Origin of the sequence: Rhodococcus sp. MEB064, from assembly GCF_000834565.1 — a bacterium.
Taxonomy (GTDB): Bacteria; Actinomycetota; Actinomycetes; order Mycobacteriales; family Mycobacteriaceae; genus Rhodococcoides.
This window is the reverse complement of the sequence record NZ_JXQS01000024.1, coordinates 57,672-106,158: the sequence shown is the minus strand read 5'-3', so window position 1 is coordinate 106,158 and position 48,487 is coordinate 57,672. Positions and strand designations below refer to the sequence as shown.

The window sequence follows — 48,487 nt, the reverse complement described above, 5'->3', positions numbered from 1 at the left end:
GTTCAAGGTTGAGGAGATCAAGGACGCGCTGAACACCGAGTTCGAGTACGCGAACGTCATGCAGATCCCCGGCGTCGTCAAGGTCGTCGTCAACATGGGTGTCGGCGACGCCGCCCGTGACGCGAAGCTGATCAACGGTGCGGTCGCAGACCTCGCCGCGATCACCGGCCAGAAGCCCGAGATCCGCAAGGCTCGTAAGTCCATCGCGCAGTTCAAGCTCCGCGAGGGAATGCCCATCGGCGCGCGCGTCACGCTGCGCGGCGACCGTATGTGGGAGTTCCTGGACCGTCTCGTGTCCATCGCGCTTCCCCGCATCAGGGACTTCCGTGGCCTGTCGGGCACGCAGTTCGACGGCAACGGCAACTACACGTTCGGCCTGAACGAGCAGTCGATGTTCCACGAGATCGACGTCGACAAGATCGACCGCCCTCGCGGTATGGACATCACCGTCGTCACGACGGCAACCAACAACGACGAAGGCCGCGCGCTGCTCAAGCACCTCGGCTTCCCGTTCAAGGAGATCTGAGCGTATGGCAAAGAAGGCACTGGTCAACAAGGCCAACAAGAAGCCGAAGTTCGCGGTCCGCGCCTACACGCGCTGCCAGCGGTGCGGTCGCCCGCACTCGGTGTTCCGCAAGTTCGGTCTCTGCCGCATCTGCGTGCGCGAGATGGCGCACCGCGGAGAGCTTCCCGGAGTGCACAAGAGCTCCTGGTGATCTGATCCCCACCCGAAAGGCCCGAGCCGTCACGGCTCGGGCCTTTCGGCGTTCAGGACCGGAGTTCTGCCAGCGCCTTCGCCAGTCGCGCGGCGCAACCAGTAAAGCCGATAGACTTCGACAAAAAGAAGCTAGATATCGAACCTGCCCGGAACTCCACGGCTGGGAGAGCCGTGTAGTCGCGAACATCAGGGAACGGGTCTGCGCTCCGTCGGGTAATCAACGATGAGATGGTCATTCACGGCCATCGTTGGCCAACCCTGCCGCCCTAATAGTGAGGTCAGTTGCGCCCCGGCCGATCACTTTTCCGAGGATTCTGCTGAAACCCCTAAGCTCCACTTGCGTCTTGATGCTGTATCCGGCCGAGCTTTAGTCGCCAAGGCCGGCCGTCAACATGCAACCGATGCCAAGGTCCTGCGGCATGATGAGATTCACTCTTCAGCCTGCAGTGGACTCCTGCTTATGCGACTATGCCCTGCAACACCACAATCACCGTCAGTTGCGTTGACGAAGCGATCCGATCGCCGACGCGGAGTAGGAGATCGTCATGAGTTCCGACCCTCTTAATCTTCTGGCTAAGTTGGAGCAACCAGAACTTCGTGCGTTTGTGCAATCAGCGCGTGTGGGTACTGCCCCCGCAAACCCAGTAGTCATCGATCTGGACCCGACAACTTTTTGCAATCTTGGATGCGCGGGGTGTATCAGCGAGAACCTTCTAAATGCGGACAGGTTTACTAAGGTCGAGTTGACCCAGCTTGCTGCAGATATCGCTTCGTTAGGTGTTCTAGGAGTTGTATTCTCGGGCGGTGGCGAGCCCCTTGCGCACCCAGCAACGGTTGACGCGATGAAAATCTTGCACAACTCGGGCGTTCGTATAGGTCTTGTCACAAACGGTACGGTCCTCGGCGGGCGAATTGGCGAAATAGCGCAGTACTGTTCATGGATTAGAGTGTCAGTAGATGCAGCGACGCAAGCCACTTTCGATGCGCTTAGACCTCCCCGCAAGGGGAGCGTAAGCCAATTCGACACAGTTATCCGCGGCATGCGGGCATTGAATTCTGCGGGTGCGGCGCTACTCGGATACTCATTTGTAGTCAACCCAGGCAGGCTGGGCTCCGCTTCGAACATCGAAGAGATACCGCTTGCAATTGATTTGGCCGATGAAATCGGTTGTGACTACATTGAGTTCAAATCGTACATGCAGGAAGATCACCATCTTTGGTCTCTTACCGCAGACGAGCTGTCGTCCATAAGAGAATCCGTCACTTCTGGGAAGAAACGGTCCGATCTTCGCTTGCAGGTCCATCTGTCGTCAAACTTAACGGACGCGATTGCCGGAAAGTCGCTATCGCAGTATAAGAATTACGACCAGTGTGCCGTCTCCACACTACGGACAGTAGTCACCCCGACAGGCATGTACCCGTGCGGTTATCATCGTGGCAGTGAACAGTGGCGTATGGGCAATCCAAGACAAAGCAGCCTTAGTGAGGTTTGGAAGACTGCCCATAGTCGTGAGATGCCGGTGCCGAGTCGAGATTGCAACTTTTATTGCGCCCGCCATGAGAGCAACCTCGCAATCATGCAATTTTCCGATCGCGTTGGCTTAATACCGCGAGAGGAGCGGGATTTTGACCCCTTCATTTAAGGCGCAAGGCGGTGCCAGTGCTCGGGTATGTTTAAGTGGGGAGGATCTAGACTGGCTAGGGGGGGTAAGCGTTTGTCTACCGCTAAAGTTTCGGACAAAAGTTGGATTAATTGATCGGCCGTCCCCCGCCGATCAGGAACTCTACAGCGAAGTCTGGCGCTCGTTTCGCAACCTCGGTCTTGTGTCGGGTCCCTCTCCAACCTTTGTCGTTGATACGGATATCCCCTCATCGATCGGACTTGCGTCATCATCGGCTGGGGTAGTCGCGGCGGCCATAGCTGTGAATTCTCGCTTTGCTTTAGGGTTGAGCGAGGAGCAAATTTTGCGGATTGCTTACGAAACAGAGTTTGTCGGGACAGGGGGGGGAGGAATGGATCATATAGCGTCGGTGTCTGCAGACGTTTCGGTAACCGACGGATGCGATGGATTTTTGCCGCGACGTTCGGAGGGTCGATATGAGTGGAAAGCTGATTGGCTTGTCTCGCTCGTCATTCCACCCGGCACTAAAGATTGCCGAAATCACATCAAAGAAGTACGATCATGGCAAAAATATGATCCCGCAAGAATCGGGGCCTATCGAAGTGCGGTTACAGTGGCTTCAAAAATGATTCTGCGCGCCATTGACCAAGATGACATTGCTCTACTCGGCGCGTCCATGGACGCCGCGCATCAAGCAATGCGGGACTTGTTTGCGATGTCGACTGAAACTCTTGAAACAGAGCGCTCGAAAGTACTTCGCGCTGGCGCTGCCGGCGTCAAGTTGACCGGTTCGGGGGGTGGTGGGTGCCTGGTCGTCGTGACACAGCAGGACCGGCATCCGGAATTTGTAGAACAGTGGCTCGGACTCCGATCTAACGCGTCCGCTGCCAGATTGGTGAGCAATGTGGGTCGACATCGGGAGAAAATCGGGTAATGAACTACGGCGAGTTAGTTGTGGGCGGCATAACGGGTGCGGTGCTAGGCCAATTCCTACCGTGGTTGCTACAAAGGTACTCATTGTCGATATCCAAACGAAGAACTAATAGGTCAATTTCAATGGATTTACGGGGGGTCATCTATGACCGGGTCACCAACTACAGTTCACACGCGTCAGCGGCGTCCAACGTAGCGCCGTACACCGTTCGCGTTGCGAACTCGGAACTGCTGATCCCATTCTTGACCCGGCCTGAATGGGTTGTACAACAGCCGGTGGGGGTCGGGCACGATCCATTATTCGTCCACGAGAACGAGGCGATGGAGTTCAAGGTTGACGATCGTCTTATCCGTCAACGACAAGGCGTCGGTCAGAGGCTGTTTAATGCGCCTGCCTTATACTTTCGTGAAATTCGAGTGAACGCAGGTGCGCTGCAGATATCCGTAGGCAGCTGTAGTTATTTCGACATTGCTACCAGCCTTATCCGACTAGAGAATGAAACGTTTCGTGGTCTCCGCTTGCGGAAGGAGCGGCCACAACCCTATCGCGATAGAGCGCTGTATCCGACAGACAGCAGTCGTTGGACGGGAGACCCCTTCTCGGTGGCGGCGAGTGTCGCGCTTATTCTTGGCAAGGAAGGCGACGAGGAGTTACTTCTGCACAGGCGTTCCTTCGAGACTGTTACCTATGGCGGCATGCAGGCTGTGATTCCGTACTTTGGGATGATGCCTATTGATCCCCCGCGGGGGAGTATGCAGGGCTTAGATATTGATTACGTCGCGGTTGTCAACATAATCAAAGAGTACTGTGAAGAGCTGTTTTCCTACGATGAACTCATCGACCACAACTCACACAACATCGTTGATCCCGACTGGATCTACAATATCCGAGAGGCGGCGGACCTCAAATCTTGGTTAGTGGACGGTCGGGCTGAGCTGAGCTGCCTAGGCTTTGGATTTGATGCGTTGAATGGATCGGCGACTGTGTCCTATAGTTTGTGGATCAAAGATGAACAATTAGTTCGGGGCGTCCGACGCAAATTTAACGGTAACTGGGAGGTTGATTCTGCGAAAGGCGCGAGTATGCGTCTATACCCGTTGCGGTCCGCTGAGTTGGCAGGCCTCTTACTGGATCGGGATTTGACTTACGGAAGTGCTTTCACCGTTTCCAGGGTGCTTGAACTATTGGAGCACCAGTCTGGTCAGCTATGACCTAGTTTGGTCCTCTATCGGTCCATAGGGACGGTGGATACTGCCCGCTTGCAACAAGTTTTTTTACTGCCTTACTCGCGGCTCCTGCGTCGTCGCGGTATGTGACTCCAAACCATCTTTCGGGGCTCTGAAGAATGCGGCATTGAAGTTCCGATGCTCGGACCGCTGACTGGACCGCTTCTGGTAAATAAAATTCTTTTCTGGTATCGCTGCCGTAGTTTGATAGGAATCGCTCCCACTGGCCTGCAAGGAGTTCAATTACCGCGTACCGGAACCCCCACATATTCATGGATACAATTTCTGAACCAGATAGTGTGTATGGTTGGTCGTCGAGGTACCCTTCAATAATTCCAGTGCTTGTAGACCTAATGTTGGTGGTCTCGCGTATGCCGGCGAGTAGACCGCCGGCATCCATACGACATATGCCCCTGTTGACTTCGCCGAAGTCTGATAATGTTTCAGCAAGGTTGAACCCGACTAGTGCCGCGCCTTCTTCTGGGGCATCTAGGAATGACGCGAGCATTTGGTAGGACCGTCTACCATAAAAATCATCTGCATTGATCACGGCGAAGTCGCCTCTAATGGAACTTGCCGCAGATAAGACTGCGTGCCCAGTGCCCCACGGTGTGTCCCGGGACGGTGCAGCGTACTCGGTCCGCTTGAGATCTTGCACTACATATTTGACGTCAACTCGTTCGCTGAGCCCTCCGCTTAACGCAGTTTCGAACAATGGCCGTGTTTCGTTGCGGATCACTAGAACTATTTCACTGAATCCGGCCAGAATCGCATCATAAGCCGCGTATTCAAGTAGGGTCTCACCGTTCGGCCCGAATCTGGCCAATTGCTTGACGCCGCCATATCTAGAACCGCGCCCCGCAGCCAGTACGACCAGTGCAGTTTCATTCCTCATGATGCTCTGTCTGGTTCGCCTCGCCTGCGCTGCACGACTTCGTAGACTCCGCGGAGCGTTTGATTGTCGTCTAACTCTGACCAACCGCCGTAGCCGTTTGTGGTGCTCACAAGCTGAATATCCAGAAGGATCGCAAACTCATTGTTTAATTCTCCAGACGGTTCGCTCTTGACTCGTGTGTCGGTCGTCGTAATTCCTAACCGTTTTCGTTCACTTAAGACGTAGTCGTGAATGTCGGCTAGCATGGCATCTTGTTCGTTCATTATCCGTCCAAACCTTCCGCTCTAGTAATTCCAAAATCATACACAGCGGCTAGTGAAGCGCCTGTTGAGGTGTGCGCTCGCTGCGATGCGAACGTGTCGTATCGTCGCTGGGTCGTCGCTGGGTCGTCGCGGCTGAGTGGGCCGCTCGGTGGGGCCTCGGCGCCATCGACTAACTGTGGCTCGACCTGAGGTTGGTTCGAGGTAGTCGGCGGGTGCGCTTAGGCTGACAGGATCGAACGAGCATATGCTCTCCATGCTGGTCTGCTCTCGTACCGGGTGTCCGCACGTCAGGCGCTCGCAGGCTGGTTTAACGAGGTGGATCCAGTTGGCGCAGGGTCCCCTCCTTGGTCACAAGGGCGCATCTCAGCCAGGTCGGGCGTCCAGGGGGCTCCGCGGGCTACTGAGCTTTCGGCGGGTTTCGCGTCGAGGCAGATCCCCTTACACGTCTAATCAACGTCCCGATCGCCAAGATCCTGCGCTGGTAAGCGATTCGTACACTGACACGATGGGTCCGTTTCGGCACACGTTACCGTGGCGGGCGGCATAGGCTGCCGGCGCAGGGGGCTGCATAGTCAGGAGTGAATCATGGCGCAAGCAACTAGAGCCGCTTCGGTCATGAAGGATACGGAACTCAAGCGGGTCCTCGGACCAGGACTGCTGTTGCTCTTCATCGTCGGCGACATTCTCGGCGCCGGTGTCTACGCGGTCACCGGCGACATGATCTCGAATGTGGGCGGAATGGCGTGGCTGCCGTTCATCCTCGCGTTCGTCGTCGCAACGTTGACCGCGTTCTCCTATCTCGAGCTCGTGTGCAAATATCCGCAGGCGGCCGGCGCCGCGCTGTACACGCACAAGGCGTTCGGTGTGCACTTCGCGACGTTCCTGGTGGCTTTCGCCGTGATCTGTTCCGGCATCACCAGCGCGTCCACGTCCTCGAACGTCGTCGCGGGCAATCTGCTTGCGGGACTGCATGAGACGTTCTCCACCGAGGACGGCGTCGGGTGGTTCGACGTGCCCACCGGTGACACGGCCCAGTTGGTGGTCGCCCTCGGATTCATGGTGCTGCTGGCGGCGATCAACCTGCGCGGCGTCGGCGAATCGGTGAAGTTCAATGTCGTCCTGACGATCATCGAGATGGCAGCGCTCGCCATTGTCATCGCCATCGGATTCGTTGCCGTGGGAAGTGGTAGCGCCGAAGGTGACATCGCCAATCTGGTGGTGTTCGACGACGCCAACGAGAAGGGTTGGTTCCTGGCCGTCACCGTCGCGACGACGATCGCGTTCTTCGCGATGGTCGGCTTCGAGGATTCCGTGAACATGGTCGAGGAGACCAAGGAACCGGAGAAGATCTTCCCGAAGATGATGCTCTCCGGTCTCGGAATCGCTTGCCTCATCTACGTTCTGGTAGTCGTCGCCGTGATCGCGGTGCTGCCGCTCGACTACGACTCCGGCAGCGAAGGCATCCTGCTCCACGTCGTGCGACTCGGTGCGCCGGGACTCCCGATCGACGAGATCTTCCCGTACCTGACGGTGTTCGCCGTCGCCAACACCGCCCTGATCAACATGCTGATGGCGAGCCGGTTGATCTACGGACTGGGCCGGCAGCGAATCCTGCCGAAGTCCCTCAGTGCCGTGCTTCCGACGCGTCGCTCGCCGTGGGCCGCCATCGTCTTCTCGACGGTCATGGCACTGGTCCTGATCGTCGTGGTGAACCAGCTGCAGGGAAACTCGGTCGTCAGCGCACTGTCCGGAACGACCGGACTACTGCTGCTGTGCGTGTTCGCAGTGGTCAACGTCGCCAACTTGGTGCTCAAGCGCAAAAAGGAGACGACGGGCTTCAGCGCGCCGCTCTGGGTCCCGGTCACCGGAGGCACCCTGTGCCTGTTCCTCGTCGGACCGTGGGCCCGCACCGATGCGCAGATGATTCAATACCGCATCGCCGGCGCGATGCTGCTGCTCGGTGTGGCGCTGTGGGTGGTGACGTTCTTCGTCAACCGCGCCACCCAGGGCAAGTCGCGCTTCATCGACGTCGAAGCGTTGGACCGCGACGAGAAGGCGAATCTCGGTGACCGGGTGCGTGATCGTGGAGACGGCAAGGACTGAGCTCGTGGGGAGGTGCGCCCCGCGGCTCCTGCCGACGGGGGTGTGGGCTCGCGAGAAGGGGTGCGCACACCCTGTGCAGCGTCAGTCGAGGTGGAGGCTCGGTGCACTTTCCCCCGATGGTCGCTTTCCGAGGTTGCCCCGGCTGCCTCCTGCGCGCGCCTTCTCGTACTTGACCGCCTGCTTAGGGCTCAGTGTCCGAGCGCGTCCGTTCGAATCGACGACGTGAACGATGTGCCACGTCTCGGCCGCTGCTCGGGCAACCACTGCCTCCTTGCCGATGATGTCCGCATGAGCCTTGACGTGCGAGTCGACTGTGTTCAGGGCTTCGCTCGTGGCAACGGGAAGTGAACCCGGCTCACAGAAGTGCTCGAACGTGCGCCACCAGCCGTACATGTGCTTCTCCTTGCGTCGGTGTGCGGGAGACCAGTACCGCACACCCTTGTCGCGAGGCGCACACCCCTGCAGCACGGCAATGCGCCGCACTCGGGAGCTTCCTCAGCAAGCGCACACCCTTCCGGTGAAGCGCACACCTCTTACTGCCGACTGCAGCGGGTGTGCGCTCACCTGAAGGGGTGTGCGCACCCTGTGCAGCTCCGGAACTCACCGCGGTCCGGCGTCACGCCTCCAAGCGCACGCTCTCTTCGTGGAGCGCACACCCCGTGCAGCCCCGGAACGCACCGCGGACCAGCGTCACGCCCCCGAGCGCACACTCTTTCCGTGAAGCGCACACCCCCTACCGCCGACTGGAGAGGGTGCACACTCACCAGAAGTGGTGTGCACACCCCCTGCCGCACCGCCCCCAGCCGCACGCCCCCCACGCGCCAGCACCCCTCCAACCTGCACCGATTTGGCCACCGGAAGGTCGCTCCTCTACACTTGACCGGTTGCCCGGGTACCGTCATGCCTGCATACGACCCGAGCTACTCAGGTTTCTTGCCATGATGCTCGAAACACCCGCCAGTGCTCACGTCTGCACTGGCAGGAGCGCAACCCCTGACCGGCAACAGTCGGTCAGGACAGAACACTTCGCTGTAGGCCCACGACGGGACGAGTCAGGCCCTGCTACCAGGGCACCAGCTCGCACGTGCTGTATGGGAACCGCTGCGAGAAAGGGCCATGAACTCTGTCATGACCATGACCGACCCGATCGCAGACTTCTTGACACGTCTGCGCAACGCCAACTCGGCGTACCACGATCAGGTGAAGCTGCCTCACTCGAAGATCAAGGCGAACATCGCCGAGATCCTCAAGCGTGAGGGCTACATCTCCGAGTACCGCACCGAGGACGCCGAGGTGGGCAAGACCCTCATCGTCGACCTCAAGTACGGTCCCAGCCGCGAGCGCAGCCTCGCCGGTGTGCGACGGGTGTCCAAGCCCGGACTGCGTGTGTACGCAAAATCCACCAATCTGCCCAAGGTGCTCGGCGGCCTCGGCGTGGCGATCATCTCCACGTCCACCGGCTTGCTGACCGATCGCCAGGCGGCCAATCAGGGCGTCGGCGGCGAAGTCCTCGCGTACGTCTGGTAAGGGAGGCCACCACTATGTCGCGTATCGGAAAGCTTCCTGTGACAGTTCCCGCCGGAGTCGATGTCACCATCGCCGGCCAGGATGTCACCGTCAAGGGCCCCAAGGGCACCTTGAGTCTCACCATCGCAGAGCCGATCACCATCGCCAAGAACGATGACGGATCCCTCTCGGTTTCTCGGCCCGACGACGAGCGTCGTAGCCGCTCGCTCCACGGCCTCTCGCGCACTCTCGTCGCGAACCTCATCACGGGTGTGACCACCGGTTACACCACGAAGATGGAGATTCACGGCGTCGGTTACCGCGTGGCACTGAAGGGCAGCGACCTCGAGTTCGCTCTCGGCTACAGCCACCCGGTGCCGATCACGGCGCCCGACGGCATCACCTTCGCAGTCGAGACGCCCACCCGATTCTCGGTTTCGGGTATCGACAAGCAGAAGGTCGGCCAGATCTCTGCCAACATCCGTCGTCTCCGTCGTCCCGACCCGTACAAGGGCAAGGGCGTTCGGTACGAGGGTGAGCAGATCCGCCGCAAGGTCGGAAAGACAGGTAAGTGATGAGCAACTCTGCACCAACTTCGAACCCGAAGCGCATCCCGCTGGGCAAGGACGCGTCCACGCGTCGTCGCCTGTCCAAGACGCGCCGTCACTTCCGCCTGCGCAAGAAGGTGTCCGGCACTGCCGAGCGCCCTCGCCTCGTGGTCAACCGCTCGTCGCGTCACCTGCACGCACAGCTCATCGACGACCTGACCGGCCGCACTCTCGCGTCCGCGTCCAGCATCGAAGCCGATGTGCGTGCGACGGAGGGCGACAAGAAGGCCCGTGGCGCGAAGGTCGGCGCACTCATCGCCGAGCGTGCCAAGGCAGCCGGCATCGACGCTGTGGTCTTCGACCGCGGCGGCCACGGTTATGCCGGACGCATCGCGGCACTCGCCGATGCAGCTCGCGAAGGCGGGTTGAAGTTCTGATGACCAACGCAGCGAAGATTCAGCTCATCAACGGAAGGACAGCCTGATGCCGGGACGTCAACGGCGTGACGGCGGAAGCGGACCCGCCGGAGCCAACAGTGGACCCAATGCGGCCGGAGGTGACAACCGTGGCGGTGGAGACAACCGCGGCGGCGGTCGCGGCGGTCGCGATCAGCGTGGCGGAAACGCCCCGGAGAAGAACAACCTCGAGCGCGTAGTCGCGATCAACCGCGTCTCCAAGGTCGTGAAGGGTGGTCGTCGCTTCAGCTTCACCGCCCTCGTGATCGTCGGAGACGGCAACGGACTGGTCGGCGTCGGCTACGGCAAGGCCAAGGAAGTTCCCGCAGCCATTCAGAAGGGTGTCGAGGAGGCTCGCAAGAGCTTCTTCCGCGTCCCGCTGATCGGTAGCACGATCACGCACCCCGTCCAGGGTGAGGCTGCGGCCGGTGTGGTCATGCTGCGCCCGGCAAGCCCCGGTACCGGTGTCATCGCCGGTGGCGCGGTGCGTGCCGTGCTCGAGTGTGCAGGTGTCCACGACATCCTCGCCAAGTCGCTCGGTAGCGACAACGCGATCAACGTCGTGCACGCCACCGTTGCAGCTCTCAAGAGCCTGCAGCGTCCGGAAGAGGTCGCGGCTCGTCGTGGTCTGCCGATCGAGGACGTTGCTCCCGCCGGTATGCTGCGCGCTCGCGCCCAGGCAGCAGCAGCAGCAGGGAGTGCAGCACATGGCTGAGCTCAAAGTCACCCAGATCAAGAGCACCATCGGTCAGAAGAAGAACCAGCGTGACAGCATCCGCACGCTGGGCCTCAAGAAGATCCGCCAGTCGGTCATTCGCGAGGACACCCCGCAGACACGCGGTCTGATCAATGTGGTGCGTCACCTCGTCACCGTTGAGGAGGTCACCAAGTGACCATCAAATTGCATCACCTTCGCCCGGCACCGGGTTCGAAGAGCGCCAAGATCCGCGTCGGTCGCGGTGAAGCCGGCAAGCGCGGTAAGACCGCCGGTCGCGGTACGAAGGGTACGGGCGCTCGCAAGAACGTTCCCGCACGCTTCGAGGGTGGACAGATGCCGCTGCACATGCGGCTTCCGAAGCTCAAGGGCTTCACCAACCGCAACCGTGTCGAGTACCAGGTCGTGAACCTGGTCGACATCGAGCGTCTGTTCCCCGAGGGCGGCGAGATCTCCAAGGACGATCTCGTGGCCAAGGGTGCAGTGCGCAAGAACCGCCTGGTCAAGATCCTTGGCGACGGCGACTTCTCGGTGAAGGCGAACATCACCGCCGACAAGTTCACCGGCAGTGCCAAGGAAAAGATCACCGCAGCCGGTGGGTCCACCACCGAGTTGTGAGTGACGTCGGTGTCGCCCGCACAGGGTGAACGCCACCGATACGGACCGATGGCCGTGGTACGACTTCGTGCTACGGCCATCGGCCTTTCAGCGTCCCGCGAGTGTGCTGCCCGGCTGGGTAGGACTCCGTGCTCGCGGGCGCTGTTAGAGTTCGACGGGGCGCTGCTGCGCCCCGACCATCTCCCTCGTTAGTCACCCCGTCCAGGAGGATCGTTGCTTTCCGCCTTTGTGTCGGCCCTCAGGACACCTGACCTGAGACGGAAGATCCTCTTCACGCTCGGCCTGATCGCTCTCTATCGGTTCGGCGCGACGCTTCCGTCGCCCGGTGTCGACTACGGCAACGTCCGCCAGTGCATCGATCAGGTGTCCGGCGGCGATTCCGCCGGTATCTACTCGCTGATCAACCTGTTCTCGGGTGGCGCGCTGCTCCAACTCTCCGTGTTCGCGATCGGCATCATGCCGTTCATCACGGCGAGCATCATCGTCCAGCTCCTCACCGTGGTCATCCCGCGGTTCGAGGAACTCCGCAAGGAGGGCCAGGCCGGCCAGGCGAAGATGACGCAGTACACGCGCTATCTGTCCATCGCGTTGGCGATCCTCCAGGCCACCGGTCTGGTGGCTCTGGCGTCGCGCGGTCAGCTGCTGCAGGGCTGCAACCTCGACATCATCGCCGACCCGTCGATCTTCGGGTTGGTCACGATCGTGCTGGTCATGACCGCGGGTGCTGCCCTGGTCATGTGGTTCGGCGAGATCATCACCGAGCGCGGCGTCGGCAACGGCATGTCGCTCCTGATCTTCGCCGGCATCGCCTCGCGTATCCCGTCCGAGGGCAAGTCCATTCTGGACAGCCGCGGCGGCATCGTGTTCGCTCTGGTCTGCCTGGCAGCACTGGCGATCATCGTCGGCGTCGTCTTCGTCGAGCAGGGCCAGCGTCGTATCCCCGTGCAGTACGCCAAGCGCATGGTGGGTCGTCGTATGTACGGCGGGTCGTCGACCTACCTGCCGCTGAAGGTCAACCAGGCCGGCGTCATCCCGGTGATCTTCGCGTCCTCGCTGCTGTACCTGCCCAACCTCATCGCTCAGCTGACCAATGCCAGCACGGCGGCGGACCCGAGTTGGTGGCAACGCGCCATCAACACGTATCTGGTGAACCCGGCGAACCCGGTGTACATCGCGATCTACTTCGGCCTCATCGTCTTCTTCACGTACTTCTACGTCGCCATCACGTTCAACCCCGAAGAGCGTGCCGACGAGATGAAGAAGTACGGCGGATTCATCCCGGGCATCAGGCCGGGACGTCCGACGGCCGACTACCTCAATTTCGTTCTCAGCCGCATCACGCTGCCCGGTGCGATCTACCTCGGCACCATCGCTGTGCTTCCCAACCTGTTCCTCGACATCGGTAACTCCGGTGGCGCCCAGAACCTGCCGTTCGGCGGAACCGCGGTGCTCATCATGGTGAGCGTGGGACTGGACACGGTGAAGCAGATCGAAAGCCAGCTGATGCAGCGCAACTACGAAGGGTTCCTCAAGTGAGACTCGTCCTCCTCGGTCCTCCCGGAGCCGGCAAGGGCACTCAGGCGACGCTGTTGTCCGAGAAGCTCGGTATCCCGCACATCTCCACCGGCGACCTGTTCCGCGCGAACATCGGCCAGCAGACCCCGCTGGGCATCGAGGCCAAGAAGTACCTCGATGCAGGCGACCTGGTTCCGAGCGAGCTGACCGTCGACATGGTCCGCGACCGTCTCGCGGAGCCCGACGCGGTCAACGGCTTCATTCTCGACGGGTTCCCGCGCTCGACCGGACAGGCAGATTCGCTGTCGTCCATCCTCGAGGACGCCGGCACGTCACTCGATGCCGTCGTTTCCTTCGTCATCGACGAGGACGTCGTCGTCGAGCGGATGCTCGCTCGTGGCCGCGAGGACGACAAGGAAGACGTCATCCGCAACCGGATGAAGGTCTACCGCGACGAGACCGCCCCGCTGCTCGAGTACTACTCGGGTCACGGCCGGTTGGTCACTGTCGGCGCTGTCGGCGAGGTCGACGACGTCAACAAGAAGGTCATCGACGCGATCCAGAGCGACGACTGACCCATGGGTTTCGGACGCAGACGCAAGGTGGTCCCGTTCCGCAGCGCCGGTGAGCTCGATGCCATGGCTGCGGCGGGGGCTGTCGTCGGTGCAGCGCTGGTCGCGGTTCGTGACGCAGCAAAGCCCGGCGTCTCGACGCTCGAGCTCGACCGGGTCGCGGAAGCCGTGATCCGCGACGCGGGCGCCGTGCCCTCGTTCCTCGGCTACCACGGTTTCACCGGCAGCATCTGCAGCTCCGTCAACGACCGCGTCGTCCACGGAATCCCGTCGGCCGACGACATCCTGGCCGAGGGCGATCTCATTTCCATCGACTGCGGAGCCATTCTCGACGGATGGCACGGCGACTCGGCATGGACGTTCGGCGTCGGCACCGTCATCGAGGCGGACGAGATGCTGAGCGAGGCCACGCGTTTGTCGATGGAGGCGGGTATCGCGGCGATGCTTCCCGGGAACCGCCTCACCGACGTCTCCCACGCCATCGAGCAGGGAACACACGCAGCGGAGAAGGCACACGGCCGCGCGTACGGCATCGTCGACGGCTACGGCGGGCACGGTATCGGACGCGAGATGCACATGGAGCCGTTCCTGGCCAACGAAGGGGCGCCCGGCAAGGGCCCCGAGCTCGTGGTCGGATCGACTCTGGCGATCGAGCCGATGTTGACTCTCGGTACCTACGAGACCCGCGTGCTGGACGACGACTGGACCGTCGTGACCACCGACGGCTCGCGCTCCGCGCACTGGGAGCACACCGTCGCGGTCACCGAGGACGGGCCGAGAATCCTCACCCTGCGTCCGTAGCTGCGCCCGGGCCGACGGTCACCGGCGTGCGCCGCGGTATCCCACGTCCGTCGGTTCGAGGTCGCCGAGGTGTCCGAGACCCAGCCTCACGACCATGGACGTGTCCAGGTTCGTCGGTCGCACCGGCGTGGTCCCGACGTACGCGCGGACAGCGCCGGACACCAGGCGGTGGATCGCCGGTGACGGATCGGGAAGATCGTGTACCGTCCGCAACTGCGGAGGACAGACCGCCGACAGGATCTGCGGTGCACTCCCGCGCAGTCGCGAGGGGAGTATGCGTGCAGCGAAGGCGTCGGTGAGTGACCGTGCGACGGCTCGCCCCTCCGGACTCGGTGCGTACTCTCGCTTCTCGTAGTCGGCGGCCCACCGTTCCATCTCCGCGCGGGACGTCGGAATGCGCTGCAGGCGTTGCAGTTCCGCCGTCGTACGCCAGAAGTTCCAGTGCGCGTCCAGCTCGGCCGGGGTGAACGGTGATCGGGCGAGGTCGGAGGTGATGCGGTGTGGATCGAGCGCGAGTGTGGCCAGCGTGTACAGAGCATCGTCGTTGCGTATCGGGAAGTGATCATGGATGGCGTTGAGCCGACCGATCCACGCCCGCCCCACATCCGACTCGGGTCCGTGGTCGAGGAGACGAGCGAAGAACAGCAGAGTGTCGTCGTTCCGCGTGAGCGGATCGGTCATGATGTCGCCGGTTCCTCGCCGATGGAGGATGCGTGCCATCGACGGGACTGCCACCTGCTTCATGAAGGCGACCGTGAACAGGGCGTAGGTCAACGCGGGTGAGCCGTGAAGCACCACGAGCGAGAGTCGCGCGATCTCGGCGGAGTCGCGATCGGGATCGAGAGCTCGGATCCTGCGGGTGACGGCGGCACCGGTCCGACGCGTCACCACGTCGGGTCCAGACGAACGGCGGTGCGACCCGCGAGATCGACCTGCACTCGGGCGCGGCCGTCGTCGTCGGACTGGACGGCCTCGGTCACCGCACCGCGCACCCGATACGTCCGTCGCGGCACCAGCCGATCGACGACGAGGGTGACCCGGCTGCCGGTCGCTCCCGGAAACAGGACGAGGTCCAGGTCTCGGCCGTCGCTGACCGCACGCGCGACGAGGACGTCCGGGTAGGGGGCTTCGGCGAGTTGCGGACCGGTGAGCCACTGTGTCGGGAGACCCGCGCCGACCAGATCGCGGTTCGCAGCGGGTCGTGAGAAGCGCGCCATCAGTGCGTACAGGTTTCCCTGCGTCGACAGTCCTTCGTAGCGCGCGACGCCGTCCTGATCGCTGCGGCGTCCGACCGAGTCGACGTAGTCCAGAGCATCGTCGGCCACCTCGATATCGCCGACCTCGCGGGCGGTCAGTGCGAGGAAGACGTGGGCGAACGCGTCGCTACCGAACGAGTAGTCCCCGGCATCGCACCGGGTCGCTGCCGATCGTGGCAGTCGGTAGTGGTGTCCGTCGTGGGTCAGTGCGTCGCGTCGTGTGAGCCACCACGATCGGTGCGAGAGATCGGGGGCGAAGGCACCCAGCCAATAGGTGGTGGGGAGTGTGACACCCTGCCCGGCCCAGATGTTCCAGGACATCCCGAGGGTTTCGTTGCGCACCCCGATGGATCGTCCGTCGGGTCTCTGGAACTCCATCTCGTAGCTGCGGTGGATGTCGTCCTGCAGGTCGGCGACGTACTCGGTTCCGTGTAGCCGGTCCGACAGTTGCATCGTGATGACGCCGAACGCGTTGCACACCGGATAGATCCACCTCGGCTCGCACGAGAAGAGCGTGAACGGCGACGCCGTCATGTTGCGGTGGATCGACGCGGCCAGGGCGGGAAAATCGTGGTCGTACCGGACGTCGTCGGACCACACATAGCTGAGCCCGCCCGGACGGGAGAAGCGGTCGTCCCCGAAACTCTCGTACATTCCCACCGCAGCCCCCTGCCACCCGGTGAGCATGACGTTGTCCCGGTTTCGCACCGGATCGCGTCCGAGGGAAAATCGTCCCCAGGCGTTCTCGAGCGGCCAGTACCCCCACACCCGGCGATCGCCCATCTTGACGACGGCATTGCGCTGCGCCTCGGCGAGGTAGCCAGAGAACGCCGGCGTGTGCGTGTACCGGTACATCGAGAGGGCGTAGCCGAGAATCGACAGTTGGTAGCGCAGTGCCGCCTCGCGGAACTGGTCCCGGTGGTCGAATCCGTCGAAGTTCTCGAGGGGCTGCAATCCCAGATCGAGTGCGAGGCGCAGGTGTGCGAGATCGTCCTCCGATGCGGTGCGTACGTCCGGTTCGCTCGTGGACGGCAGCGCGGTCTCGAACCACGTGACCGACTCCAACTCGTCGTTGAGGCGGTGTGCGGTGGACATCTGTCGGCGGTGCCGCACGAGGTGGACAGCGCCGGCGACGAGCACCGCGCCGGGCACGACCAGGGCGGGACCCACGATCGCGGCGTGATGGTGGCCTTCGTGGAGCGCCGCGGTGCTCACGATCGACAGCACGTAGACCGCGATCGGTGCCACGGCGGCACCGACCATCCACCACACGAGCAGCGACACGGCGAACGCTGCGAGTGTGATCAGCGCGTGTACCGGGTGCCCGGCGGCCAGGTGACCTGCGCCCGGCCAGAACGCACCGATCGCGGCGAGACGCAGTGGACCGTGGGACGTCGCGGCGACCACGACCGTGACGACGAGGATCCCGCTGTAGACGTACGCGGTGCGGCGGAGCCTCGAGGCGGTGGCGGGAGCGAGGACGGGCCGCGAACTGGGCAGCAAGCGCGCCGGTCGGATGCGGCCGAGCCGGGGAGGCGACGAGACGCTCATGCTGCGACTCCGACCGTCATGGTGTCCGTCACCGTGCGCGTGGCGACCGGGGGTCGCCGGGCAGGCGCGGACGTCGATCCGCCGAGGAGGGCGCTCCACGCCCGTGAGGCGACGCGAATGCCGACCATGACCAGGACCGGGAGGACGCAGCAGAGCATGAGCCACCTCTTTCGAAACCGGAACGTACCAGTTCCGGAATTTTAGGTCGGGTCGGTGGTGGTGTCAACGCTCACCGGCGAACCGGCATGGCACCATGGCGTCGTGACCACGCCGATCAGCGACCGCCCGTACGGCGGCGCGAGCGCGAAGGAACGGCGCTCCGCCCGGCGGCGCCGCGTGAGCACGGCGGTGCTCGATCTCGTCGACGAGCGGGGTATCTCGGCGCTGACCGTGGGAATCGTCTGCGAACGAGCGGCGGTATCCAAGCGGCACTTCTACGAGACGTTCGACAACCTCGACGACGCGGCCGGCAGCACCCTGTCCGACGTGTTGGAGGAGGTGGCCACACGGATCGGCGTCGTCTCGGTCGACACCGGACAAGGCTCCGATCTCATCGAGGTGACCGTTCGAGCCGTGCTGTCGGCCTTCGACGACAAGCGCCTTGCTCGGCTGTACCTCGAAGCGCCCGGCAACGACGGCTTACGGTCCGCCCGTGACCGTGCTGTCGCTCGGTTCGTCGACGGCTTCCTGTCCACGCTCGCGGTGGGCGCCGTGGACGACCCTCGTGCTCGCCTCGTCGCCCACCTCCTGGTGGCAGGGTCCACCGAGGTCGTCGCGATGTGGTTGCGCGGCGACGTGGCCCTTTCTCGTGACGACCTCGTCTCGACACTCGTCGAGCTGGGCACGGACGCACTGGTCAGGATCCGGGCGTCGGGGAGCCTCGACTAGGCCCAGTGCTCGGCCGGGACCTGCTCCGACGCCTTCGGTGCGTCCGGGGGAGTTCCGTCACCGAACGGTCGGCCGCCCAACGCCTCTCGGCCGTGCGGGCTGAGCCAGCTCGACAGGTCCGGACCCTTGGGAACGATGCCGGTCGGATTGATGTCGGTGTGCACCTCGTAGTAGTGCGACTTGATGTGGGCGAAGTCGGTGGTGTCGCCGAACCCCGGCGTCTGGAACAGGTCTCGGGCGTACGCCCACAGCACCGGCATCTCGGACAGCTTGCTGCGATTGCACTTGAAGTGGCCGTGGTACACCGGATCGAACCGGGCCAACGTCGTGAACAGCCGCACGTCTGCTTCGGTGATGGTGTCGCCCACCAGGAACCGCTGGTTCTCCAGTCGCTCGCTCAACCAGTCCAGCCGTGAGAACAGGGCGTCGTACGCCTTCTCGTACGCGCTCTGCGAGCCGGCGAAGCCGCACTTGTAGACGCCGTTGTTGACGTCGTGGAAGATCAGCTCGGCGACCTCGTCGATTTCCCCGCGCAGAGCTTCCGGGTAGAGATCGGGTGCGCCCTCGCGATGGAACTGCGTCCATTCCGTCGAGAAGTCCAGCGTCATCTGCGGGTAGTCGTTGGTCACGACCTGGCCGGTGGACACCTCCACCATCGCCGGGACCGTGATGCCGCGCGGGTAGTCCGGGAACCGCGCGAAGAAGGCGTCCTGCAGGCGCGGGATCTTCAGGACGGGATCGAGTCCGTCGGGGTCGAGATCGAACGTCCAGCTCCGCTTGTCGTGGGTGGGTCCGCACACACCCATCGAGATCGCGTCCTCGAGGCCGAGGAGTCTGCGCACGATGATCGCGCGGTTGGCCCAGGGGCACGCGCGAGCGACGACGAGGCGGTAGCGCCCGGCTTCGACGGGGTAGCCGTCGCGCCCGTCCGCGGTGATGCGGTCCTCGATGTAGTTCGTGTCGCGGTCGAAGCCGCCCTTTTCCACGTAGGACGGGGTGCCGCTGTCGGTGCTCATGGTCGTAACCTACCCGGGTGGAGTCAATTCCATCCCGATGCGCACGCCGAGCTCGGTGAAGCCGAGCGACCGGCCGAACAGACGGGCCGGCGCGTTGTCCACCGGAACTGCCCACTGGGGGATCAGGCCCGCGTCGATGGCCTCGTTCGTGGCCAGGCGGGCCGCTGTCGCGCCGAAGCCTTTCCGGCGGTAGGACGGTGTGGTCACCGCGACCGTGTCCGCGAGGAATCCGCGCCACTCGACGTATCCGGCCGTCGCTGCCGGGGTCGCGTCCGACTCGCCCATCGCGTCGTCGAACACCGTGAACCACGAGTCGACGCCGAAGGACCTGATACCCGCGGCATCGTCGGGCGGTACGGAGGCGACGACGCGGTCGGCGTCGGCTCCCTCGTGCGAGATCAGGGGATGTCCGACGCGGATCTCGTCGCGACTGTCGTCGAGGTAGGCGAGCACGATCGGGCCTCCGCATCGCCCGCGCCGTGACCCCGCGACGTCCGCGAGACCGTCCCGCGTGGCCAGGACGTCGTTGGAGACGCCCTCGGCGCGTTCGATGATCTGCTCCGGTCCGACGAGGACGGCGTGGCCGTCGAGGACGACGAACATGACGCGGTCGGAGTCGTCGTCGACGACGTGCAGGCGGCCTGCGCCGTCCAACGAGGCGTCGTCGGGCAGTCCGAGTTCGCGTGCCCAGGCGAGCCGGACGATGTCGATCTGGTGGGTATTCATCGGCGTCCACGGTAGTCGGGCCGTTTGCATCGGAAGTATTCGGCGCCGTATATTCCAACTGGAATATATGAGATGGCGGGGGGAATCGTGGGAACGCAGGTGAGCACTCTCGGGATCGCCGTCCTGGCGTGCTTGTTCGAGCGGCCGATGCACCCCTACGAGATGTATCAACTCCTGCTCGAGCGGAACGACGACAGGCTGCTCAAGGTCAGACCCGGATCGCTCTATCACGCAGTGGACCGGCTGGCGGCCGCAGATCACATCGTCGCGGTCGGCACGGAGCGCGAGGGCAATCGGCCGGAGCGCACCACCTACGACGTCACGCAGTCGGGGCGCGATGCCTTGACGTCCACTCTCCGCAGCCTTCTCGCGACTCCGGTCCCCGAGTACTCACAGTTCACGCTCGCCCTCAAGGAGTCGCACAACCTGCCCGCCGCCGAAGTGTCCGTGCTGGTCCGTGAGCGGATCGCGCATCTCGGGAAGGACCTCGACGAGATGCGCATCATGACCGCCGCGATCACCGCGCGGCATTCCCCGCGACTCTTCTCCGTCGGCCTGGAGTACACCGTCGCACTCCGCGAGGCCGAACTCGCCTGGCTCCGGGCATTCGTCGACGACATCGACACCGGACGCCTTCCCTGGCTCGACGCGATCATCGCCGAGAAACACCACCACATGACACGACAGGATCGATGATGACCAGCACCACCGTGCCCACTGCGAAGGAGGCGTCCCCCTGGGTCGCACTCTGGACGCTCTGCCTGGGCTTCTTCATGATTCTGGTCGACACGACCATCGTCGCCGTCGCGCAACCCGCGATCCTCGCGGGACTGCAGACCGACATCTCCAACGTGATCTGGGTGACCAGTGCGTACCTCCTGGCCTACGCGGTGCCACTACTGGTCACCGGTCGCCTGGGTGACCGCTTCGGACCCAAGAACCTCTACATCGCCGGACTCGTCGTCTTCACGCTGGCGTCGCTGTGGTGCGGAGTGTCGGGATCGATCGAGATGCTGATCGCGGCTCGTGCCGTCCAGGGTCTCGGTGCAGCGATGATCACGCCGCAGACGATGGCCGTCATCACGCGCATCTTCCCGAAGGACAAGCGCGGAGCGGCCATGGGCGCCTGGGGTGCCGTCGCAGGTGTCGCCACGCTGGTCGGTCCCTTGCTGGGCGGCGTCCTCGTCGACGCGTTCGGCTGGGAATGGATCTTCTTCATCAACCTCCCGGTCGGTGTCGTCGCCATCGCGCTCGCCGTCAAGTTCGTCCCCACGCTCCCCACCAACGAGCACAAGTTCGACATCCCCGGCGTCGTGTTGTCCGCCGTCGGTCTGTTCTTCATCGTCTTCGGATTGCAGGAGGGACAGAAGTACGACTGGAACGGGTGGATCTGGACCTCGATCGGCGCCGGCATCGTCGTGTTCGCGGCGTTCATCGTGTGGCAGTCGCGTAACCGCAACGAGCCGTTGGTGCCGCTGGGACTGTTCCGCGACCGCAATTTCTCGTTGTCCACCATCGGCATCGCCGCGATGGGCTTCGCCATGACCGGCATGATGCTGCCGATCATGTTCTACGCACAGAGCGTGACCGGCTTGACCCCCACTCGGTCGGCCTTGCTGTTCGTGCCGATGGCCGTGCTCACCGGCGTCCTCGCTCCCAACGTCGGTCGTCTGGTGGACCGGGTGCACCCCCGCTACATCGCGGGATCGGGTCTGACTCTGCTGACCGTCGCGCTCGTGTGGCTGGCGATGGAGATGACCCCCACCGCCTCCATCGTCCGACTGCTGATGCCGATCGCGCTGATGGGCGTCGCCAACGCGCTGATCTGGTCCCCGCTGGGCGCCACGGCAACCCGTAACCTGCCGATGTCGCAGGCCGGTGCCGGCAGCGGCGTCTACAACACGATGCGCATGGTCGGATCCGTCCTCGGCAGCGCCGGCATCGGTGTTCTGATGCAGTCACGTATCTCCGCGGAGGTGCCGTTCGCCGGCGCCGCCGGTGCGTCGGCAGAGCTGTCTGCGGGTCGCATCCCGGCCGAGGTCGCAGCCCCCTTCGCCACGGCACTCGGCCAGTCGCTGTACCTGCCCGCGGCCGTGCTGCTCATCGGCGCCGTTGCCACCGCGTTCTACGCCCGCCCGTCCTTCGGCGGTGCACCTGTCGTCGACAAGCCGGTCGCGTCCCGAGAAGCGGAACCGGCCGTCCCGGTGGGTACGACGCCCGTGTCATGATTCGGCGATGAGCGAGAAGCCGACCAGACTCGAACGCACGACGACCGACGCCGGTGCGGAGGTCGCCACCCTGACGTTCGCGCACGGTCCGCTGAACCTGTTCGACCAGGCCATGTTCGACGCCGTCACCGCCGACATCGCCGATCTGGTGGCCAGCCCTCCCCGCGCAGTTCTGCTGCGTGCGGAGGGCAAGGTCGTCTCCGGCGGTGTCGACGTGCACGTGTTCGACGGGTTGTCCGAAGCCGAGGGAACGCGATTGTGGGAAGGGTTGTTCGACGCGATCGCCCATCCCCTCGAGTCACTGCCCTGCCCGGTGGTCTTCGCGGCCCACGGCCTGACCCTGACGGCCGCCCTCGAGATCGCATTGGCGTGCGACATCATCCTGGCGTCACCGAAGGCCAAGTTCGGGCTCGTGGAAACCGTGGTGGGCCTGACCCCGTCGATGGGCGGACCGCAGCGGATGGCGGAGCGCGCCGGCAGCGGCCGTGCCCGGGAGTTCGTCATGACCGGCGACCTGTACTCGGCGGAGACGCTGCGCGAGTGGGGTGTGGTCAACCAGGTCCACGACGATGTCGACACCGCAGCGCGGGCACTGGTTGCACGGCTGGCCGACGGACCCACCCGTGCCCACGCCGCGACGAAGGAGATCATCGGAGCCTGGCGGTCGGGCGGTGTGCGACACGCTGATTCGATGACGTCCGCGGTCTCGGGTGCACTGTTCGAGACCGAGGATCTGCAGGGCGCGGTGCGCACATTCCTGGACCTCGGCCCCGGCAACGCGACCTACACCGGCCGCTAGCTCACCAGCGCGCGCCGAAGCGCAGCCACGGAATCGGCGTCGATGCCGAGCCAGTCGAGGTACCCCTCGAACGAGCCGTGCGCGGCGGTCATCGCGTCGAGACCTGCGCGGTAGTACTCCTCACGCACGCCGAGCAGGTCGTCGTCGAGATCGTCGGCGCTCACGTCGGCGTGGTCGACGATGTGCTGCCGCAACGGGTCCACTGCTGCTGCGCTGCGTAGATAGTCGGCGACGATGTCGTCCTCGACGACGCCGGCGGCGCGGAGCACTGTCGCGACGGTCCACCCCGCGCGGTCCTTCCCGGCGGCGCAGTGCGCCAGGACCGCGGAGCCACCGCTGACCGCGTCGACGACCGACCTGATGGCGATGCGGGCGCCCGGCAGGGTCGGGAACGCGCGGTACGCGCCGTCGAGGTATTCGCGGGCGGTGGCGGCGCGAGTGGTCCGCTCGTGCGGTGCAGCCTCCGTGGGGATGTACGGGACCGCGTGGACCCGTACCGACGCGGGCGTGCGATCCGACCCGAGTCGGCGCACCTCGGCCTCCCCGCGGAAGTCGAAGACGTCGGTGACGCCGAGATCCGTCAGCGCGCGTCGACCGTCGTCGGTGAGGTGGGTGAGAGCGGACGATCGAAACAGCACGCCGGAGCGTGTCCGGGACCCGTCGGTGGTGCGCAGACCGCCCGTGTCGCGGAAGTTCCACGCTCCCGCCAGGTGGAACTGGTCGTCGGGCACGGTGCTCTCGGCGGATCGACTCACTCGTCGACAGTAACCATCGCGCCGGCCACGTCGCTGTGGGGCACGCGATCGCGGTACGGCAGCCAGCGGCTCACCAGCGGTCCGAGATCGGCGACCGCTTCGCTCGACAGGAGCTCGCCGTGGCGCCACGGAACGGATTCGACGGTCATCGGTCCGGTGCAGTACCGAGCCCAGAACTCCGACATGCGCCCCAGCTGGTCGGCGGTGACGTCCGAGTCGATCATGAGTACCTCGCCGCCGAAGGACTCCGGCACGTGATCGTCGACGAGGGCGAACAGCGTGAGCATCGCCTTGGTGATCAGGCGGGCCTGGATGTCCGAGACCGGGAGCTGATCTCCGCCCATTGCCGACCACACCGCCCACAGCGCGTCGGGGGTCATGTCGGCGAGATCCTCGGTGAGGTGCTGGTAGGCGCCGAACATGGCGTCCGCCTGGGCCTTCTTCACATCGCTGCCCGCGACGACGCTGTGTACCGGGTCGAGGAGCGTGAGGGACGCGACGGGGAGACCGCTCGATTCCATGCGGGCTGCGACGGCATGGGCGAGCACGCCGCCGACCGACCAGCCCACGAGGTGGTACGGCCCGTCCGGATCGACTCGACGGATCTCGGCGACGTAACGGTCGACCACCTCGGCCATCGTCGCCGGCGCGAAATTCGGATCGGCGACGGCCGGTGTCTGCACGCCCCACAGCGGCCGCGTCGGTTCGAGGTGTCTGCCCAGCTCGAAGTAGGGCCAGGCGAGTCCCATCATCGGGTGGATGCAGAACACCGGTGCGAGGCCGTCGCCTCCGCCGAGTCGCATGACGGGTGCCACGGCCTCGGACGAGGCGAGGGACTCGTCGTCGTCTTCGCGGTCCAGGTGCTCCGCGATCGCGACGACGGTGCCGTGCGTGAACAGCAGTCTCAGCACCCGGTCCACCCCGGTGGCGCGACCGAGATGAGCGGCCACCCGCGTCGCCGACAGGCTGGTGCCACCGAGGGCGAAGAAGTCGTCGTCGCGTCCTACGAGCCCCAGCCCCAGGACGATGGCGAAGGCGTCCGCCACCATGTGTTCGGTCGGAGTCGAGGGCGCGCGGTACGCCGTCGGCGCGAACGTCGGCGTGGGAAGGGCAGCCCGGTCGAGCTTTCCCGACGTCGTGCGGGGGAGCTCGGACATCGTGACGATGCGGGTCGGCACCATGTACTGCGGCACGCGGTCCGCCACGACGTCCCGGACGGCGGTGACGTCGAGCGCATCGCCGCTCACGTAGGCCACCAGATGTTCGGCACCGGTGCCCGCGTCGCGATGCGCGATCACCACGGCCTGTGTCACCCCCGGATGGGCGAGGGCGGCGTTCTCGATCTCTCCGGGCTCGATGCGTAACCCGCGCAGCTTGATCTGGAAATCGGTACGGCCGAGGAACGACAACTCCCCGGACGAGTTCCACCGCACGAGGTCGCCCGTGCGGTACATCCGCTCACCGGGCCCCGCGAACGGTGCCGGCACGAAGCGAGCAGCCGTGAGCGCCGGTTGTCCGACATACCCGCGGGCGAGGTGCGAACCCGTCAGGTAGAGCTCGCCGACGCTGCCGAGCGGGACCGGCCGCAGGTGCGCATCGAGGACTACCGCCCCCACACCGCGTACCGGGGCCCCGATACCGACCGGCCGATCGCTGGAGATCGGGCCGTGTGCACTGGCCCAGATCGTCGTTTCGGTGGGGCCGTAGTCGTTGTACATCTCGCGCCCGACCGACCATGTGGCGGAGACCGAGTCGGGCAGGGCCTCGCCGCCTACGACGAGGACGCCCACGCAGTCGAGCCCGGCCGGGGACAGGGACTCGAGTACCCGCGGGGTGATGATCGCGTGGGTCACCCGCTGTCGGCGGATCAGTGCCGACAACTCGGTACCGCCGTGCACGGTCGGCGGAGCGAGAACCAGGGTGGCGACGTGGGCGAGCGCCATGAGCATCTCGGCGATCGACGCGTCGAACGTCGGGGACGCGACGGCGAGGACCCGTGCCGCGCCGGGAACCGATCGTCGACGCTGATCCTCCACGGCATCGGCGAGACCCGCGTAGGTGACCGTGACGCCCTTGGGCCGTCCCGTGGAGCCGGACGTGTAGATGACGTAGGCGGCCGACGTCGGCTGCAGCGTCGCCAGTCTCTCCGTGTCGACGACGTCGTCGTCGCTGTGACGGGACAGTGCCGCAACCACGTCGGGTTCGTCGAGCACGAGTCGCGGAATCCACGGGGCGGCAGGTCCGAGTGGCCCGGCGCGGTCGGCCGTCGTCACGACGATGACCGCATCGGAGTCCCGCAGGACGTGGGCGATGCGCTCGGTCGGGTGGGACGTGTCCACGGACAGGAACGCCGCTCCCGCGGCGGCCACGGCCCAGACGGACACCAGATGATCGATCGACCGGGGTAGCGCGAGAGCGACGACGGCATCGGGTCCGACACCGCACGCGATGAGTTCCCTGGCGAGACGGTGTGCACGGCTTCCCATCTCGGCGTAGGTCACGTCCACGTCGTCGGTGCGGACGGCGACGGCGTCCGGACGAGCTACGCGTGCGTCGGCGATGATGCGATCGAGTGTCCGCGGAGGGAGAGCCGGCGCACCGACACGAGTCGACATGTCGATGCGTTCGGACGGCTCCACGGTGTCGAGGTCGCGCACCGAGACGGAGGTGTCCCGGCTCATCGACCCCAGGGTGTGCACGAAGCGCCGCACGACGCGTTCGACAGTGCTGCGCTCGAACAGCTCGGTGGCGTAGGTGAGATCGACCAGCAGACGACCGTCATCCTCGGTCAGGGTCATCGAGAGGTCGAACTGGACTGAGGTGCCACCGAGGTCGAGGACCTCGACCGTCGGCGCGGTCGTCGGGAACGTGGGCGGGGTGACGTTCTGGAGAGTCAGCATCACCTGCACGACAGGGTGACTCGCCGTGGTCCGCACCGGATCGAGCGCCGACACGAGTAGGTCGAACGGCAGCGCCGCGTGGGCGAAGGCGTCGAGCGTGGTTTCGCGTGCCGCGGCGAGATGATCGGCGACGGAGCGCTCGGAGTCGACGGTGGTACGCAGGACAACGGTGTCGACGAACATGCCGACCGTCTCGTCGAGCGCAGGGTCGTCGCGGCCCGCGACCGCCGTCCCGATGGCGAGATCGTCGGTACCCGCCCATTGCGCGAGCACCAGGGACAGCGCGGTCTGCGCGAGCATGAACAGGGTGACGTCGTGGGCACGGGCGGCGGCTGCGAGCGCCGTCATCGCGTCCCTGTCGATCACGGCGTGCACTCGATCACCCTGGTGCGACGGCGTTCTCGGGCGTGGGTGGTCCGTCGGCAGTGCGAGGTCCAGGGGGAGACCGGCGAGCCGGTCGAGCCAGTACGCGAGGTGCCGCGAGACGGGGGAGGACGGGTCCTCCGGTGACCCGAGGGTCGCTCTTTGCCGCACCGCATGGTCGGCGTACTGCACGGGCAGCGGCGACAGGTCGGGCCGCCGTCCCCGCGCTCTCGCACCGTAGGCGGTGACGACGTCGCGCGTCAGCGGTGCCATGGACCATCCGTCCGCCGCGATGTGGTGCACGACGAGAACCAGCACGTGCTCGGTCGGCGATATCACGAGAAGCGTTGCGCGCAGAGGAGTATCGGTGACGACGTCGATGTGCACGGCGATCGCGTCGCGTACGGCGTCGGATACTGCGTCGGCATCGACGGTCACGACGGCGAGTGGTACGTCGACGCTCGGCAGGACCACCTGGTGGGGAACGCCGTCGATCGCGGGGTGGACCGTCCGCAGGATCTCGTGACGGTCGATCACGTCGCCCAGCGCGGACTGCAACGACTCGACGTCCAGACGTCCGGTGAGCGTCAGAGCGATGGGGACGACATAGCCTCCGCGGTCGGCGTCGATCCGGTTCAGGAACCACATGCGGTGCTGCGCGAAGGACAGGGGCACGCGATCCGGTCGCGGCACCGTCGTCAGGGCCGGTCGCACGGATGCCGGCGACTCGGTGAGGCTGCCCGCCAGCGCGGCGACCGTCGGGTGGTCGAAGACGGATCGGGCGGACACCTCGCGCACCGCCGCGACGGACACGTGGGCAGCCACCCGGGTCGCAGTGAGTGAATGTCCGCCGAGATCGAAGAAGTTGTCGTCGAGACCCGGATCCTCGGTCAGGTCCAGCACCGCGGCGAACGCGTCGGCAACCAGCCGCTGCTCCGATGTCACCGCGGGCCGGTGCGGCGCGCGGGCACCGCTGACCTCGGGTAGCGCGCGCCGATCGAGCTTGCCCGACGATGTCAGCGGGAACTCGTCGAGGACCACGACGTGGGTGGGCACCATGTACTGAGGAAGCGTGCGTGCCACGGCCTGCCGGAGGCGATCTGTCTGCACATCGGTTCCCACGACGTAGGCGACGAGGTGATCGTCCTGCACGAGGACGACGGCGCGCTCGACGCCCGGGTGTGCGGTCACCGCCGCGTCGATCTCTCCCAGTTCGATCCGCAGTCCACGGAGCTTGACCTGGAAGTCGTTGCGGCCGAGATAGTCCAGATCCCCGGTGCTCGTCCAGCGCACCCGGTCCCCGGTGCGGTACAGGCGGGTGCCGTGCGACGACGCGACGAACCGCTCGGCCGTCGACCCGGGACGGCCGACGTACCCACGAGCGAGGTGATCCCCCTCGAGGTACAGCTCGCCGGGGATCCCGATCGGGACCGGACGGAGGAAGGTGTCGAGCACGTGAGCGCCGACTCCGCGCACCGGTCGGCCGATGGTCACCGCGTCGTCGGGTCGCAGTGGTCCCTGGCTGGTGGCCCAGATCGTGGTCTCGGTAGGTCCGTAGTCGTTGAAGAATCGTCGGCCCGGCGCCCAGCGTGCGACGAGAGCCGGCGGGCATGCCTCACCCGCGGTGACCAACGATCGCAGGCCGGGAACACGTTCCGGCGTCATCGATTCGAGGACGCGCGGCGTGATGAGAGCGTGGGTCACCGCGCTGTCGGCGACGAGTCGCTCCAGGGCGGGTCCGCCGAAGACGTCGGGCGGTGCGACGACGAGCGGTGCCGACAGGGACAGTGCGATGAGGAGTTCGGCGATCGACGCGTCGAAGGTCGGCGAGGCGACGGCGAGCACTCGAGCGTCCCCGACGCCGCGCAGACGCTGATCCCAGAGTGCGTCCACGAGACCGCGATGAGTCACGCCCACGCCCTTGGGAACTCCCGTCGACCCGGACGTGTGGATGACGTACGCGAGCGTGTCCGGGTGGATGGCTCCGAGACGGTCGTCGGCCGTCACGGCTGCCTCGCTCGTGACGGCATCGTCCAGCGAATCGACCGACACGGAGTGCAGATCGGCCAGGGGGCCTCCGGCGGTGACGGCGAGGAGCACGCCGACCTCGGTGACGATGTGCGACAACCGTTCCGCGGGCCCGGACGGGTCGACCGGTAGGAACGCGGCGCCCGTCTTGGCGACCGACCACACGGCGGTGATCTGGTCCAGCGATCGAGGCAATGCGAGGGCGACCACCGATCCGGGGCCGACGCCGGCGTCCATCAGCACGCGTGCCCACCGGTTGGATCGCCGATCGAGCTCGTCGTAGGTCAGGGTCCGGTCGGCGATCACTGCCGGTCCGGTGGGGTTCCCGGCGACGGCGTCGGCCAGCAATCGGGGGAGCACGCGCGGCGGTAGGCCCGCGCTGCCGTGCTGCGAGAGCAGCAGAGCCCGCTCCGACGGATGCAGGATTTCGAGGGCACCGATGCGCTCGAACGGTCGACGCGCCACTCCGTCGAGAACGCGGAGGAGAATGTCGCCGATACGCGCCGCGGTGCGGTGATCGAACAGGTCCACCGCGTAGGTCAGGGCGCCGTGGAGTCCGCGCTCGCCGTCCGTCAGGTCGAGCGTGAGATCGACTGCTGCCGAGACGTGTCCGGGGTCGAGCACGCCGATCTCGAGTCCCGCGGTGGTGAGGGTGGGCGGCGGTTGGTTCTGGAACGCGAACATCACCTGGACCAATGGGTGATGCGAGGGCGAGCGCACCGGGTCGAGAGCGTCCACGATCAGCTCGAACGGCACGTCGCCGTGAGCGAATGCCGACAGCGTGGACTCCCGGACGTCGTCCAGTAGAGCCGCGAACGTCGCCGTCGGCGTCACGGTCGATCGGAGCACGACCGTGTCGACGAACATGCCGACCAGCTGGTCGAGATCCTCGTGGCCACGTCCGGCGACCGGCGTGCCGACCACGATGTCGTCGCTCCCGGTGATGCGGGACAGCGTGATCGCCCAGGCGGCCTGCACCACCATGAAGACGGTGGCGCGTTGCGCGGTCGCGAGGGTTCGCAGGGCTGCCACGGTGTCGTCGGGAACCGTGATCGGGACGCGGGCTCCACGATGGGTCGCGACGAGTGGTCGAGGTCGGTCGGTCGGGAGGGGTAGAACATCCGCAAGGCCGGCGAGCCGGTCCGTCCAGTACGACGACCGCTCCTTGATCTCGGTCGCGTGATCATGTTGCCACACAGCGTGATCGGCGTACTGCGCGGGAAGCGCCTCGAGGGCCGCGGGCAGACCGGCTCGGCGGGCGCCGTAGAACGCGGTGATGTCGCGGGTCAGCGGGGCCAACGACCATCCGTCGGCGGCGATGTGATGCAGGCAGATCGCCAGCACGTGGTCGTCCTCGGCGACGGTCACCACGGCGACGCGGATCGGGAGTTCGGTGGACAGATCGAAGGCCGACGACGCGATGCGCTCGAGCACGTCGGCCGACTGCTCGTCGACGATGCGCTCGAACGGGACGGTCACCTCGCCGGCGGGGAGCACCTGTTGGCGCGGAACGCCGTCCGGTGCCGGATACACGGTGCGGAGAATCTCGTGTCGCTCCACCACATCGGCGAGCGCTCCCGCCAGCGCGTCGTGATCCAGCGGTCCACGCAGGCGCAGCGCGAGAGGGATGACGTATCCCGAGTCGGGTGTCACGGTGTTCAGGAACCACATTCGTTGCTGCGCGAACGACAGCGGCAGGACGTCGGGGCGAACAGGCGGACTCCGGAACGTCGAGCGTGCGGGTGGTGAGGGTTCGGTTGTCAGTCGCGTCGCGAGCGCGGCGACCGTCGGGGCGTCGAAGATCGTCCGCACCGAGGTGTCCAGTCGTGCAGCGACTCTCGTCGCGCTGAGCGAATGTCCACCGAGGGCGAAGAAGTCGTCATCCAGTCCCACAGGATCCTCGCGGTCGAGGACGGTGGCGAACACGGACGCCACCTCGATCTCGAGTGGCGACGCGGGGGCACGGAACGCCGTCACGGTGACCGACGGCCGCGGTAGACGCGCACGGTCGAGCTTCCCCGACGTCGTCAGCGGCATCGCATCCACCGCGGTCACGACGGCGGGCACCATGTAGCGCGGCAGGGCGCGGGTCGCCGCGGCGGTCACCTCGGCCATGTCCACGGAGTGCGCAGAGCGACCGTCGGCGGCGCTCACCCACGCGACGATCCGCTCCTCGTGCACGGCCGCCACCGCCGTGCCCACGCCGGGCGCGGCGTTCAGGGCCGACTCGATCTCCCCGAGTTCGATGCGCAGACCTCGGAGGGTGACCTGGTGGTCGTCCCGTCCGAGGTAGACGATGTCTCCGGCAGCGTTCAGCCGCACCAGGTCTCCGGTGCGATAGGTGCGCGCACCGCCGGGTGCGGCGACGAACCGAGACGCCGTCAGTGCAGGGCGGCCGAGGTAACCCCGAGCGAGTTGTTCTCCCGCCAGGTACAGCTCGCCGACGACGCCGCTCGGGACTGCGTGCAGACGACTGTCGCGGATGACCGCGTCCACACCCAGGGTTGCCGTGCCGATGGTCACCGGGCGGCCGGGTTCCAGGGTCGCCGACGTCGACCAGACCGTCGCCTCGGTCGGACCGTAGACGTTGCTCATCCGACGGTCCGGTGCCCAGGCCTCGACGAGGGAGGGCGGGCACGCCTCACCCGCGGACATGACGACACCGAGGTGCTCCAGGCCGGCATCCGTCGTCACGTCGAGCGCGCGCGGAGTCATCAGAGTGTGAGTGACACGGTGACGACGCATGAGCGCGTTGAGTTCTGCTCCGCCGAAGACGCCGTCCGGCGCGACGACGAGTGCCGCGTCCATCGCGAGAGCGATCAGCAGCTCGCCGACCGAGGCGTCGAACGTCGTGGACGACACGGCCAGGACACGGGCGTCGGCCACCGACTCGTGACGACTGCGCTGATCCTCGACGGCATTGCGCAGTCCTCGATGCGATACCGCCACGCCCTTGGGTCGCCCGGTCGATCCGGAGGTGTAGATGACGTACGCCAGATGATCCGGGTTCAGTCGTGCGAGGCGGTGCTCGTCGGTGATCGCCTCGTCGGACGAGGTGGTCACGTCATCGACGGTCGCCGGATCGTCCAGGACGACCCGCGTGGCGTCGCAGCCGATGTCGGACAGCGAATCCGACGTCGACACGACGAGCACGGCGGCCGCTGATTCGGTGAGGATCTGCTCGAGTCGGCCGGTCGGTTGTCCGGGGTCGATCGGCAGGAAGGCCCCGCCGGCGCGGCTGATCGCAGCGATCACCGTGAGGTACTTGGCCGACCGTGTGAGCGCCACTGCCACCACGGTGTCGGGACCGACGCCGAGCGAGATCAGGTGTCGAGCCCACCGGTTCGAGGCCCGCGCCCACTCCGTACGGGTGAGCTCGGTGTCGCCGTCGACGATCGCGACACCGTCCGGAGCGCGGTCGAGAAGCTGAGGGAGTGTGAGCGGTTCGCATCGTGCGAGGGGGTGGGTCGCCGGGCCGGAATCCTTCGGGTCCCTGATCGCCAGATCACCCACCGGCGTGTCCGAGTCCGTGACGACGGACATCAGAACCCGCTCCAGAATGTCGCAGAAGCGTTGCGCGGTGGCGTGATCGAACAGATCACGCGCGTACGTCAGGACGCAGGCGAGGCCGCCGCCCCGGGGGCGGACATCGAGCGTGAGGTCGAACGTGGCCGGCGCCGGACCGACATCGAGTACCTCGATGTCGCTGCGGCCGCGCACGGGATCCTCGTCCTGGAACGCCACCATCACCTGGAACACGGGGTGGTGCGCCGACGTACGGGTGGTACCCAGGACGTCGACGACGTGGTCGAACGGAACAGCCGCATGAGCGAACGCGTCGAGAGTCTCGTCGCGTGTTCTCGCCAGCACCTGTGCGAAGGACTCCGCCGGGTCGATCGCGGTGCGCAGGACGACGGTGTCGACGAACAGGCCCACGAGGTCGTCGAGGATGGGATCCGGTCGCCCGGACACCGGTGTTCCCACGGCGATGTCGCGGCTCCCGGTCCACCGTGACAGTGCCACGGCCAGCGCGGTGTGCACCACCATGAACACCGTCCCACGGTGTCGCGCAGCGAGGTCGGCCAGGCCGGACACGGTGGCGACATCGATGTCCAGCGTTGCCCGTCCACCGATCCGTGTGGGCTGCTCGGGCCGTGGCCTGTCTGTCGGCATGTCCAGCACGTCGGGCAGCGAGGCGAGGCGATCCGCCCACCAGGTGGTCGCCTGCTCGTCGACGCCGGTCCGACGTTGCTGAACAGCGACATCGGCGTACTGCACGGGCAGCGGCGAGCGGGTCGGCGCACGGCCCGATCGGTGGGTGTCGTAGGCGGACAGCAGGTCGCGTGCCAACGGGGCGAGCGACACACCGTCCGCGGCGATGTGGTGCAGCAGCAGGAGCAGGACGTGGTCCGCGTCGTCGATACGCAGTATCTCCGCCCGGAGGGACGGTTCGGTCGCGAGGTCGAAGGTAGCGAACCGTGCCGACTCGAGGCGGTCGGGCAGGTCGTCGAGGTCGATGGTCGTGACCGGAGGCTCCCTGCGTGACGCAGGAGGCAGCACGATCTGCTCGACAGTCCCGTCGTGGTCGGCGTAGACGGTCCGCAGAATCTCGTGACGTGCCACCAGATCGTCCAGGGCCGCGGTGAGCGCGCTGGTGTCGAGGTCCCCGCGCATCCGCAGTGCCAACGGCATGACGTAGGAGCCGGGCTCGTAGCGATCGAGGAACCACATGCGTTGCTGCGCGAACGACAAGGGAAGGGTCGCGGGGCGTTCGCCCCCGATACGCACGACGCTTGCATCCGGTGCCGCGGAGTCCAGCAGTGCGGCCAGCCCGGCCACGGTCGAGACGTCGAACAGGGTGCGGAGGGACAGTTCCCGTCCGGTGGTCGACCGGATACGCGCCACTGCGCGCGCCGCCGTCAGCGATGTTCCGCCGAGACCGAAGAAGTCGTCGTCCGCTCCCACCGGGCCGTCGGGCTGCAGGACGGCGTCGAAGACGTCGGCGACAAGCCGTTGTGTCGGGGTGCTCGGCAGGCGGTGAGTGCGGGCGTGACCCGGCAGCGTCCGAGCGCCGAGAAGGCGTCGATCCACCTTGCCCGACGCGGTGAGCGGTAACGCACCGATCTCGACCACGTCGTCGGGAACCAGATGACGGGGGAGTGCGGATCGCAGTGCGTACCTTGCGCTGGCTGCGATATCCGAGAAGCTCTGCGCTGCAACAATATGAGCGACGAGTCGATCACCGCGTGCCGTCACCACGGCGCGGTCGACTTCGGGCAGCGCCGTCAGGACGTGTTCGATCTCCGCCGGTTCGATGCGGACACCACGGACCGAGAGTTGGTCGTCGGTCCGGCCGACGAAGACGAGCTCACCGGACGCCGTCCAGCGCACCCTGTCCCCGGTGCGATACAGACGTCGGCCATCCGGTGCGGCGACGAACCGCTCGGCTGTCAGCGCACGACGGTTCGCGTAGCCCCGGGCAAGTTGGTCACCGCCCAGGTACAGCTCGCCGACCACGTCGATCGGAACGGGCCGCAGGGCGGCGTCGAGAACCAGCGTGGTCGTGTTCCACACGGGCCTGCCGATCGGTACCTCGGTCGTGTCGTCGTCGGTGACCACGTGGGCGGTGACGTCCACCGCCGCCTCGGTCGGTCCGTACAGGTTCACCAGAGTCACGGGCAGTGCAGCGCGTACCGAGTCGGCAACGCTGGCAGGCAACGACTCTCCCGAGGACAGGATCGTGCGCAGGGATGTGCAGGCGGCCAGGCCCGGTGCGTCCGCGACGAGCGCGAGCATCGACGGAACGAAATGCACGACACTGACCGAGCGCCGCGCGATCAGCTCCACCATGGCATCGGCGTCGCCGTGGGCACCCGGGTCCGCGACGACCACCTCGGCTCCGACGTGCCACGGCAGGAACAACTCCCACAGGGACACGTCGAACGTGGCGGGCGTCTTGTTCAGGACGACGTCGGCGGCGGTGAGGCCGATGAACTCCGCTCGCCATTGCAGGTGGCTGACGATGGCGGCGTGCGAGACACCCACGCCCTTGGGGAGCCCCGTGGAGCCCGACGTGAACAGCACGTAGGCGAGGTGGTCCGGGCGCAGCGGCGACAGTCGCTCGGCGTCGGTGAGCGGCTCGTCGGACAGTCCCGCGGTGGGCACGTCGGCGATGTCGATCCACGGGATCACGTCGGGCAGTGGCGTGGACCCCGTGACGAGTCCGAACAGAGCGCCGGACTCCCGTAGTACGTGCCGCAGGCGGTCGTCGGGGTGGCCTGCGTCGATCGGGACGTAGTGCGCACCGGTCGCCACCACGGCGTGCACGGCCACGAACAGATCGATCGAGCGCTCGACGGCCACGGCGACGGCGACCTCGGGGCCCGCTCCGTGCGAGACGAGGAAGCGCGCGAGCCGGTGGACACGACCGGCGAATTCACCCCGGGAGATTCGAGTACCGCCGTGCGAGAACGCGATACGGCTGCCGTCGTGGGTATCCCACGGGTCGATCAGCGTGGACGGAGCGACGGCGTGGTCCTTCGTGTTCCACCCCGAGATGGTCCGTCGCTCGTCCGGTGACAGCAGGTCGATCTCGCCGACGGGGCGATCGGCGTCGGCCGTGGTGAGGACACGGACGAGACGGTCGATCATCCGATCCACCGCGGTGCCGTCCACAGCGTCCGTGCGGTGCGTCGCGCGCAGGATCAGCTCGTCCCCGATCTCGACGGCGATCGACAGCGGGTAGTGGGTGGCGTCGCGTGCCTCGACGCCCAGCACCGTCAGGTCGCCCGCGAGGGCGGTCAACGCAGCGTGATCCACCGGATAGGACTCGAAGGCGAGAGAGGTGTCGAAGCGGGCGCCGGCGCCGACTGCCGCCTCGATCGTCGCGGGGCCGAGGTGATGGTGATCCATCAGCGCCGCCTGCTCCTTCTGGAGTAGGGCGACGCACTCACGCAGGGACGTCGACGGTTCCAGTCGTACGAGGACCGGCACCGTGGTGATGAGGAGCCCCACCATGGATGCGGAATCGGGCAGCTCGGGTGGTCGACCCGACACGGTGGCACCGAACACGACATCGGTGCGGCCGAGGATCGATCCCAGAACCACACCCCAGGCGAACTGGACGAAGGTGTTCGTCGTGACGCCCATGTCGGTAGCCCGCGCGACGACGGCGGCGGTGCTGTCGGGGTCGAGGGTGGTGATCCGCTGCCCGGGCACGCCCGCGGCGTGCTCACTGATCGCGGGAGCCAGCAGAGTCGGCTCCTCCTGGCCCGCCAGCGCCTGCGTCCACGCAGCGACGGACGCTGCCGTGTCACGGTCGCCCAGCCACTGCAGATAGCGCCGCAGCGACGGAGGTTCCGGAATGCGGGTGTCTCCCGCATAGAACGTGAGCAGGCCGCCGAGGACGATCGGCAGCGACCAGCCGTCGAGGATCAGATGGTGGTGGGTCAGCACCACGGTGTGCTCGTCGGACGTGCTGTGCAACACCGCGAATCGCATCAACGGGGCAGCCGCGACGTCGAAACCCACGGTGCGGTCGTGCGCGAGGAACGCGTCGATCACCGCACCGGGGTCGGGATCACCGGCGACGTCGAGATCGGTCCACGACACGGAGACGCCGCCGACGATCACCTGGACGTCCGTGCCGTCGGATGTCGCGGCGAAGGCCACCCGCAGCCCGTCGTGCCGATCGAGAAGTGCTTGTGCTGCCCGGCGGAGACGTGAGGAATCGAGGGTTCCGCGCACCCGCAGGATCGTCTGCACGACATAGGGATCGACGGTCGAGTCCGCGAGCTGCGCGTGGAACAGCAAGCCGGACTGCAACGGAGCGGTGGGGAGCACGTCGGTCAGGGTGGGATGACGAGCAGTCCACGAGTCGACATCGGCGGCCGACGCGCGAACGAGCGGAAAGTCCGAGGGGGAGTGGCCACCGGCACGCGGATCGTCGAGGTGGTGTGCGAGCGCCGCGGCGGCCGCGACCCAGAGATCGAGCAGCGCGGTCACGTCCTCCGTGGACACCGCGTCGGGAAGGTGCGACACCTGCCCGACCAGGACGCCGTCGACGACGACGGTGTCGATCTCGAGTGCGGCCGCGGCACCCAGATCCTCGGCGCGCGGACCGGCAAGGGGTGAGACGTCCGGGACCGGGAGCCAGTCGCCCGTCTCTGCCGACGACATCCGGCCCAGGTGAGCGAACGACAGTTGCGGAGTCCAGTGCAGAGACTCGTCGGCGACACCGTCCGCCGGGTAGCGGAGGAGTCCGTAGCTCGCTCCGTGGTCGGGTACGGCCGCGAGATACTCCTTGACGCGCAGGATCGCGTCTCCTGCAGCGGATCCTCCGGCCATGGCGTCGTCGAGGTCGACTCCGGTGAGATCGAGACGCACCGGGAACACGGTGGTGAACCAGCCGACGGTGCGCGCGGTGTCGGCACCCGGAACCAGACGATCCTCGCGACCGTGGCCTTCCAGCTGCAGCAGCAGGCCCGTATCGATCGTGGTCGATCGCCACACCGCGACCGCCAGGACGAGCGAGGCCAGCAGCGCGTCGGTGGGTCCGGCATGGAAGAGGTGCGGTGCGCGGGTCATCACGGCGTCGGTGATCTCCCGCGTGAAGGTGACGTCGCGGACGGTGGCGTCGCTGACCGTATCGTCGACGGGATCGACGTGTCGTTGCCCGAGAACAGGATTCGGACCCTGCAGTACGGAACGCCAGTACGGCAGGCGGTCGGTGGCATCATGCGACATGAGGCCGGTGGCCCACCGGCGCATCGACGTGCGTACCGGGTCCAACGTCGCCGCGGATTCACCACGACCGGCCCACGTTGCGACGAGATCGGCGACGACGATTCCCCAGGAGACGACGTCGATCACCAGGTGGTGCGCCACGATCACGAGGCGGCCGCTCACCTGCGGTCCGGAGTCGATCCAGACGAGTGCCAGTGCCGTTCCGGTCTCCGGGTCGAGCTCCCGCACCACGTCGTCGACGACGTCGGCCCCGTCCGTGACGTGCCGGATCAGTGCGTCGACGTCGACCGCGCCTCTCGGCCGGACGTCGAGGTGGGCGCCGTCGGTGTCGCGGACCAGGACGGCCCGCAGCATGTCGTGGTGATCGACGACGGCAGTGACGGTGTCCACCAACGACTGTCGGTCGATGCCGACGGGGAGCGCCACGGTGAGCGTCTGTGCGAATCGATTCAGGGTGCCGCCGCGGCCCAGGAGGTGGCGCACGATCGGCGTCGGCACCACCGCGCCGACGCCGTCCTCCGGTGATTCGACGACGGACTCCGATATCCGGTCCGCCACGCGTGCCAGCGCGGCCACCGTGCGCTGCTCGAACACGTCGCGGGCGCTCACTCGCACGCCGGCGGCCGCCGCTACCGAGACCAGCCGGATCGACAGGATGCTGTCACCGCCGAGGGCGAAGAAGTCGTCGTCGACTCCGATGTCGGTGCGCGCGAGCACCTGCGACACGGCGGTGACGAGGGCCTGCTCGACGTCGGAGCCGGGAGCACTCGACGGGCGTGAGCGACGGTCGGGCTCGGGAAGCGCTGCGACGTCGAGCTTTCCCGACGCGGTGAGAGGCATCGCGGTCACGGGAACGACCTGTGCCGGAACCAGGTAGCTCGGCAGGGTCCGCGCGACGACGGCGAGCACGGCCGCGGGGTCGGCGTCACCGGTCACGTAGGAGACCAGCTGCTCCGACTCCCCGTCGCGGCGCACGATCGTGGCGGCGTCGACGACCCCGGGTGCCCCGCGCAGCGCGGTGTCGATTTCGCCCGGCTCGATGCGCTGACCGCGGAGCTTGACCTGGGCGTCCGTTCGGCCGAGGTGGTCGAGGTCGCCGCCACGAGTCCACCGCGCCCGGTCGCCCGTGCGGTAGCGACGTGAGCCGTCGGGGCCGGCCACGAAGCGCACCGCCGTCTCCGCCGGGCGTCCGACGTATCCGCGCGCCAGACCGGGCCCGCTGAGATGAAGCTCGCCCGGCACGCCGATCGGGACGGGGCGTAGGCGCGAGTCGAGCACTGCTGCACCGACTCCGGGGAGCGGTCGTCCGATGGTGACGCGATCCTCGGCGCCGAGGCAACCGGTGCCGGTGGCCCAGATGGTGGCCTCGGTGGGGCCGTAGTCGTCGTACAGGTGGCGGCCGCGCGCCCACCGCGCTGCGAGGGTGGGAGGCAGCACGTCGCCGACACTGAGGATGCACCGCAGCGACTCGAGCCCGTCCGTAACGAGAGTCCCCAGAACGCGCGGCGTGAGGATCGCGTGGGTGACCTTCTCGTCGTGCAGGAGGTCCCGAAGGGGTGCCCCGGCGTACGAGCGATCGTCGGCGACGACCAGGCAGGCCGACAGTGCCACGGCGAGCAGCACTTCCGAGATCGACGCGTCGAATGTCGGTGCCGCGACGGCCAGTACCCGAGCCGCGACATCGTCGGCCCGTGCTCGGTGGGCCGCGACGACACCGTGCACCCCGTGATGCGTGACCGCCACGCCCTTGGGGCGGCCGGTCGACCCGGAGGTGTACAGAACGTAGGCCAGGTCGGACATGGCCGGGCGTATCCACGGCAGAGGCTCGGATGCCGCGTCGGCGGCGGTGGTCCACTGGACGCCGGTCGGGAGGTCGGCCACGTGATCACGGGACGTGACGCCGAGCAGCACTGCGGAGTCGGTCAGGACGCGGTCGAGCCGCGCCGACGGCGCCGCCGGATCGACCGGGAGGAAGGCTGCACCGGTGCGGACCACCGCCCAGAGAGCGACCAGATACTTGGTCGAGCGCGGAAGTGCCAGCGCCACCACCGTTCCCGGCCCGGCTCCTCGATTCGCCAGCGTCCTCGCCAGCAGCGACGACGCCACGTCCAGGTCCGCATAGGTCAGGGAGGTGGACTGCTCGCGCAGAGCGAGTGCGTCCGGGTGTCGGCCGACGACTTGTGCCAGCAGTTCGCCGAGCGTCGACGGTGACGGCGCGGGACCGCCCGTACGGGAGAGCAGATCGACCTCTTCGCCGTCGCCGAAGAACGGGAGATCGCCGACGGTGGTGTCGTCGTCGGCTATAAGGATGCCGTCGAGCAGGCGGGTGAGTCGTGTGCCGTGGCGCTCGATGTCGGAGTCGTCGTAACGCTCGGGATTCCACTGGATGTCGAACGTGAGGGCGTCGCCGGGGTAGATGGTGACCGCCGTGTCGTGAACGGGACCCGACGACAGGATGGTGACCGGAGCGACCACGTCGTCGAAGGTCAACGGGGCCACGAACGGCATGATGTTGACCACCGGACCGAACGAGACACCGTACGGCCTCGCCTCGGCGTCGACGATGCGGTCCCACTCGCGGAACCGTTGGTGGCGCAGAGCTCCGGTGATCTCCTGCCGCACGCGCGCCACCAGATCCCGTACCGCCGTGTCGTCGTCGACACGCAGTCGGACAGGCACGAGGTTGGCCATCATGCCTGCGGTCGCGCGCAGTGCCGCGGTGGTGCGGCCCGTCACCGGGAATCCGAGCATCACGTCGGCGGTGTCGAGCACTCGTGACTGGTGGACGGCCAGTGCGGCCACCACGGCCAGCGGGTCGCTCACCGTCCCGGCGGGGGGCGCCCACGGCACCCGCGTCGCCTTCGGTTGGCGGGGAGTGCTGGGCGGATTCGCAGACATCGAGGTGGGTCCGGTGAAGTCGGCGAGGTGATCCGACCAGTGCGCCAGGTCTGCATCGTGACGTCGGGACTCACGGTAGGCGGCTTCCGAATCATGAATGCGCAGTGCGGCATCGGGCGTCGGGCCGATGCCGTCGGCGAGGGAGTCGGAGTAGTGGCCGGCGATCCGCGTCAGAAGGGTGAACGCGCCCTGGCCGTCGAGGACGAGGTGATGGGCGCGGAGATAGAGGTACATATGGTCGTCTGCCACGCGAACGAAGGCGCACTGGACGAGGGTGGTTCCGTAGAGGTCCACCGGCCTCTGGAACTCGTTCTGCATCCAGTCCCGGGCCGCGGTCGTCGGGTCCGACTCGTCGCGCAGGTCCACGGTGTCGAGGTTCATCACGGCGTCGTCGACGAAGGTCAGAGTCGGCTCGTCGTCCGTCGCGCCCGTGATGCGCGTCTGGCGCAGTCCGGATTCGGTGCCCGCGGCGTGCATCGCGCGTTCGAGTCGCGCGTGATCGATCGGCCCGTCGATGTCGACGTGAAGAGCGATGGTGAAAGCCGCGTCCGGATCGAGGTGCTGCGCGAGCCACAGCGGCCGCTGCGCACCCGTCAGTGGTACCTGCAGACCCTCGAGAGACACGACCGCCCCCTCGTTCCGGTCGTCTCCCACGCTCCGAAATGTAACGGCGCGGACGGGGCTGTCAGGCATGCCTCGACGTCTTCTGGAGGACTCACAGCGGTGTGGTCCGTGCTCTGGCGTCGGCCACGTTCCGTGTGATCGAGCAGACGCACATTAATAGTTGTTTACCTAAGGTATCTATCTATATAGTTGTGGACAGCAAGTAAACGAGAACGGGGAGTGATCGACGTGGCCGTCAACACCGACACAGCAGAGTCGCTGGTGGAGGAAGTCTTCCGCTTCGGCCGCGCGCTGCGCGTGGCCGTGTCGACGGGGGACGACCGGACGGAGTTGCCGTCCGCTCTCATCGGTGTCCTCGGCACACTCGCCACGCACGGCGAATGCCGGCAGTCCGAACTGGCCGGGGCCATGTGCACCAGCCAGTCCGTGCTCAGCCGTCAGCTTGCCGAGCTGGTGGACGCCGGGCACGTCGTACGCACCCCCGATCCCGACGACGGACGCGCCACCCGGGTTCGGGTGTCCGACGCGGGTCTCGAGTGCTTGGAACGCATCAAGGGTCAACGAGTCGAACGGTTGTCCCGCATGTTGGGGGACTGGGACGAGGACGAGGCCAATGCCGCGCTCTGCTCCATACGCCGACTCACCACCACCTTCACCGACGAGGCGCAGGCCCGCCATTCCGGCCACCGCGTCCTCTCACATAACTGAGAAAAGAAAGAACACCGACATGACTGTCACACAGGACACTCCACCCTCACAGGTAGGTGACACCTCCACCTCGGCAGACCCGAAGGCGATGTCGCACCGCCAGATTCTCGAGGCACTCATCGGCCTGCTCGCCGGTCTCTTCACGGCGCTGCTGAGCACGACGATCGTCTCCACCGCACTGCCCACCATCATCGGTGATCTGAAGGGCTCGCAGACCGCGTACGCCTGGGTCATCACCACGGCGCTGCTCGCCAACGCGGCTTCGACCCCCATCTGGGGCAAGCTGGCCGACCTCTTCAACAAGAAGCTGCTGGTCCAGAGCTCGCTCGTCATCTTCGTCCTCGGCTCGGTCATGGCCGGATTCGCACACAACGTGCCGATCCTGCTCGCCGCCCGCGTCGTGCAGGGCATCGGCATGGGTGGTCTGACCGCCCTCGTCGTCGCCATCATCGGCAGCATCGTCTCCCCGCGTGAGCGTGGCCGTTACTCCGGATACATGGGCGCCGTCATGGCCGTCTCGATGTCCGGTGGCCCCATCCTGGGCGGCGTCATCGTCGACAGCCCGCTCGGATGGCGCTGGTGCTTCTTCGTCTGCATCCCGCTCGCCGTCATCGCGCTCCTGCTGCTCCAGCGCACCCTGCACATCACCACCGAGCGCAAGGACGACGTCTCCATCGACTGGCTCGGAGCGCTGCTCCTCACCGCCGGTGTGTCCGTCCTGCTCATCTGGGTCTCGTTCGCCGGTAAGGCCGGGTACTACGACTGGATCTCCCGCGAGACCGCCATGTACGTCGGCGGCGGCGTCGCACTGCTCATCGCCACCGTCCTCGTCGAGGCCAAGGTCAAGAGCCCGATCATCCCGCTGAAGATCGTCACCGAGCGCACCACCGGGCTCGCCATCATCGCGTCCGTCGCAGTCGGTGTCGGCCTCTTCGGTGCCACCACCTTCCTCGGCCAGTACTTCCAGACCGCTCGCGGATACTCACCCACCGCAGCCGGACTGCTGTCCATCCCGCTCGTCGCCGGCATGCTCGTCTCGTCGGTCGGATCCGGTCAGCTGATCTCGCGCTTCGGCAAGTGGAAGCCCTTCATCGTCACCGGCTCGTTCCTGCTGGTCATCGGTTTCGGACTGCTCGGAACCCTCGACCACGCCACCAACCTGTGGCTCGTGGGCGTCTTCATCGCCATCGTCGGCCTCGGTACCGGCATGCTGATGCAGAACCTCGTCCTCGCCGTCCAGAACACGGTCAGCGTGCAGAACATCGGCGCCGCATCGTCCACCGTCGCCTTCTTCCGTACCTTCGGTGGAGCCATCGGAGTCTCGGTCCTGGGCTCGGTTCTCGCCACCCGCGTCGCCGACAACTCGGCAGCCGGCCTCGCTGCACTCGGTGTCCCCGCCGGATCCAGCGGCGGCGGATCCCTCGACATCGGTGCGTTGCCCGCTCCGATCGCCGCAGTCATCCGTACCGCCTACGGTGACGCCACCGGACGCATCTTCCTGATCGCCGGCTTCGTCGCCCTCGTCACCGTGCTCGCCGTGCTGTTCATCCCGAACCGCCCGCTGCGCACCACGATCGACATGAAGCCCGAGGGTGCCGACACCGTTGTGCCGCTCGCCGACGGAGCAGCTGCCGAGCTCGACTCCGACCGCGTCAAGGCTGTTCGGTCGGATGCTGTCGAGTCGGATGGTGCCCGGTCCGAGAGTGTTCGGTTGGATGATGTTCGGACGGATGGTGTTCGTTTGGACGCCCCGGCCGGGAAGCACGAGGCTGCCGACGGTTCCGCACCGTTCGACGGACTCAGCACCGACGCTCGTGATCGCCTGCTCTCGCTGCTGCTCCCCAAGCCCGCCGAGACCCTCGACGCGCTCGAGGAAGCAGAGGTCCTCCGCGCCGAGGTCGCCGAGCTCCAGCAGGAACTCGACGCCAAGATGCTGAGCTTCGACGCAGTGTGCGAGCGACTCCGTCGCCTCGGCCTGAGCGAAGACCAGATCGCTCGGGTGCTCGGAGACGTGCACGTTCCCGACGTGCAGTCGCGGTTCAGCGCCTTCAACAACTGATCCACCGCTTCGCCGAACGGACGCACCCGATATGGGTGCGTCCGTTCGTCGTTGGAGGGGGTGTGTGCACCGTTTGTGGTGACCGCATACCCGTTGCAGTCAGCTGTAGGGGGTGTGCGGACACCGGCAGGTGTGTGCGCTCGGGCTGGGTGCGGCGACGTTCGGTCAGCTCGCCGGGTTCGCTGGCTGGAGGGGGTGTGTGCACCGTTTGTGGTGACCGCACACCCGTTGCAGTCGGCTGTAGGGGGTGTACGGATACCGGAAGGGGTGTGCGCTCGGGCTGGGTGCGGCGACGTTCTGTGTGCTCGCCGGCTTCGTTGGCTGCAAGGGGTGTGTGCACCGTTTGTGGTGACCGCACACCCGTTGCAGTCGGCTGTAGGGGGTGTGCGGACACCGGAAAGTGTGTGCGCTCCATCCAGGCGCCGCACCACCGAACAAGCGCACACCCCGTGTGGTGAGCGCACACCCTTCCCAGTCAGCCGTAGCGGGTGTGCGGACACCGAAAAGGGTGTGCGCTCGGGCCGAAGGTAGAGCCGGTCGGCCTAGCGCACGTTGGCCGGCATGCTCGCGTAGCCGCTGGCGCCGTCGGGGACGGTGTCGACGCGCACGTCGGTCTGCACCTCGCCGGTGCTGTCGGTGGCGCGGGCCTCGATGCGGTGCTGGCCGGACGTGGCCTCCCATGCGTACGACCACTGGCGCCACGTGTCGCGCGAGTATTCGTCCGACAGTGTCGCCTCGGCCCAGTCGCCGTTGTCGACTCGCACCTCGACGCGTGAGATTCCGCGGTGCTGCGCCCATGCGACGCCCGCGATCATGACGGTGCCGGCGTCGACGTCCTTGCTCCCGGCGGGAGTGTCGATGCGGCAGGCCGTCTTGATCGGGCCGCGTTCGGACCATCCGCGGTCGGTCCAGTACGCCCGCGCCTGACTGAACTTGGTCACTTCGAGATCCGTCACCCATTTTGTTGCCGACACGTACCCGTACAGACCGGGTACGACGAGGCGCGCCGGGTAACCGTGCTCGATGGGGAGTGGTTCACCGTTCATGGCGACGGCCAGCATGGCGTCGCGGCCGTCCATCAGCACGTCGAGCGGTGTGCCCGCGGTGAAGTCGTCGTACGACGAGGACAGCACCATGTCCGCGGACGACTGCGGACGGGCCTCGGCGAGAATGTCTTTCAGCGAGTACCCGGTCCAGGTCGCGTTGCCGATCAGGTCGCCGCCGATGGGGTTGGACACGCACGTCAGCGTCACCATGCGTTCGATCGAGACGCGCTTCTCCAGATCGGCGAGCGTCAGGGTCATCTCGTTGTCGACCATCCCGTGGATGCGCAGGCTCCAGTCGCCGGAGTTCACGCGAGGCACCACCAGTGCGGTGTCGATGCGGTAGAAGTCGGTGTTCGAGGTGACGTACGGCGACAGGCCGGGGAGACGGAGGTCGGCCGAGGCAGGCACGGGCGGAGCAGGGCTGTCGGGCACCGGGACGGTGAATGCCGCTCGATCCTGGGTGACGGCACGTGTCGACGCTCCCAGCACTCGACCCGCGGCACCCGTGGCGACGGCGGCGGCAGCGCTGATTCCGGCAAGTGTGACGAATTTCCGACGCGAGAACCCCTCGCCCGCCACAGGTTCCGCGCGGTCGACCAGCGACCGCAGCACCAGGATGCCGACAGCCACCGCGACGATGGTGGGAAGGGCGGCGACGGCTCCACTCCCCGAGCGCGTCATCGCCGCCAGCACACCGAGGATTCCGAGGACGACGAACAGGGCCGAGCCGATGGGCCGCTTCGGTCGTTCCAGCACACCGGCCGCGGCGGAAAGCGCCAGGATGACGACGCCCATGCCGATGAAGAGCGCCAGCTTGTCGGAGGTACCGAACGTTCCGATGGCCCACTCCCGGACACCCGACGGAGTGTTGTCCACCGCGGCGGATCCCACTGCGACGAACGGCGACGAATCAGGCCCGACGACCGCGGCCAGCAACTCGCCGATTCCCAGGACCAGCGCCGCCGCCAGTATTCCGGACAGGGCCCTGCGCATCACGTTCACTGTGTCACTCTAGTCGCGTCAGGACTCTGTCCGAATAGTCGTTATCGAAGACGCCGTGCGGATCGACGCGACCCCTCTCGGCGACGACGTCGTCGAATCGTGGGTACAGCGTGCGAAGGGTGTCGCCGTCCAGCGAGTGCAGCTTGCCCCAGTGCGGCCGGCCGCCGACGTCGCGAGCGATGGCCTCGACGGCGTCGAAGTACCCGCCGTCGGGCCGCCGGTGATACTGATGCACCGCGATGTAGACACACTCTCGTCGATACGCCGTCGACAGCCACACGTCGTCGGCTGCGGCGCAGCGCACCTCCACTGGGAAACTCACCCGGTACTGCGTGCGCTCGATCCAGGCGTCGATCTCCCGGATCACGTGCGGCAGCGACTCGGGCGGCACCGCATACTCCATCTCCCGGAACCGAACCCTGCGTGACGACGCGAAGATGCGGTCACTCCGGTCGGTCGCCGTGCGTCCGGACCATGCTGCTGCGGACAGTCTGTTCATCCGCGGAATGACCGAGGGGACGCGCGTGGATACGCGGTTGAGTAGCTCGAAGACGTTGTTGGACAACAGGTCGTCGACGGCGCCGGACAGTGTGCCGACCGGGTCGAGTGGGGTGTCGGCAGGCATGCGTGTGTTCCGCTTGGTCAGGACGCGGTCGGTGTGGGGGAACCAGTAGAACTCGGGATGGTCGACCGTGCGCATGTCGTCCGGGAACCGTTCGAGTGCGTCGCCCAACCTCCCCGGTTTCTCGTCGGCGTGCAGCACGAACGCGGGCACGCACCGCATCGTCACCGCGGTGAGGATGCCGAACGCGCCCAGTCCGAGTCGTGCGCACTCGAACAGTGGCCCGTCGGTGAGATCGATCTCGCGGGCATCGGCCCCGACGAGCCGTACGCCGACAACTCGGGAGGACAGGCCACCGAATGCCGCGCCGGTTCCGTGCGTGCCCGTCGAGATGGCGCCCGCGACACTCTGGACGTCGATGTCGCCCATGTTCGTGAGGGCGAGCCCGCGTGCGTACAGCTGATTGTTCAGGTCGTGCAGTCGAGTTCCCGCTCGAACCGTGACGTCCGTGGTGCCGTCCGGTCCCGGCTCGACTCGCTCGATACCGGTGATGTCGTCGAGCGAGATCAGTATGCCGTCCGTCACGGCCGCACCGGTGAAGGAATGTCCTGCGCCCACTGCTTTCACCCGCCCTGGAGCCGCGGCCACGATCCGGCAGATCTCGTCGGCGTTGTGGGGTCTCACGACTGCGCTGGGCTCGGCATGCTGGTTTCCTGCCCAGTTCGTCCATGCGGTCATCGCTGGATACAACTACTGGACGTCCGTCGAGGTCAACCCCTTAGGATTCGGTCATGTCCGTCCGATTGGCAGCCGACCTCCGGCGCACACAGCTGATCGACGCAGGACTCGCAGTGGCCGCCGAGTCGGGAATCTCCGCGGTCACGGTGCGCGCCGTGGCGGATCACGCATCGGTCTCCCTGGGCGCCGTTCATTGCTGCTTCGAGAACAAGGAAGCACTCGTCACCGCCATGGGCGCCTCGCTCGTCCACGAGCTGGGATCGGCGGTGAGCATCGCCCTGCATCACGCGGCGGAGCCGTCCGGTCTCCGGTGCGTCGGCCCCCGGGCGCTGCGCGAGGTGCTCCACCGCGGTATGGCCGCGCTGTGGACGGTCGTCGAGGCCACCGCGGATCGTCAGCTGCTCACGTACGAGATCACGGCCTACTCGGTGCGGTCGGCGGGAGCGGGTCCCGGCATCGGCGCATTGCAGTACCGCGTGATGGATACCGCCACCGAGCGTTTCCTCGACGCGGCCGCGGAGGCGTCGTCCATGCGGTGGACCGAGCCCATGGGGTCACTGACTCGATCCGCACTGGCCACGATCGACGGCGTCGTGCTGCGGTGGTTGGTGGACCGGGACACGCTCGCGGTGATCGCCGAACTCGACGACCTGGCTGCCCGGATCGCGACCAAGGCAGTATCGGTCTGACGGCTACTCGTCCGGACTGACCCGCATGAACGCGCCGAGCAGCGACAACTCGGCCGGCGACGACGGCAGGTAGTGCGTCAGAGCGGGTGACCTCACGACGTACGCCGCCCACTGCCCCCGTGACAGTGCGACGTTGATCCTGTTGCGAGACAACAAGAATTGCATACCGCGAGGGACGTCCTCGGGTGCCGACGCCGCCATCGACACGATCACCACCGCAGCCTCGCGTCCCTGGAACTTGTCGACGGTTCCGCACGACGCGTCGCCCAGCCCGGCGTCGTCCAGCGCGGCACGCACGGTGGCGACCTGCCCGTTGTAGGCAGCGACCACCAGCAGATCCGACGCCTCGAGCGGTCGCGTTCCGGTGCCGTCGGTCCAGCTCGACCCGAGGAGCGAGCGAGCCAGTCGCACCACT

Annotated in this window: 34 protein-coding genes (1 of these 34 running past the window's edge); 22 read left to right on the top strand and 12 right to left on the bottom strand. The window is 66.3% G+C overall.

The genetic code is table 11. The features are described 5' to 3' along the window. Positions 1–16 precede the first annotated feature (16 nt). From rplE to RU01_RS12550, 5 genes are all read left to right on the top strand, one after another. Entirely contained in the window at positions 17–526 is a 510-nt protein-coding gene (rplE, locus tag RU01_RS12565) for a 50S ribosomal protein L5 (RefSeq protein ID WP_231568694.1), read from the top strand. Between the two features lie 4 nt (positions 527–530). Further along, positions 531–716, top strand: a complete 186-nt coding sequence (locus tag RU01_RS12560; RefSeq protein WP_027504665.1) for a type Z 30S ribosomal protein S14 — start codon at positions 531–533, stop codon at positions 714–716. A 547-nt stretch (positions 717–1,263) separates the two neighbouring features. Continuing rightward, positions 1,264–2,361: a radical SAM protein gene (locus RU01_RS22505; RefSeq protein ID WP_082043082.1), complete on the top strand. Its 1,098-nt coding sequence runs from the start codon at positions 1,264–1,266 to the stop codon at positions 2,359–2,361. A gap of 181 nt (positions 2,362–2,542) precedes the next feature. Then, complete coding sequence (locus tag RU01_RS23535) at positions 2,543–3,274, top strand: GHMP family kinase ATP-binding protein (protein WP_156148898.1); 732 nt, start codon at positions 2,543–2,545, stop codon at positions 3,272–3,274. 320 nt (positions 3,275–3,594) lie between these two features. Further along, positions 3,595–4,485, top strand: a complete 891-nt coding sequence (locus RU01_RS12550) for a hypothetical protein (RefSeq protein WP_156148897.1) — start codon at positions 3,595–3,597, stop codon at positions 4,483–4,485. 1 nt (position 4,486) lies between these two features. On the opposite strand, the gene RU01_RS22495 is transcribed toward RU01_RS12550, so the two are convergent. Next, positions 4,487–5,395, bottom strand: coding sequence for a nucleotidyltransferase family protein (locus RU01_RS22495; RefSeq protein ID WP_082043080.1), 909 nt, complete (start codon positions 5,393–5,395; stop codon positions 4,487–4,489). A gap of 878 nt (positions 5,396–6,273) precedes the next feature. Between RU01_RS22495 and RU01_RS12545 the strand changes: the two genes are divergently transcribed. Continuing rightward, positions 6,274–7,761, top strand: a complete 1,488-nt coding sequence (locus RU01_RS12545) for an APC family permease (protein ID WP_231568693.1) — start codon at positions 6,274–6,276, stop codon at positions 7,759–7,761. Between the two features lie 81 nt (positions 7,762–7,842). On the opposite strand, the gene RU01_RS12540 is transcribed toward RU01_RS12545, so the two are convergent. Next, positions 7,843–8,244: a hypothetical protein gene (locus tag RU01_RS12540; protein WP_156148896.1), complete on the bottom strand. Its 402-nt coding sequence runs from the start codon at positions 8,242–8,244 to the stop codon at positions 7,843–7,845. 645 nt (positions 8,245–8,889) lie between these two features. On the opposite strand from RU01_RS12540, the gene rpsH reads away from it, so the two are divergent. The 9 genes from rpsH (at position 8,890) to map (ending at position 14,491) form a co-directional block, all read left to right on the top strand. After that, a complete protein-coding gene (gene rpsH, locus RU01_RS12535; RefSeq protein ID WP_027504667.1) occupies positions 8,890–9,288 on the top strand; it encodes a 30S ribosomal protein S8 in 399 nt (132 codons plus the stop codon). A 14-nt stretch (positions 9,289–9,302) separates the two neighbouring features. Beyond that, positions 9,303–9,842 (top strand): 50S ribosomal protein L6, encoded by a 540-nt coding sequence (gene rplF / locus RU01_RS12530; protein WP_042574890.1) that lies wholly within the window; start codon positions 9,303–9,305, stop codon positions 9,840–9,842. Next, positions 9,842–10,252 carry a 50S ribosomal protein L18 gene (gene rplR / locus RU01_RS12525; RefSeq protein WP_042574889.1) on the top strand — a complete coding sequence of 137 codons (411 nt, stop codon included), beginning with the start codon at positions 9,842–9,844 and terminating at the stop codon, positions 10,250–10,252. The genes rplF and rplR overlap by 1 nt, the downstream gene beginning before the upstream one ends. 46 nt (positions 10,253–10,298) lie before the next feature. Then, complete coding sequence (gene rpsE / locus RU01_RS12520; RefSeq protein ID WP_042574888.1) at positions 10,299–10,985, top strand: 30S ribosomal protein S5; 687 nt, start codon at positions 10,299–10,301, stop codon at positions 10,983–10,985. Beyond that, on the top strand, positions 10,978–11,163 hold the full coding sequence (gene rpmD / locus RU01_RS12515) for a 50S ribosomal protein L30 (protein ID WP_042574887.1): 186 nt from the start codon (positions 10,978–10,980) through the stop codon (positions 11,161–11,163). The genes rpsE and rpmD overlap by 8 nt, the downstream gene beginning before the upstream one ends. Next, on the top strand, positions 11,160–11,603 hold the full coding sequence (gene rplO / locus RU01_RS12510; protein ID WP_042574886.1) for a 50S ribosomal protein L15: 444 nt from the start codon (positions 11,160–11,162) through the stop codon (positions 11,601–11,603). Before rpmD ends, rplO begins: the two co-directional genes overlap by 4 nt. A gap of 213 nt (positions 11,604–11,816) precedes the next feature. Beyond that, entirely contained in the window at positions 11,817–13,139 is a 1,323-nt protein-coding gene (gene secY / locus RU01_RS12505) for a preprotein translocase subunit SecY (protein WP_042574885.1), read from the top strand. Then, the gene (locus tag RU01_RS12500; RefSeq protein ID WP_042574884.1) at positions 13,136–13,693 is read left to right on the top strand and encodes an adenylate kinase; all 558 of its coding nucleotides are present in this window, start codon (positions 13,136–13,138) and stop codon (positions 13,691–13,693) included. The genes secY and RU01_RS12500 overlap by 4 nt, the downstream gene beginning before the upstream one ends. Positions 13,694–13,696: 3 nt before the next feature. After that, the gene (gene map, locus RU01_RS12495; RefSeq protein ID WP_042574883.1) at positions 13,697–14,491 is read left to right on the top strand and encodes a type I methionyl aminopeptidase; all 795 of its coding nucleotides are present in this window, start codon (positions 13,697–13,699) and stop codon (positions 14,489–14,491) included. Between the two features lie 18 nt (positions 14,492–14,509). Here map and RU01_RS12490 read toward each other — a convergent pair whose 3' ends face one another. Genes RU01_RS12490 through RU01_RS22860 form a run of 3 tightly spaced genes read right to left on the bottom strand, consistent with a single transcriptional unit; the run spans position 14,510 to position 17,456 of the window. After that, positions 14,510–15,382 (bottom strand): oxygenase MpaB family protein, encoded by an 873-nt coding sequence (locus RU01_RS12490; protein ID WP_042574882.1) that lies wholly within the window; start codon positions 15,380–15,382, stop codon positions 14,510–14,512. Next, entirely contained in the window at positions 15,376–17,298 is a 1,923-nt protein-coding gene (locus tag RU01_RS12485) for a linalool dehydratase/isomerase domain-containing protein (protein WP_052493262.1), read from the bottom strand. The genes RU01_RS12490 and RU01_RS12485 overlap by 7 nt, the downstream gene beginning before the upstream one ends. Next, positions 17,295–17,456: a hypothetical protein gene (locus RU01_RS22860; RefSeq protein ID WP_156148895.1), complete on the bottom strand. Its 162-nt coding sequence runs from the start codon at positions 17,454–17,456 to the stop codon at positions 17,295–17,297. Before RU01_RS22860 ends, RU01_RS12485 begins: the two co-directional genes overlap by 4 nt. A gap of 103 nt (positions 17,457–17,559) precedes the next feature. Between RU01_RS22860 and RU01_RS22150 the strand changes: the two genes are divergently transcribed. After that, positions 17,560–18,186, top strand: a complete 627-nt coding sequence (locus tag RU01_RS22150) for a TetR/AcrR family transcriptional regulator (RefSeq protein ID WP_156148894.1) — start codon at positions 17,560–17,562, stop codon at positions 18,184–18,186. On the opposite strand, the gene RU01_RS12475 is transcribed toward RU01_RS22150, so the two are convergent. After that, the gene (locus tag RU01_RS12475) at positions 18,183–19,202 is read right to left on the bottom strand and encodes a glutathione S-transferase family protein (protein ID WP_042574881.1); all 1,020 of its coding nucleotides are present in this window, start codon (positions 19,200–19,202) and stop codon (positions 18,183–18,185) included. The two genes, RU01_RS22150 and RU01_RS12475, sit on opposite strands and share 4 nt — an antisense overlap. 9 nt (positions 19,203–19,211) lie before the next feature. Then, entirely contained in the window at positions 19,212–19,928 is a 717-nt protein-coding gene (locus tag RU01_RS12470; RefSeq protein ID WP_042574880.1) for a GNAT family N-acetyltransferase, read from the bottom strand. A gap of 72 nt (positions 19,929–20,000) precedes the next feature. Here RU01_RS12470 and RU01_RS12465 point away from each other — a divergent pair, with 72 nt between their 5' ends. Genes RU01_RS12465 through RU01_RS12455 form a run of 3 tightly spaced genes read left to right on the top strand, consistent with a single transcriptional unit; the run spans position 20,001 to position 22,955 of the window. Continuing rightward, positions 20,001–20,624 (top strand): PadR family transcriptional regulator, encoded by a 624-nt coding sequence (locus RU01_RS12465; RefSeq protein WP_042574879.1) that lies wholly within the window; start codon positions 20,001–20,003, stop codon positions 20,622–20,624. Continuing rightward, positions 20,624–22,156, top strand: a complete 1,533-nt coding sequence (locus RU01_RS12460; protein ID WP_042574878.1) for an MFS transporter — start codon at positions 20,624–20,626, stop codon at positions 22,154–22,156. Before RU01_RS12465 ends, RU01_RS12460 begins: the two co-directional genes overlap by 1 nt. 7 nt (positions 22,157–22,163) lie before the next feature. After that, positions 22,164–22,955, top strand: coding sequence for an enoyl-CoA hydratase/isomerase family protein (locus RU01_RS12455; protein WP_042574877.1), 792 nt, complete (start codon positions 22,164–22,166; stop codon positions 22,953–22,955). On the opposite strand, the gene RU01_RS12450 is transcribed toward RU01_RS12455, so the two are convergent. Both RU01_RS12450 and RU01_RS12445 read right to left on the bottom strand, forming a co-directional pair. Next, the gene (locus RU01_RS12450) at positions 22,952–23,710 is read right to left on the bottom strand and encodes a tyrosine-protein phosphatase (protein WP_042574876.1); all 759 of its coding nucleotides are present in this window, start codon (positions 23,708–23,710) and stop codon (positions 22,952–22,954) included. The two genes, RU01_RS12455 and RU01_RS12450, sit on opposite strands and share 4 nt — an antisense overlap. Next, positions 23,707–41,298: a non-ribosomal peptide synthetase gene (locus RU01_RS12445; RefSeq protein ID WP_052493260.1), complete on the bottom strand. Its 17,592-nt coding sequence runs from the start codon at positions 41,296–41,298 to the stop codon at positions 23,707–23,709. Before RU01_RS12445 ends, RU01_RS12450 begins: the two co-directional genes overlap by 4 nt. A gap of 198 nt (positions 41,299–41,496) precedes the next feature. Here RU01_RS12445 and RU01_RS12440 point away from each other — a divergent pair, with 198 nt between their 5' ends. Both RU01_RS12440 and RU01_RS12435 read left to right on the top strand, forming a co-directional pair. Beyond that, the gene (locus RU01_RS12440) at positions 41,497–41,976 is read left to right on the top strand and encodes a MarR family winged helix-turn-helix transcriptional regulator (RefSeq protein ID WP_042574908.1); all 480 of its coding nucleotides are present in this window, start codon (positions 41,497–41,499) and stop codon (positions 41,974–41,976) included. Positions 41,977–41,995: 19 nt separating this feature from the next. Further along, positions 41,996–44,035, top strand: coding sequence for an MDR family MFS transporter (locus tag RU01_RS12435; protein ID WP_042574875.1), 2,040 nt, complete (start codon positions 41,996–41,998; stop codon positions 44,033–44,035). 542 nt (positions 44,036–44,577) lie between these two features. Here RU01_RS12435 and RU01_RS12430 read toward each other — a convergent pair. Together RU01_RS12430 and RU01_RS12425 are read right to left on the bottom strand one after the other, a co-directional pair. Continuing rightward, positions 44,578–46,074, bottom strand: coding sequence for a molybdopterin-dependent oxidoreductase (locus RU01_RS12430; RefSeq protein WP_197074762.1), 1,497 nt, complete (start codon positions 46,072–46,074; stop codon positions 44,578–44,580). Positions 46,075–46,087: 13 nt separating this feature from the next. Further along, positions 46,088–47,383, bottom strand: a complete 1,296-nt coding sequence (locus RU01_RS12425) for a D-arabinono-1,4-lactone oxidase (RefSeq protein ID WP_042574874.1) — start codon at positions 47,381–47,383, stop codon at positions 46,088–46,090. Positions 47,384–47,436: 53 nt separating this feature from the next. Here RU01_RS12425 and RU01_RS12420 point away from each other — a divergent pair, with 53 nt between their 5' ends. Beyond that, positions 47,437–48,072, top strand: coding sequence for a TetR/AcrR family transcriptional regulator (locus tag RU01_RS12420; protein ID WP_042574873.1), 636 nt, complete (start codon positions 47,437–47,439; stop codon positions 48,070–48,072). Positions 48,073–48,075: 3 nt separating this feature from the next. On the opposite strand, the gene RU01_RS12415 is transcribed toward RU01_RS12420, so the two are convergent. Beyond that, on the bottom strand, positions 48,076–48,487 hold the 3' portion of the coding sequence (locus RU01_RS12415; protein WP_042574872.1) for a TM0106 family RecB-like putative nuclease. The gene runs 3,020 nt beyond the window's last position; only the last 412 of its 3,432 coding nucleotides appear in the window; the start codon falls outside the window, past its right edge; the stop codon is at positions 48,076–48,078.

Excerpts from the sequence above, each read along its gene's own strand:
- RU01_RS12560 (WP_027504665.1), top strand. The coding sequence starts at position 531 with ATGGCAAAGAAGGCACTGGTCAACAAGGCCAACAAGAAGCCGAAGTTC.
- RU01_RS22505 (WP_082043082.1), top strand. The coding sequence starts at position 1,264 with ATGAGTTCCGACCCTCTTAATCTTCTGGCTAAGTTGGAGCAACCAGAA.
- RU01_RS12550 (WP_156148897.1), top strand. The coding sequence starts at position 3,595 with ATGGAGTTCAAGGTTGACGATCGTCTTATCCGTCAACGACAAGGCGTC.
- RU01_RS22495 (WP_082043080.1), bottom strand. The coding sequence starts at position 5,395 with ATGAGGAATGAAACTGCACTGGTCGTACTGGCTGCGGGGCGCGGTTCT.
- RU01_RS12545 (WP_231568693.1), top strand. The coding sequence starts at position 6,274 with ATGAAGGATACGGAACTCAAGCGGGTCCTCGGACCAGGACTGCTGTTG.
- rpsH (WP_027504667.1), top strand. The coding sequence starts at position 8,890 with ATGACCATGACCGACCCGATCGCAGACTTCTTGACACGTCTGCGCAAC.
- rplF (WP_042574890.1), top strand. The coding sequence starts at position 9,303 with ATGTCGCGTATCGGAAAGCTTCCTGTGACAGTTCCCGCCGGAGTCGAT.
- rplR (WP_042574889.1), top strand. The coding sequence starts at position 9,842 with ATGAGCAACTCTGCACCAACTTCGAACCCGAAGCGCATCCCGCTGGGC.
- rpsE (WP_042574888.1), top strand. The coding sequence starts at position 10,299 with ATGCCGGGACGTCAACGGCGTGACGGCGGAAGCGGACCCGCCGGAGCC.
- rpmD (WP_042574887.1), top strand. The coding sequence starts at position 10,978 with ATGGCTGAGCTCAAAGTCACCCAGATCAAGAGCACCATCGGTCAGAAG.
- map (WP_042574883.1), top strand. The coding sequence starts at position 13,697 with ATGGGTTTCGGACGCAGACGCAAGGTGGTCCCGTTCCGCAGCGCCGGT.
- RU01_RS12485 (WP_052493262.1), bottom strand. The coding sequence starts at position 17,298 with ATGAGCGTCTCGTCGCCTCCCCGGCTCGGCCGCATCCGACCGGCGCGC.
- RU01_RS22860 (WP_156148895.1), bottom strand. The coding sequence starts at position 17,456 with ATGCTCTGCTGCGTCCTCCCGGTCCTGGTCATGGTCGGCATTCGCGTC.
- RU01_RS12475 (WP_042574881.1), bottom strand. The coding sequence starts at position 19,202 with ATGAGCACCGACAGCGGCACCCCGTCCTACGTGGAAAAGGGCGGCTTC.
- RU01_RS12470 (WP_042574880.1), bottom strand. The coding sequence starts at position 19,928 with ATGAATACCCACCAGATCGACATCGTCCGGCTCGCCTGGGCACGCGAA.
- RU01_RS12465 (WP_042574879.1), top strand. The coding sequence starts at position 20,001 with ATGGCGGGGGGAATCGTGGGAACGCAGGTGAGCACTCTCGGGATCGCC.
- RU01_RS12460 (WP_042574878.1), top strand. The coding sequence starts at position 20,624 with ATGACCAGCACCACCGTGCCCACTGCGAAGGAGGCGTCCCCCTGGGTC.
- RU01_RS12455 (WP_042574877.1), top strand. The coding sequence starts at position 22,164 with ATGAGCGAGAAGCCGACCAGACTCGAACGCACGACGACCGACGCCGGT.
- RU01_RS12435 (WP_042574875.1), top strand. The coding sequence starts at position 41,996 with ATGACTGTCACACAGGACACTCCACCCTCACAGGTAGGTGACACCTCC.
- RU01_RS12430 (WP_197074762.1), bottom strand. The coding sequence starts at position 46,074 with ATGCGCAGGGCCCTGTCCGGAATACTGGCGGCGGCGCTGGTCCTGGGA.
- RU01_RS12425 (WP_042574874.1), bottom strand. The coding sequence starts at position 47,383 with ATGACCGCATGGACGAACTGGGCAGGAAACCAGCATGCCGAGCCCAGC.
- RU01_RS12420 (WP_042574873.1), top strand. The coding sequence starts at position 47,437 with ATGTCCGTCCGATTGGCAGCCGACCTCCGGCGCACACAGCTGATCGAC.